Annotated in this window: 50 protein-coding genes and 1 tRNA gene (1 of these 51 running past the window's edge); 25 read left to right on the top strand and 26 right to left on the bottom strand. The window is 68.1% G+C overall.

Annotated elements, in window-relative coordinates:
- The 4 genes in view from F6X38_RS15185 to F6X38_RS15170 are tightly spaced (at most 53 nt apart) and all read left to right on the top strand, a layout consistent with a single transcriptional unit that may run on beyond the window.
- On the top strand, positions 1-349 hold the final stretch of the coding sequence (locus F6X38_RS15185) for a sulfate ABC transporter substrate-binding protein (protein WP_150971033.1). Its footprint begins 695 nt before the window's first position; 349 of the gene's 1,044 nt are visible here — the last part of the coding sequence; its start codon lies beyond the left edge, outside the window; the stop codon is at positions 347-349.
- A 53-nt stretch (positions 350-402) separates the two neighbouring features.
- The gene (gene cysT / locus F6X38_RS15180; RefSeq protein ID WP_150971031.1) at positions 403-1,257 is read left to right on the top strand and encodes a sulfate ABC transporter permease subunit CysT; all 855 of its coding nucleotides are present in this window, start codon (positions 403-405) and stop codon (positions 1,255-1,257) included.
- Complete coding sequence (cysW, locus tag F6X38_RS15175; RefSeq protein WP_150971029.1) at positions 1,247-2,140, top strand: sulfate ABC transporter permease subunit CysW; 894 nt, start codon at positions 1,247-1,249, stop codon at positions 2,138-2,140. The genes cysT and cysW overlap by 11 nt, the downstream gene beginning before the upstream one ends.
- A 1-nt stretch (position 2,141) precedes the next feature.
- Complete coding sequence (locus tag F6X38_RS15170; protein ID WP_150971027.1) at positions 2,142-3,182, top strand: sulfate/molybdate ABC transporter ATP-binding protein; 1,041 nt, start codon at positions 2,142-2,144, stop codon at positions 3,180-3,182.
- Positions 3,183-3,191: 9 nt separating this feature from the next.
- Here the strand turns inward: F6X38_RS15170 and F6X38_RS15165 are convergent, their stop codons facing one another.
- Genes F6X38_RS15165 through F6X38_RS15155 form a run of 3 tightly spaced genes read right to left on the bottom strand, consistent with a single transcriptional unit; the run spans position 3,192 to position 5,382 of the window.
- Positions 3,192-4,133 (bottom strand): phosphatidate cytidylyltransferase, encoded by a 942-nt coding sequence (locus F6X38_RS15165; RefSeq protein ID WP_150971025.1) that lies wholly within the window; start codon positions 4,131-4,133, stop codon positions 3,192-3,194.
- Complete coding sequence (locus F6X38_RS15160; protein WP_246191365.1) at positions 4,130-4,753, bottom strand: lysophospholipid acyltransferase family protein; 624 nt, start codon at positions 4,751-4,753, stop codon at positions 4,130-4,132. Before F6X38_RS15160 ends, F6X38_RS15165 begins: the two co-directional genes overlap by 4 nt.
- Complete coding sequence (locus F6X38_RS15155; protein WP_150971023.1) at positions 4,750-5,382, bottom strand: CDP-alcohol phosphatidyltransferase family protein; 633 nt, start codon at positions 5,380-5,382, stop codon at positions 4,750-4,752. The genes F6X38_RS15160 and F6X38_RS15155 overlap by 4 nt, the downstream gene beginning before the upstream one ends.
- Before the next feature lie 132 nt (positions 5,383-5,514).
- On the opposite strand from F6X38_RS15155, the gene F6X38_RS15150 reads away from it, so the two are divergent.
- Together F6X38_RS15150 and F6X38_RS15145 are read left to right on the top strand one after the other, a co-directional pair.
- Entirely contained in the window at positions 5,515-6,486 is a 972-nt protein-coding gene (locus F6X38_RS15150) for a nucleoside hydrolase (protein WP_150971021.1), read from the top strand.
- A 102-nt stretch (positions 6,487-6,588) separates the two neighbouring features.
- A complete protein-coding gene (locus F6X38_RS15145) occupies positions 6,589-9,093 on the top strand; it encodes a cation:proton antiporter (RefSeq protein ID WP_150971019.1) in 2,505 nt (834 codons plus the stop codon).
- Positions 9,094-9,363: 270 nt separating this feature from the next.
- On the opposite strand, the gene efeO (F6X38_RS15140) is transcribed toward F6X38_RS15145, so the two are convergent.
- The 11 genes from efeO (F6X38_RS15140) to F6X38_RS15090 all read right to left on the bottom strand — a co-directional run bounded on the left by efeO (F6X38_RS15140) (position 9,364) and on the right by F6X38_RS15090 (position 21,891).
- On the bottom strand, positions 9,364-10,182 hold the full coding sequence (efeO, locus tag F6X38_RS15140; protein ID WP_150971017.1) for an iron uptake system protein EfeO: 819 nt from the start codon (positions 10,180-10,182) through the stop codon (positions 9,364-9,366).
- Positions 10,183-10,196: 14 nt separating this feature from the next.
- A complete protein-coding gene (gene efeB / locus F6X38_RS15135; RefSeq protein ID WP_150971015.1) occupies positions 10,197-11,501 on the bottom strand; it encodes an iron uptake transporter deferrochelatase/peroxidase subunit in 1,305 nt (434 codons plus the stop codon).
- On the bottom strand, positions 11,498-12,697 hold the full coding sequence (gene efeO / locus F6X38_RS15130; protein WP_150971013.1) for an iron uptake system protein EfeO: 1,200 nt from the start codon (positions 12,695-12,697) through the stop codon (positions 11,498-11,500). The genes efeB and efeO (F6X38_RS15130) overlap by 4 nt, the downstream gene beginning before the upstream one ends.
- Positions 12,694-13,557 carry an iron uptake transporter permease EfeU gene (efeU, locus tag F6X38_RS15125; protein WP_150971011.1) on the bottom strand — a complete coding sequence of 288 codons (864 nt, stop codon included), beginning with the start codon at positions 13,555-13,557 and terminating at the stop codon, positions 12,694-12,696. Before efeU ends, efeO (F6X38_RS15130) begins: the two co-directional genes overlap by 4 nt.
- A gap of 203 nt (positions 13,558-13,760) precedes the next feature.
- The gene (locus tag F6X38_RS15120; protein ID WP_150971009.1) at positions 13,761-15,659 is read right to left on the bottom strand and encodes an amylosucrase; all 1,899 of its coding nucleotides are present in this window, start codon (positions 15,657-15,659) and stop codon (positions 13,761-13,763) included.
- Positions 15,660-15,752: 93 nt separating this feature from the next.
- Complete coding sequence (locus tag F6X38_RS15115; protein ID WP_150971008.1) at positions 15,753-16,883, bottom strand: Gfo/Idh/MocA family protein; 1,131 nt, start codon at positions 16,881-16,883, stop codon at positions 15,753-15,755.
- On the bottom strand, positions 16,883-17,641 hold the full coding sequence (locus tag F6X38_RS15110; RefSeq protein ID WP_150971006.1) for a sugar phosphate isomerase/epimerase family protein: 759 nt from the start codon (positions 17,639-17,641) through the stop codon (positions 16,883-16,885). Before F6X38_RS15110 ends, F6X38_RS15115 begins: the two co-directional genes overlap by 1 nt.
- A 27-nt stretch (positions 17,642-17,668) precedes the next feature.
- A complete protein-coding gene (locus F6X38_RS15105; RefSeq protein ID WP_150971004.1) occupies positions 17,669-18,760 on the bottom strand; it encodes an ABC transporter ATP-binding protein in 1,092 nt (363 codons plus the stop codon).
- Positions 18,757-19,683 (bottom strand): carbohydrate ABC transporter permease, encoded by a 927-nt coding sequence (locus tag F6X38_RS15100; protein WP_150971002.1) that lies wholly within the window; start codon positions 19,681-19,683, stop codon positions 18,757-18,759. Before F6X38_RS15100 ends, F6X38_RS15105 begins: the two co-directional genes overlap by 4 nt.
- On the bottom strand, positions 19,680-20,570 hold the full coding sequence (locus F6X38_RS15095; protein WP_150971000.1) for a carbohydrate ABC transporter permease: 891 nt from the start codon (positions 20,568-20,570) through the stop codon (positions 19,680-19,682). Before F6X38_RS15095 ends, F6X38_RS15100 begins: the two co-directional genes overlap by 4 nt.
- Before the next feature lie 70 nt (positions 20,571-20,640).
- Positions 20,641-21,891, bottom strand: a complete 1,251-nt coding sequence (locus tag F6X38_RS15090) for an ABC transporter substrate-binding protein (protein ID WP_150970998.1) — start codon at positions 21,889-21,891, stop codon at positions 20,641-20,643.
- Positions 21,892-22,001: 110 nt separating this feature from the next.
- On the opposite strand from F6X38_RS15090, the gene F6X38_RS15085 reads away from it, so the two are divergent.
- Positions 22,002-23,057 (top strand): LacI family DNA-binding transcriptional regulator, encoded by a 1,056-nt coding sequence (locus tag F6X38_RS15085; protein WP_210248891.1) that lies wholly within the window; start codon positions 22,002-22,004, stop codon positions 23,055-23,057.
- Here F6X38_RS15085 and F6X38_RS15080 read toward each other — a convergent pair.
- The gene (locus tag F6X38_RS15080; protein ID WP_150970995.1) at positions 23,033-24,514 is read right to left on the bottom strand and encodes a mannitol dehydrogenase family protein; all 1,482 of its coding nucleotides are present in this window, start codon (positions 24,512-24,514) and stop codon (positions 23,033-23,035) included. The two genes, F6X38_RS15085 and F6X38_RS15080, sit on opposite strands and share 25 nt — an antisense overlap.
- A 162-nt stretch (positions 24,515-24,676) precedes the next feature.
- Positions 24,677-25,255 (bottom strand): Dps family protein, encoded by a 579-nt coding sequence (locus tag F6X38_RS15075; RefSeq protein WP_150970993.1) that lies wholly within the window; start codon positions 25,253-25,255, stop codon positions 24,677-24,679.
- Positions 25,256-25,518: 263 nt separating this feature from the next.
- Between F6X38_RS15075 and F6X38_RS15070 the strand changes: the two genes are divergently transcribed.
- The 3 genes from F6X38_RS15070 to greA all read left to right on the top strand — a co-directional run bounded on the left by F6X38_RS15070 (position 25,519) and on the right by greA (position 29,638).
- A complete protein-coding gene (locus tag F6X38_RS15070) occupies positions 25,519-27,972 on the top strand; it encodes a putative bifunctional diguanylate cyclase/phosphodiesterase (RefSeq protein WP_161992769.1) in 2,454 nt (817 codons plus the stop codon).
- Between the two features lie 85 nt (positions 27,973-28,057).
- Positions 28,058-29,089, top strand: coding sequence for an N-acetyltransferase DgcN (dgcN, locus tag F6X38_RS15065; protein WP_150970989.1), 1,032 nt, complete (start codon positions 28,058-28,060; stop codon positions 29,087-29,089).
- Positions 29,090-29,155: 66 nt separating this feature from the next.
- Positions 29,156-29,638 carry a transcription elongation factor GreA gene (gene greA, locus F6X38_RS15060; RefSeq protein WP_150970987.1) on the top strand — a complete coding sequence of 161 codons (483 nt, stop codon included), beginning with the start codon at positions 29,156-29,158 and terminating at the stop codon, positions 29,636-29,638.
- A gap of 48 nt (positions 29,639-29,686) precedes the next feature.
- On the opposite strand, the gene F6X38_RS15055 is transcribed toward greA, so the two are convergent.
- On the bottom strand, positions 29,687-30,136 hold the full coding sequence (locus F6X38_RS15055) for a cupredoxin domain-containing protein (RefSeq protein ID WP_246191364.1): 450 nt from the start codon (positions 30,134-30,136) through the stop codon (positions 29,687-29,689).
- A gap of 117 nt (positions 30,137-30,253) precedes the next feature.
- Here F6X38_RS15055 and F6X38_RS15050 point away from each other — a divergent pair, with 117 nt between their 5' ends.
- The 7 genes from F6X38_RS15050 (at position 30,254) to F6X38_RS15020 (ending at position 39,657) form a co-directional block, all read left to right on the top strand.
- Entirely contained in the window at positions 30,254-30,847 is a 594-nt protein-coding gene (locus F6X38_RS15050; RefSeq protein ID WP_150970985.1) for a cytochrome b, read from the top strand.
- Positions 30,848-30,934: 87 nt separating this feature from the next.
- Positions 30,935-31,687, top strand: a complete 753-nt coding sequence (locus F6X38_RS15045; protein WP_150970984.1) for a substrate-binding periplasmic protein — start codon at positions 30,935-30,937, stop codon at positions 31,685-31,687.
- Between the two features lie 24 nt (positions 31,688-31,711).
- Positions 31,712-33,049, top strand: coding sequence for a GGDEF domain-containing protein (locus tag F6X38_RS15040; RefSeq protein WP_150970982.1), 1,338 nt, complete (start codon positions 31,712-31,714; stop codon positions 33,047-33,049).
- A gap of 94 nt (positions 33,050-33,143) precedes the next feature.
- The gene (locus tag F6X38_RS15035; RefSeq protein WP_150970980.1) at positions 33,144-34,172 is read left to right on the top strand and encodes an NAD(P)H-quinone oxidoreductase; all 1,029 of its coding nucleotides are present in this window, start codon (positions 33,144-33,146) and stop codon (positions 34,170-34,172) included.
- A gap of 138 nt (positions 34,173-34,310) precedes the next feature.
- Positions 34,311-36,842 (top strand): sensor domain-containing protein, encoded by a 2,532-nt coding sequence (locus F6X38_RS15030; RefSeq protein ID WP_150970978.1) that lies wholly within the window; start codon positions 34,311-34,313, stop codon positions 36,840-36,842.
- 114 nt (positions 36,843-36,956) lie between these two features.
- Complete coding sequence (locus F6X38_RS15025; protein WP_150970976.1) at positions 36,957-38,348, top strand: MFS transporter; 1,392 nt, start codon at positions 36,957-36,959, stop codon at positions 38,346-38,348.
- A 40-nt stretch (positions 38,349-38,388) separates the two neighbouring features.
- Entirely contained in the window at positions 38,389-39,657 is a 1,269-nt protein-coding gene (locus tag F6X38_RS15020; RefSeq protein WP_150970974.1) for an SLC13 family permease, read from the top strand.
- Here the strand turns inward: F6X38_RS15020 and F6X38_RS15015 are convergent.
- The gene (locus F6X38_RS15015; RefSeq protein ID WP_150970972.1) at positions 39,644-41,236 is read right to left on the bottom strand and encodes an ABC transporter substrate-binding protein; all 1,593 of its coding nucleotides are present in this window, start codon (positions 41,234-41,236) and stop codon (positions 39,644-39,646) included. The genes F6X38_RS15020 and F6X38_RS15015 overlap by 14 nt on opposite strands.
- A 215-nt stretch (positions 41,237-41,451) precedes the next feature.
- On the opposite strand from F6X38_RS15015, the gene F6X38_RS15010 reads away from it, so the two are divergent.
- The 6 genes from F6X38_RS15010 to ugpB all read left to right on the top strand — a co-directional run bounded on the left by F6X38_RS15010 (position 41,452) and on the right by ugpB (position 46,902).
- Positions 41,452-42,462 carry an ABC transporter permease gene (locus F6X38_RS15010; RefSeq protein WP_246191370.1) on the top strand — a complete coding sequence of 337 codons (1,011 nt, stop codon included), beginning with the start codon at positions 41,452-41,454 and terminating at the stop codon, positions 42,460-42,462.
- On the top strand, positions 42,459-43,364 hold the full coding sequence (locus F6X38_RS15005) for an ABC transporter permease (RefSeq protein ID WP_150970968.1): 906 nt from the start codon (positions 42,459-42,461) through the stop codon (positions 43,362-43,364). The genes F6X38_RS15010 and F6X38_RS15005 overlap by 4 nt, the downstream gene beginning before the upstream one ends.
- Complete coding sequence (locus tag F6X38_RS15000; protein WP_150970966.1) at positions 43,361-44,188, top strand: ABC transporter ATP-binding protein; 828 nt, start codon at positions 43,361-43,363, stop codon at positions 44,186-44,188. The genes F6X38_RS15005 and F6X38_RS15000 overlap by 4 nt, the downstream gene beginning before the upstream one ends.
- The gene (locus tag F6X38_RS14995) at positions 44,185-44,952 is read left to right on the top strand and encodes an ABC transporter ATP-binding protein (protein ID WP_202617986.1); all 768 of its coding nucleotides are present in this window, start codon (positions 44,185-44,187) and stop codon (positions 44,950-44,952) included. Before F6X38_RS15000 ends, F6X38_RS14995 begins: the two co-directional genes overlap by 4 nt.
- Entirely contained in the window at positions 44,949-45,464 is a 516-nt protein-coding gene (locus F6X38_RS14990) for a GAF domain-containing protein (RefSeq protein ID WP_150970962.1), read from the top strand. The genes F6X38_RS14995 and F6X38_RS14990 overlap by 4 nt, the downstream gene beginning before the upstream one ends.
- Positions 45,465-45,630: 166 nt before the next feature.
- Complete coding sequence (ugpB, locus tag F6X38_RS14985) at positions 45,631-46,902, top strand: sn-glycerol-3-phosphate ABC transporter substrate-binding protein UgpB (RefSeq protein WP_202617989.1); 1,272 nt, start codon at positions 45,631-45,633, stop codon at positions 46,900-46,902.
- Positions 46,903-46,938: 36 nt separating this feature from the next.
- Here the strand turns inward: ugpB and F6X38_RS14980 are convergent, their stop codons facing one another.
- From F6X38_RS14980 to cpdR, 6 genes are all read right to left on the bottom strand, one after another.
- The gene (locus F6X38_RS14980; protein ID WP_150970957.1) at positions 46,939-48,144 is read right to left on the bottom strand and encodes a multidrug effflux MFS transporter; all 1,206 of its coding nucleotides are present in this window, start codon (positions 48,142-48,144) and stop codon (positions 46,939-46,941) included.
- Between the two features lie 119 nt (positions 48,145-48,263).
- Positions 48,264-49,535, bottom strand: coding sequence for a glycerate kinase type-2 family protein (locus tag F6X38_RS14975; protein ID WP_150970956.1), 1,272 nt, complete (start codon positions 49,533-49,535; stop codon positions 48,264-48,266).
- 484 nt (positions 49,536-50,019) lie between these two features.
- Positions 50,020-51,540 (bottom strand): lipopolysaccharide biosynthesis protein, encoded by a 1,521-nt coding sequence (locus F6X38_RS14970; protein WP_150970954.1) that lies wholly within the window; start codon positions 51,538-51,540, stop codon positions 50,020-50,022.
- 38 nt (positions 51,541-51,578) lie between these two features.
- A complete protein-coding gene (locus F6X38_RS14965; RefSeq protein ID WP_150970952.1) occupies positions 51,579-52,391 on the bottom strand; it encodes a glycosyltransferase family A protein in 813 nt (270 codons plus the stop codon).
- A gap of 341 nt (positions 52,392-52,732) precedes the next feature.
- Positions 52,733-52,807 (bottom strand) — tRNA-Val (locus tag F6X38_RS14960).
- 117 nt (positions 52,808-52,924) lie between these two features.
- Positions 52,925-53,290, bottom strand: a complete 366-nt coding sequence (cpdR, locus tag F6X38_RS14955) for a cell cycle two-component system response regulator CpdR (protein ID WP_150970950.1) — start codon at positions 53,288-53,290, stop codon at positions 52,925-52,927.
- Positions 53,291-53,466: 176 nt separating this feature from the next.
- On the opposite strand from cpdR, the gene F6X38_RS14950 reads away from it, so the two are divergent.
- Both F6X38_RS14950 and hisN read left to right on the top strand, forming a co-directional pair.
- Positions 53,467-54,351 carry an N-formylglutamate amidohydrolase gene (locus F6X38_RS14950; RefSeq protein ID WP_150971137.1) on the top strand — a complete coding sequence of 295 codons (885 nt, stop codon included), beginning with the start codon at positions 53,467-53,469 and terminating at the stop codon, positions 54,349-54,351.
- A complete protein-coding gene (gene hisN / locus F6X38_RS14945) occupies positions 54,348-55,136 on the top strand; it encodes a histidinol-phosphatase (RefSeq protein ID WP_150970948.1) in 789 nt (262 codons plus the stop codon). Before F6X38_RS14950 ends, hisN begins: the two co-directional genes overlap by 4 nt.
- On the opposite strand, the gene F6X38_RS14940 is transcribed toward hisN, so the two are convergent.
- On the bottom strand, positions 55,133-56,104 hold the full coding sequence (locus F6X38_RS14940; RefSeq protein ID WP_150970946.1) for an alpha/beta fold hydrolase: 972 nt from the start codon (positions 56,102-56,104) through the stop codon (positions 55,133-55,135). The genes hisN and F6X38_RS14940 overlap by 4 nt on opposite strands.
- Positions 56,105-56,277: 173 nt before the next feature.
- Positions 56,278-56,760 (bottom strand): hypothetical protein, encoded by a 483-nt coding sequence (locus F6X38_RS14935; RefSeq protein ID WP_150970944.1) that lies wholly within the window; start codon positions 56,758-56,760, stop codon positions 56,278-56,280.
- Positions 56,761-56,987 lie beyond the last annotated feature (227 nt).

The following is a 56,987-nucleotide window of genomic DNA, read 5'->3' as shown; positions in this document are numbered from 1 at the left end:
GCTGAACGAGCTCGGCGACGACGAGTTCGACATCGTCGTGCCTTCGCTCTCCATCGTGGCCGAGCCGCCGGTGGCGGTGGTCGACAAGAACGTCGACGCCAAGGGCACGCGCAAGGTGGCGGAGGCCTACCTCCAGTACCTCTACTCGCCGGAAGGCCAGAAGATCGCCGCGAAGAACTTCTACCGGCCCTCCAAGCCCGAGGACGCCGACCCGGAGGACGTGGCGCGCTTCCCGAAGCTCGATCTCGTGACGATCCGCGATCCGATCTTCGGCGGCTGGGAAAAGGCGCAGCCGCAGCATTTCGGAGACGGCGGCATCTTCGATCAGCTATACAAACCCGCTAAGTGAGCGAAGGCGCGCTTGCCGGTATCGCGGCGTCGTCGCGATACCGGAGGGGCTTCATGGGCAAAACGGCGGGGTTCGCCCCGTTCAGGCGTGCGAGCGTCATTCCCGGTTTCGGGCTGGCCTTCGGTTTCACCGTCACCTATCTCGGCCTCGTCGTCCTCATTCCGCTCGGCGCGCTGCTGCTCCGCTCGGCCGGCGTTGGCTGGTCGGGCTTCGTCGCGACCGCCTTCGACCCGCGCACGCTCGCCGCGATGCGCCTCACCTTCGGCGCGTCCTTCGCGGCCGCGACGATCAACGCCGTCTTCGGCGTCCTGCTGGCCTGGGTGCTGGTGCGTTATCGTTTTCCGGGCCGGCGGCTGGTGGACGCGGCGATCGACCTGCCCTTCGCGCTGCCGACCGCCGTCGCCGGACTGACCCTCGCCGGCCTCTACAGCCGCAACGGCTGGGTCGGCGAACTCCTGACGCCGCTCGGTATCAAGGTCGCCTACACGCCGCTCGGCGTCGTGGTGGCGCTGACCTTCGTGGCGCTGCCGTTCATGGTGCGCACCGTGCAGCCGGTGATCGAGGAGATCGACCGCGAATACGAGGAGGCGGCCGCAACGCTCGGCGCGACGCGGCTGCAGACGGTGGTACGCGTCATCCTGCCCTCGCTGGTGCCGGCGATGCTGACCGGCTACGCGCTGTCCTTCGCGCGGGCGATCGGCGAATACGGCTCGGTGATCTTCATCGCCGGCAACCAGCCCTACGTCTCGGAGATCGTGCCGCTGCTGATCGTCTTCCGGCTTGAGGAGTTCAACTACCCGGCCGCCACCGCCATCGCGACCTTGATGCTGCTGATCTCATTCGCGATCCTGCTTGCGATCAACCTCGTCCAGACCTGGAGCCGGCGGAGGTTCGGTCATGTCGCTTGAGCCGAGCCTCGGCGCTGCCGGCACCCCTCGTACGCGCCGGCGACCGGCCGTCACGACGGAGCCGCCCCTCGTGCGGCGCTTGCTGATCGGCATCGCGCTCGCCTTCGTCGGCGTCTTCCTGTTCCTGCCGCTCGTCTCGGTCTTCGCGGAGGCTCTGAAAGACGGGCTGGACACCTACTGGGACTCGATCCGCGAGCCGGACACGCTTTCCGCCATCACCATGACGCTGCTGGTGGCGGCGATCGCGGTGCCCTCGAACCTCGTCTTCGGGGTGGTGGCGGCCTGGGCGGTCGCGAAGTTCGAGTTCAAGGGCAAGAGCCTGCTCGTGACGCTGATCGACCTGCCGTTCTCGGTGTCGCCGGTGATCGCCGGGCTGATCTACGTGCTGCTCTTCGGCAGCCAAGGCTACTTCGGGCCCTGGCTGCAGGCTCACGGGATCACGATCATCTTCGCGCTGCCCGGCATCGTCATCGCGACGATCTTCGTCACCTTTCCCTTCGTCGCGCGCGAACTGATCCCGCTGATGCAGGAGCAGGGGACGGGCGACGAGGAGGCGGCGGTCTCGCTCGGCGCGACCGGGTGGCAGACCTTCCGGCGCGTGACGCTGCCGAACGTGAAGTGGGGCCTGCTCTACGGCGTGCTCCTCTGCAACGCCCGGGCGATGGGGGAGTTCGGCGCGGTCGCCGTCGTTTCCGGCCGCATCCGCGGCGAGACCAATACGATGCCGCTGCAGACCGAGATCCTGTCGAACGAGTTCCCGCTTTCGGCCGCCTTCGCCGTGGCTTCCCTCCTGGCGCTGCTCGCGCTGCTGACGCTCGCCCTGAAGACCTTCCTCGAATGGCGCTACGGCGACGAGATGTCGTCCGGGCAGCCGGGCCACTGATATGGAAATCTCCGTCAGACACGTCCGCAAGGAGTTCGACCGCTATCCGGCGCTGCACGACGTCTCGCTCGACATTCGCTCGGGCGAGCTGATCGCGCTGCTCGGGCCGTCCGGCTCCGGCAAGACGACGCTGCTCCGCCTCATCGCCGGGCTGGAGTTCCCGACCGAGGGGCAGATCTTCTTCGGCGCGGACGATGCCTCCGACAAGAGCGTACAGGAGCGCAACGTCGGCTTCGTGTTCCAGCACTACGCACTGTTCCGCCACATGACGGTGGCCGACAATATCGGCTTCGGCCTGTCGGTGCGGCCGAAGGGCACCCGGCCGGCGAAGGGCGAAATCCGCCGGCGCGCGCTGGAGCTCCTCGACCTCATCCAGTTGCCGGGGCTGGAAAACCGCTTTCCGCGCCAGTTGTCCGGCGGCCAGCGCCAGCGCGTCGCGCTGGCACGGGCGCTGGCGATCGAGCCGCGTGTGCTCCTCCTCGACGAGCCGTTCGGCGCGCTCGACGCCAAGGTTCGCAAAGACCTGCGCCGCTGGCTGCGCGAACTGCACGACAAGACCGGCCACACCACCATCTTCGTGACGCACGATCAGGAGGAGGCGCTGGAGCTCGCCGACCGGGTCGTGGTGATGAGCCAGGGCCGGATCGAGCAGGTCGGCATCGCCGACGACATCTACGACCGGCCGGCGACGCCCTTCGTCTTCTCGTTCATCGGCGAGTCGAGCACCCTGCCGGTGACGGTCACGAACGGGCAGGTGCTGTTCGACGGCTCGGCGCTTGGGCTGGACGCCTCGGAGCCGGACGGGCCGGCGCGCCTGTTCGTCCGCCCGCACGACCTTGAGATCGTCGGAACCGGCGAGGGCGCGATTTCGGGCGAGGTCGTGGTGGTGCGCCGCGCCGGGCCGGTGCGGCTGGTGGAGATCGAGGCCGGGCGCGCCCGAACGCGGCTGGAGATCGAGGTCGCGGCAGACGACGACAGCCACCTGACGGGCACGATCCACGTGCGGCCGAAGCGCTGGAAGCTGTTCCCGGGCGCGGGGTGAGTCCGGCGGTCAGGCCGCGAAGTAGTAGTTCGTCAGGTGGAAGAAGATCGGGGCGGCGAAGGTGACGGAGTCCATCCGGTCTAGCGCGCCGCCGTGGCCTTCGATCATCGTGCCCCAGTCCTTCGCGCCCATCGAGCGCTTGATGGCGGAGAGCACCAGCCCGCCAAGAAAGCCCGCCACGACCACCGCAAGGGCGAGGGCGGTCGCCTGCAGCGGCGTGAACGGCGTGATCCAGAACAGCGCCGTGCCGAGGAGGGTGGCGGCCAGCCCGCCGCCGATCAGCCCTTCCCACGTCTTCGACGGCGAGACGTTCGGCGCGAGCCGGTGGCGGCCGAAAAGCTTGCCGAAGACGTATTGCAGCACGTCGCTCATCTGCACGACCGCGATCAGGAAGAACAGCAGCAGGAAGTTCCGCCCCTCGAAGCCGGGAATCCGCAGCATCAGGAGCGCCGGCGCGTGGCTGATGCAGAAGACGGTCAGCATCAGGCCCCATTGGATCTTGGCGGTGCGCTGCAGGAAGTTCGACGTGTCGCCGCCGACCACCGACAGGGCGGGGAGGGCGAGGAAGGCGTAGACCGGGATCAGGATCGTGAACAGCGACAGCCAGTCGACGCCGATCAGCACGTATTGCAGCGGGATGAAAGCATAGAAGGCGAGCGCCACCGAGCGGTGGTCGGCCGGCCGCGTCGGCGTCAGCGTAATGAACTCGCGCAGACAGTAGAAGGAGGTGAGGGCGAAGAGGACGAGCGTCACGACGCGCCCGAACAGGAAGGCCGCGCCGAAGATCGCGACCATCACCCACCACGCCTTCACCCGCGCATTGAGGTTGTCGACGGTGGCGCGCGCTTCCGCGCTGGCGACGCGGCGGGCGAGGACGTAGCCCACCATGCTGGCCAGGCCCAGCACCGCGAAGAGGCCGACGAACAGGACGAGAGCGGTGCGGTCGATCATGCGGCGGGACTGGCGAGCGCCATCACCGCTTCCCGCGCACGGGCGAGGAACGCGTCCTTCGCCTCGCTGCCCTCGACCCGGATCGGCGTGCCGAAGCGGACGGTGCAGGCGATCGGGGCCGGCAGCCATGCGCCTTTCGGGAAGGCGCGCGACAAGTTGTCGAGCCAGACGGGCACGAGCTCGGCGGCCGGGTGGGCGAGGGCGAGGTTGTAGAGGCCGGCCTTGAAGGGCGCGGGTTCGTCGGCATGCCCGCGCGTTCCTTCCGGAAAGATCACCAGCGATTCCCCTTGTTCCAGAACGGCATTGGCCGGCGCCAGCGGATCGGCAGCGGGGTTGGCGCGGGAGCGGTCGATCAGCACGCAGCCGAGCACGTCGAGTGCGATCATGCGCCGCGTCGGCGTCGCGCCCCAGTAGTCGGCGGCGGCGACCGGATGCGTCGTGCGGCGGAGAAGCGGCGGCAGCGCGGCCCACAGCAGGATCGTATCGAGATGGCTCGAATGGTTGGCGAAATAGATGCGTTGCCGGAGCGTCGGTTCGGTGCCGACCCAGCGCGGATGGCCGCCGACGAGGAACCGCGCGATGCCGATGATCGCGTTGCGAAAGAGCGCGGTCGCGATCACGCAGCGCGTGCCTTCAGGGCATCCGCGATGCGCGCGGCGCGCCGCCAGGCGGTAAGCACCGTGCCGAGCGCGACAGTAAGGATCGTCAGGGCGGGCAGCCAGTGCGTGCCGACGAAAACGGCTTCGAGGCAGCCGAGAACGCAGCCGGCGGTCAGCGCCGCCATGCGGTGCGGCTTCGCCATCGGGCCGCGGAAATCCTGCGGCAAACCGTGCGAAACGCCGACCGCGCGCAGATAGGTGGTGAAGACGGCGAGGATCGCCGCTGCATAGCCCGCCTCCGGCAGGAAGGCCGCGTAGCCGAAGCCGACGAGCAGGAACGAGTCTTCCAGCCGGTCCGGCACCTCGTTCCATAGCGCGCCGGTCGGCGAGCCGCGGCCGCCTTCCACCGCCACCAAGCCGTCCATCAGGTTGCACAGGAGGCGAAGCTGGGTCAGCGCGGCGCCGAGGAGGAACAACCAAGGATGGGCCGGCGCGAAGACCAGCGCGGCGCCGCCCCCAAGCGCGGCGAGGATGCCGAAAGCCGAGATGGCATTGGCGCTGACCGGCGTGCGGAGGAGCAGGCGCAGCACGGCTCGCGCCCAAGCTGTCGAACGGGAGGCCAGCGGGCGTCGGTCGGCGTCGGCGGTCATGCCGCACCCTTAGCCGACCATGCTTCCGCTTGTCTTCGGATTCTTCAAAGACGCGGGGATTCTTCAAAGACGCGGTCGCCGCAGCTATCCCGCCGTGATAATCCCGCCGTGTCACCCATTCGGATGTGCCGCATGCCGACCCGTAAGGTTGTATTCGATACCGATCCCGGCGTGGACGACGCGACGGCGCTCCTGTTCCTGCTCGCCGATCCTGAAATCGAACTTCTCGGCATCACCAGCGTCTGGGGCAATGCCACAGTCGAGACCACGACGCGCAACGCGCTCTATCTCGCGGAGCGGTTCGGCTATGCCGGTCCGGTCGCTCGCGGCGCGGGCGGCCCGGTCGCGGGCGGCGCGGCGGAGGTCGATCCCGACATCCACGGGCACAACGGCCTCGGCGACATCGACCTGCCGGCGCGGATCGGGATGAAGGCCGATGCACGCCCCGCGCACCGCTTCATCATCGACACGGTGCGGGCCGCGCCCGGCGAGGTGACGCTCCTCGCCGTCGGGCCGCTCACCAACCTCGCCCTCGCGCTGCGCGAGGACCCCGCCTTCGCGACGCTGGTGAAGGAGGTCGTCATCATGGGCGGCGGCTTCGGCTTTAACGGCCATCTCGGCAACGTCACGCCGGCGGCGGAAGCCAATATCGGGAATGACCCGGAGGCGGCGGACGAGGTCTTCGCCGCCGACTGGCCGCTGGTGGCGATCGGCCTCGACGCCACCATGGAGACGATGATGTCGACCGACTACCTCGCCGCGCTCCGCGAGGCGGCGGGCGAGGCCGGGCGCTTCGTCTGGGACGTCACGCGCTCCTATGCCGGCTTCTACCGGCGCACTCTCGGTGTCGACGGCATCTTCGCGCACGATTCGCTGGCGGCGGCCTACCTCACCGCGCCGGAGCTCGTGACGACGCGCGCCGGCGCCATCCGCACCGTGCTCGACGGTTTCGCGCGGGGCCAGACGATCCAGAGCCCCGACACGCGCGAGTTCGTGCCGGGTGCCTGGGCCGGGCGGCGCGCGCATCTTGTCGCGACCGGCGTCGACGCGCCGGCTTTCCTGTCGCTTTATGCCGAGCGGATGCGGCAGCTCGCGGCGGGGTAGCACGGGCCTCGAAGGCGGCAAGCTGGCGTTGGCCGAAAATCTTGCGCCCTGCCGGGCGCTTCCGTATCAAAAGCGGAGCTGCCGCCAGCGCCACGGTCCATCATGAGCGTTTCGACCGCCGTCATCCTGTTCGTCGCCATCGTCGCGCTCGGCGCGCTCGCGCAGCCGGTGGCGGCGCGGCTGCGCCTCCCGGCCTCGGTGGTGCTGGCGAGCGTCGGCATCCTGATCGGCTTCGCCAGCCAGTATTCGATCAGCCATCCCGGCGCGTTGCTGCCGGAGGAGTTCGCCCATACGATCACCAACCTGCCGGTCGGCTCGTCGCTCTTCCTCTACCTTTTCCTGCCGACGCTGATCTTCGAGAGCGCGCTGCAGATCGACATCCACCGGGTGCGCGAGGACCTGCTGCCGATCCTGATCCTGGCGCTGGTCGCGGTGGTGGTCGCGACCTTCGGCGTCGCCTATGCCCTGTCGCCCTTCACAGCGATGCCGCTCCTCGCCTGCCTGATCCTCGCCGCGCTCGTCGCGACCACCGATCCGGTCGCGGTGATCGGCATCTTCAAGGATGTCGGCGCGCCGGAGCGCCTGACGCGGCTCGTCGAAGGGGAGAGCCTCTTCAACGACGCGGCGGCGATCTCGCTGTTCCTCGTCTTCACCGGCGCGCTGGTCGATCCGAGCGCCTTCCGCGTCTCGAACGCGCTCCTCTCGTTCATCGTCATGCCGCTCGGCGGCGCGGCGCTCGGCTTCGTGATGGCCTGGGCGCTGCTGTTCGTTTTGAAGTTCGTGCCGGACGACCGGCTGACAGCCGTGTCCCTGTCGCTCGCCGTGCCGTTCATCGCCTTCTGGGCGGCCGAGCACGAGTTCCACGTCTCGGGCATCATCGCGCTCGTCGTGTCCGGCGTGACGCTCGCATCGCTCGCGCCGGGGCGGCTGACGCCGGAGATCTGGCGCTACCTGCAGGACATCTGGCAGCAGCTCGCCGCCTGGTCGGCGGTCCTGATCTTCTTCATGACGGCGCTCCTGGTGCCGAAGCTGATCGCCGGCGCGCAGTGGGCGGACTTCGGTCTGCTTCTGATCCTCTTCGCCGCCGCGACGACGGCGCGGGCGCTGATCCTCTGGGGCGTCTTCCCGCTGCTCGCCCGGCTCGACTTGACGCCGCGGCTGACCGTGCCCTTCCGCGTCGTGACATTGTGGGGGGGCCTGCGCGGCTCCATGACGCTGGCGCTGGCGCTCGCCGTCACCGAGAACGAGGCGATCCCGCCCGCGGTCTCGGCTTTCGTCGCGACGCTCGCCACCGGCTACACGCTGATGACCCTGTTCCTGCAGGGCACGTCGCTGCGCTGGATCATCCAGCGGCTTGGCCTGACCGAGCTCACCGGCGTCGACCGGGCGATCCGCGACGTCGCGCTCGACGCGACGGCAGCGCGCGTGTCGGCGCTCGCGAACGACATGGCGGCGCGCTTCGGTGCGAAGAGCGGCGAGGAGGGCGCGCAGCCCGATGCCGCCGGGGATGCGGCAGACGCCGCGGCCGAAGCCGAAGCGAACGCCGAAATCCTCGGCGCGGAAGACAAGACCGCGCTGGCGCTGATCTCGCTGACGGCGCGGGAGCGCGACCTGATCCTCACCCACTTCGCGCAGCGCACCGTCACGCCGCACATCGCGCGTTGGCTGGTGTCCGATGCGAGACGACGGCTCGACGCGGTGCGTGCGTCGGGCGTCGCCGGCTATCGCGACGCGACCGAGGACGAGGCCGCCTTCACCTGGCCGGATCGCCTCGCGGTGACCATGCAGCGCCGCTTCGGTTACCAGCGCTTCCTCGGCCGCCGGCTGTCGAGCCGGTTCCAGAAGCTGATGGAAACGGCGCTGGTGCTCGACGACCTCCTGGAATTCTCCGACGCGGGGCTGCGTCCGATCCTCGGCGAGGAAGCGGCCGAAGCCGCCCGGACGCTGGTTTCCGAGCGGCGCGAGCGCATCGACCGCGAGATCGTCGCCGTCCGGCTGCAATATCCGAAATACGTCCGCGAGCTGGAGCGCTGGATCATCGACCGCTCGCTGCACGCCCTGGAACTGGCGGAGATCGCCGAGATGCGGGCGACGGGCCTCATCAACCAGGAGGTCGAGCGCGACGCGCTGAAGGGCCTCAACGTCCGGCGCGGTGACGCCCTGCGCAGCCCCGACCTCGACCTCGACGTCGACTCCCGCGCGCTGCTCGACCAGTGCGCATTGTTCGATCCGCTGTCGGAGTCCGACAAGGCGGGGCTGGCGAAGCTCCTGCGGCCGAGCTTCGAGGTGCCGGGCATCCCGATCATCATACGCGGCGAGCGGGGCACCGAGGCCTATTTCATCTCGTCCGGCGCGGTCGAGATCGATACCGGCAGCGGCCGGCACCGGCTCGGACGCGGCGACTTCTTCGGCGAGATGGCGCTGCTCTTCGACCTCCGGCGCACCGCCACCGTCAGCGCCATCGCCTATTCGACCATGCTGCGGCTGTCGAAAGTGGATTTCGACGCCTTTCTCGCCAACCACCCGAAGCTGAAGGCGCGGATGGAGGAGATCGGGCGCAGCCGTCTCGACGAAAATGCGAGGACGAACGCCGTCGCGGCGGAATAAGTTCTTGACCACGATGCGCGATGCCCCTTGCGGAATGCGAATCGCGCGCTCATATTGGTCTCAACGCGTCCCGGCCGGATGGCCGAGCGGGCGCGGCAGTCCCCGATGCCGTCCGACCACGGATGTACTGGCGAGGCGAAAGTCGGGGACGAAGGGAAGCCGCCGGATCGAGAGATCGGCGGCTTTTGCCTTTCCGGATAGCTGTCGAGGCTAGTGGCCGCGGTCGGCCGCGTTCCCTCTCCCGCGTCGGGAGAGGGAGGCTGCTTCGGCTCAGTTCAGCCCGAGCTTGCCGCGCAGGGTCGAGAGGTCTTCGGCCAGCGTGTTGACGTTGGCGGCCAGCACCTTCCGGTCCTCGTCGGTCAGCTTGGAATAGTGCTCGTAACCCTCGCCGGCCTTGTACTTGGCGAGCGTCGTGTCGACGGTGTTGAAGCTTGTGTCGACCTTCTCGACGAAGGCCGCGTCGTCCTTCTCGATCAGCGGGCGGACGAGGTCGAAGATCTTCTTCGAGCCGTCGGTGTTGGCCTTGAAGTCCCAGAGATCGGTGCCGCTGTAGCGGTCTTCCTCGCCGGAAATCTTGGTGGCCGCCACTTCCTCCATCAGCGCGGCGGCGCCGCCCACTACCTTCTCCGGCGGCAGCGCGAGGTCGGAGATGCGCTTCTCGAGATCGGTCACGTCCGCCATCAACTTATCGGCGACCGGCTCCAGGCCCTTGGTCGAGTTCTCGGCGAAGAGGCCGTGCTCGATCTTGTGGAAGCCGATGAAGCCCGGGTCCTTCTCGGCCTGCTCGTGATCGTCGGCGCGGGAATCGATTGAGGCGTCGAGGTCGGAGAAGAGCTCGGCGATCGGCTCCACCGACTCGTAGCTCATGCGGGTCGAGCCGAAAAGCGACTTCGCCTTCTCCGTATCGCCCGCCTTCACCGCCTCCGTGAAGGTCTTGGTGTCGGCGACGAGCTGCTGCAGCTTCTCGGACACGTAGATCTTGTATTCGGCGACCGGCTGGACGACGTCGAGCGGCGAGACGTTGGCCATGGCGAGGCCCGGCGCCAGCACGGCGGCGAGGGCGACGCTCCGCAAGAGACGCTGCTTCATCTTCGTTTTCTCCGTCAGGATTTTGCCGTCGCGGCTTCGATCAGCGAGCGGCCCAGGAAATCGTCGGGCCCGGTGACGCCGGGCAGGGTGAAGAAATAGCCGCCCCCGATCGGCTTGATGTATTCCTCCAGCGGCTCGCCATCGAGGCGCTTCTGGACGGTGATGAAGCCGGCTTCGAGATCGGCCTGGTAGGCGATGAACAGGAGGCCCTGATCGAGCTGCCCGTTCTTCATGACGCCGTTCGAAAAGTTGAAGGGACGGCGCAGCATCAGATTGCGCTGCGAGGCGGCGTCGCGTGGATTGGCGAGGCGGATATGCGCGTCGAGCGGCGTCGCCGCGCCGTCCGCATCCTTGCGGAAATCCGGCGCGTCGGCCTCGGTGCGGCCGTCGAAGGGCGCGCCGCTGGCCTTCCGCCGGCCGATGATCCGCTCCTGTTCGCCGAGCGGCGTCCGGTCCCAGCGCTCCACGAGGTTGCGGATGATCCGCACCACCTGGTAGGTGCCGCCCTTCGTCCAGCGCGGCTCGTCGCCGTCCCCGTCGTCCACCCAGACGATCCGGTTCATCGCCGCCGCGTCGCGCGAATCGGGGTTCGCCGAGCCGTCGCGGAAGCCGAGGAAATTCCGGGCGCTTTCAGTGCTGCCGTCCGGCTTCGGCGCCATGATCGGCACTGTGCCCTCCTGCTTCCAGCGGATCACCAGGAGGTCGGGCAGCGTCTTGATGATGTCGCGCAGCGCGTGGATGTTCGCGTCCGGCGTGTTGGCGCAGATCTGCAGCGACAGGTCGCCGTGGCAGAGTTCGGCGTCGAGCGCGTCGTTGCGGAACTTCGTCATCCGCTGCAGCCGCGCGGGCTTCAGCGCGCTCAGCCAGTCGCGATCGGCGAAGAACGAATTGCCGAGCGAGGCGGTCATCGTCAGGTTGTCCGGCGCGACGACCGGGCCGAGGATGCCGGAATCGGCGGGCGGCAGCTTCGGGTCGAGTTCCGGCACCGGGCCGCCCGCGGTGAGGAAGCGGAAGCGGTCGGTCAGCGTGCGGAACAGCCGCTCCACCTCGGCCGGGGTCTTCGCAAGCACGTCGAAGCTGGCGATCATGCCGGCGGCGGGGCGGGCGGAGACGACGCCGGCCTGATGCTCGCCGTAGAAGGGCTGCGACTGCCGCGCCTGATCGCTTTCGGGCGCATCGGTGACCTGACCGGCGCGCTTTTCGGCCGAGGCGGGCATCGCCCCACCGATCGCAGCCGCGGCAGCGCCGCCCGCGACGCCGAACAGGAGACGGCGGCGGCTGGTCGCGAGCGGTCCGGCCGTTTCGCGCGAGCCGCTCACGCCGCGCCGCCCTGTCCGAGGCCGACCGCGTCGCTCATGCGACGGATCGCGTCGCCGAGCGCTCGCGCCTCGTCGGCGAGCTTCGTGCGCGTCGCGGCATCGACCTGATCGTAGGGCGGATAGGCGCCGTCCGGCCCCTTGCGCGCGGCGATGTCGGCCTGCAGCGCGGCGAGCCGCTTCTCGACCTCGGCGGTCTCGTTCGGCGCGGTCTGCACGGCGACCGGCTTCAGCAGCGTCGCGACCTTCGCGACGCCTGCCATCGCGCCTTCGAAATCCGACAGGTCGGTCTTCGCGTAGAGGTTCTCGCCGCTCGGCATCCGCGTGTCGGCGAACATCGCGAGCGTGCGGAGCGCGCCGTTCGCCATGTCGTCGGGGCCGAGCCGCGTGTTGCGCAGGCGATCCTTCAGCGCCCCGGCATCGGCGACGAGTTTCGCCGAGAACGAGGCCGCGGCCCCCGCATCGTTCTGCGAGAAAAGGGCGTATTCGATCCGATGGAAGCCGGTGAAGGCGGGATCTGCCTCGCGCTTCTCCAGATAGGCGGCGACCGGGTCGATGCTGTTGTCGAGGTCGGCGAAGCGGGAGGCGACGGGTTCGAGCCGGAGATAGGGAAGCCGCGCTGCTGGATAGAGCCGGCGCGCTTCGTCGAGATCGCCGGCCTGCACCGCGGCGTCGAGCGCGGTCGCCGACTTCACCAGTTCGTTCGCCTGCATGGCGAGGAACACCTGGTACTCGGCGAGCGGCCCGATGAACGCCACCAGCGCCGGACGCTCGGTCTCGCCGGGGCCGGCGGACGGCGTTACGGTGAGCGTGCCGCGCGGGTTCGACAGGAGGCCGCAGGTGATGGCGTACTCGCCGGCGCGAAGCCGCGCGCCGAGCGTCTGCGTGATGCCGGGCGCGATGTTCTCGCGCTCCTCCAGCACCATCACGCCGTCGAGGATTTCCCATTCCACCGCGCGGCTCGTCTCGTTGACGATCCGGAAGGTCGAGCGGCCGGCCGGGACGCTGAGCGCGTTCGGCTCGCAGCGCCCGTCCTTCAGCGTCACGGTGACGGCATCCGCGCCGCCGGCGGCGCCGCGGTTCATGGAGGCGTAGGTGAAGGCGCCGCCGCCCGCGATCATCAGCAGCGCCGCGCCGGCGACGCCCCACCACATGAGGCGTCCGGGGTTCGACGAGACGGTGTCGGGCGTGCTCGTCATCGCGTCGCGCCCTTCAGCGAGGCCGCAGAAGCGGACGAGCGCGCCCGTTCAGTCCGCGGCGCAACGGGTCGCAGGAACAGCGTCAGCGCGATGCCGAGATAGAGAACATAGACGAGGAGCTCACCGGTCCGCGGATCGTCCATGTAGCCGAACAGGCCCGACAGCACCGTGCCGACGACACCGTCCTCCGGCAGGACGCCGGCGAAGTCGAACACCACGCCCTGCAGGGTGTTCCACAAGCCGGCTTCGTGCAGGTGGCGCAGCGAGCCGGCGAGGAGGCCGGCCGCGACGACGAGGATGAAGATGCCGGTCCAGCGGAAGAAGCGCGCGAGGTCGAGCCGGACGCCGCCGCGATAGATCGCGTAGCCGAGCAGGCTCGACAGCGCGATGCCGCCGAGCGCGCCGAGCGGGGCCGCCGCGCCGGGGCTCTGCTGGAACACCGCGAGCAGGAAGAACACGGACTCCAGTCCCTCGCGCGCCACCGCGAAGAACACGAGACCGACCAGCGCGAGGCCGCGGCCGTCCGATCCCGACAGCGCCGCGTCGATCGACGACTGGAGTTCGGCCTTGATGGAGCGCGCCGCCTGCCGCATCCAGAGGACCATGGAGGTGAGGACGACCACCGCGACGAGGCCGACGGCGGCTTCGAACAGCTCCTGCGTCGCCTGCGGGAACTCGGCGCTGGCGATCTGCAGCCCCGCACCGACGAAAAGCGCCAGCGCGACCGCCAGGAAGATGCCGATCCAGACCGCCGGCATCCAGGCCGAGCGGCCGGTGCGCGCGAGGTAGCCGGCGACGATGCCGACGATCAGCGCGGCCTCCAGCCCCTCCCGCAGCATGATGAGGAATGGAACGAGCATCGGACGACAGGCAGGGCCAAGATGAAACGATCGGGCGCGGCAGGAATGCGCCGCAAGCCGGGCCGATCCTTAAACGCTCGAAAAAAATCAAGCAATAACAATGTTTTAGAACTTTTCTAATTCGCGGCTTCGAAGAAAATTCTCGAAGCTTTTCCGTATGTTGAGTGGCTTCGTCCGGATTGGGAGCGAGGCTGGTCGACCCCTCAGGCCGAGTACGGATTGAGGCTGAGCGCGATCCAGAGGAAGCCGTGCGCCGGGAGCGTCACGTCCTGCGTGAGGTTCACCGCCGCATCGGAAACAAGGTCGGTCGCGAGTGCCGGCAGTGCCTGGAACCGTTCCGCCGAAACCGTCTGCGGCTCGTCGGAGACGTTCGCCAGCACGAGAACGCCGCCACGCTCCGGTCGGAGGAAGCCGAGCACGTGCCGATTGCCGGTCCAGAAGCCGTGGGACGCCGTGCCGCCGAGGGCCGGCGTCTGCTTGCGGATCGAGATGAGATGCCGGAGCGCCGCGTGGATGCGGCCGGCCGCGGTGGCGGCGTCGCAGCGCGCGGCATAGAGAGCGTCAGGCCGGAACGGGCGGTGCAGCCAGCGGCTGTCGTCGGCTTCCGCCGGCCGGGTCAGGTAGCTGTCGTCGTTCGGCTGGCCGACTTCGTCGCCGAGGTAGAGCAGCGGAATGCCGGCGCTCGTCAGCGCGATCGCGTGGAGGAGCACGACGCGACGTTCGCCCCCTTCGTCTTCTCCGAGGCCCGCCAGCGATGCCGTCGTGCCGGCGATGCGGCAGTCGCCGGTGAACGGGTTTGCCTGGAACGGCTGCCCCTTGGCGAAAGAGCCCGGAAAGCGGCCGGTGTAGAATGCGTTCAGGAAGCGCCGGTGGTCCGCCCCATTCAACCCGAGTTCCGCCGCTTCCTCGTCGGCGAAGGTCCAGCCGATGTCATCGTGGCTGCGCACGTAGTTCACCCAAGTGCAGCCGGGGGCAAGCGCCTGCCGCCGCTCGAAGGCGAGCTGGAGGAGGCGCGCGTCGCGCGTGGCGAGCGCCTCCCACGAGAGCGCCATGACCAGCGGGTTGTAGGAGATCTGGCACTCGGCGGCGTCGACGTAGGAGACAACCTCGTCCGGGTGGACGATCGCCTCCGACTTGAACACCATCGCCGGCGCGGCGATGCGGCAGAGCGCGTTGAAGGCGCGCAGCAGGCGATGCACCTGGGGCAGGCTCTCGCATGGCGTGCCGAGCTCCTTCCAGACGAAGGCGACGGCGTCCATGCGCAGCACCTCGACGCCGCGATTGGCGAGAAACAGCATCTCGCCGGCCATCGCCCGGAAGACGGCGGGGTTGGCGTAGTTCAGGTCCCACTGAAAACCGTAGAAGGTCGACCAGATCCAGCGTCCGTCCGGCAGTTGCACGAAGGAGCCGCGATGGTCGTCCGGGAAGATCTCGCGCGTCGTCCGGTCGAAGCGGTCGGGCAGGGCGCGGTCCGGGTAGATGCGATAGTAGGCCTCGTATTCCGGCTCGCCCGCCAGGGCGCGGCGTGCCCATTCGTGCTCGTTCGATGTGTGGTTGAAGACGAAGTCGAGGGTCAGTGAGATGCCGCGCTCGCGCAAGGTCGCAGCCAGCGTCTCCAGTTCCGCCATCGTGCCGAGCTTCGGGTCGATCTCGCGATAGGAGGAGACGGCATAGCCGCCGTCGTTCGGCCCTTCCGGCGTCTGGAACGGCGGCATCAGGTGGAGGTAGGTGAGGCCGAGTTCCTCGAAATAGGGGATCCGGTCGCGGATGCCCGCCAGCGTGCCGGCGTAGCGGTCGACATAGGCGACGCCGCCGAGCATCCGCTCGGACTTGAACCAGTCGGGGTCGGCCTCCCGCGCGGCGTCGAGGGCCTTCAGGCCGGCGGAGCGCTCCTGCCAGGAGCGGGCGGCGAGCCCGACGATCTGCGCGAGTTCCGGCAGGAGCGCCGGATGATCGCCGTAGACGCCGGAGAACTCGTGGAACAGGGTGGCGAAATGCCTGTCGAGCCGTGCGCGGAAGTCCGGGTCGTGGTCAAGGCCGGCATCGCGGAGCGCGTCGAGCGTGAACTGGTAGGCGTCGGCGGGCCGCGGCTCTGCGGGCATTCGTCCTCGTCTCGGCAAGCGTGCGTCGCGCGCACCTTCGAGACAAGATGGGCGCGGGGGCGGCCGCGACGAGAGCCGCGGCCGCGCTACCGTTCAGGCGAGGAGGCTGTTGGCTTCCTCGATCGACAGGGCTTCCGGGATCGGGCAGCTCGACTCCACCACGACCGCACGCTCTTCTTCCGCCGAGCGCAGGATCGACAGCATCACGTCGAGCGTATGGAACGCCCATTCGCCGTTCGCCCGGTGCGGCCGTCCGGACAAGATCCCCGCCGCCATGTCGGCGAGGCCGAGCCCGCGATAGTTCGCGTAGCGCGGGCTCGCGAAGGGATAGTTCAGCTTGGTGTAGAGGCTGTCGCCCGTATCGACCTTGTTCCAGTTCTCCCGGTCGGTCGCGATCTCGGTGCGGCCGTCCATGAAGTTCGGGTCCGGCACCCGGAGCGAGGCCTTCTCGCCGTGCAGCTCGATCGGCAGGTGCGAATGGCTCCAGACGTCCCAGGATGCCAGGAGCGTCACCTGCGCGCCGGAGCGGAAGGTGAGGATCGAATGGATCGTCGTCGGCACTTCCGGCGTGATGCGCTGGCCGACATTCGGCCCGTCCGCCGTGACCACCCGTTCCTTGATGCCGATCCGCCCGGCGGAGACGACCTTCGCGACCGGCCCGAGCAGCGTGACGAGCGCACCGATATAGTACGGCCCCATGTCAAGCACCGGGCCGCCGCCGGCGCGGAAGTAGAAGGTCGGGGCGGGGTGCCAGTGCTCCATGCCGCGCGACATGATCGTCGCGACGCCGGAGAACACCTCGCCGACCGTGCCGTCGTCCATCAGCCGGCGGCAGGTCTGGACGCCGGGACCGAGCACGGTGTCCGGCGCGGAACCAACGCGAAGCTGCTTCGAGGCCGCGAGGTCGACGATCGCCTTGCCGTCCTCCAGCGAGGTCGCGAGCGGCTTCTCGCCGTAGACGTGCTTGCCGTGCTCCAGCGCCTTCAAGGCGACTTCGGCATGGGCGTCCGGGTTGGTGAGGTTGAGGACGATGTCGACCTCGTCGCTCCGGTAGAGCTCGTCGAGCGTCAGCGGCCGGATGCCATATTCGTCGGCCCGCACTTTCGCGGCTTCCGGCCGCATGTCGGCGCAGGCGGTGAATTCGATGTCGCGGAAGAGCGGCGCGTTGTGCAGGTAGATGCCGGAAATGACGCCGCAGCCGACGAGACCGATGCGCTGAACCATCACTTCGCTCCGGCGTAGGATTGCATGGCCTTGAGGCTGCGCGTCGCGAAGCGCTCGAAGTCGGACGGGTTGTCGTGCTCGGCGATCATCAGCGTCGCGCCGGCGCGTTCGCCGGCCTGGAACAGTTTCGCCCAGTCGAGCGTGCCGTCGCCGACATCGGCCCAGCCATCCTCATCCGTCTTCTCGCCGGCCGGCGCGATGTCCTTGACGTGCAGGCTCGCGACGCGGCCGGAATAGCGCTCCAGCCAGGTGGCCGGGTCCTCGCCGCCGCGCACGATCCAGGCGACGTCGGCCTCCCACTCGATCTCCATGTCGGTATCGAGGATGTGCTGGATCGGCCGCGAGCCGCCGTCGATCTCGCGCATCTCGAAGTCGTGGTTGTGCCAGGCGCAGCGCAGACCGTCGCCCTTCAGGCGCTTGGCGATCGAGCCGACCCGCCGGCCGAAGCCCTTCCAGCCTTCGGCGTCCTTCGGCCGGTCGTCCGGCATCACGTAGGGCAGGACGACGATCTCGCTTCCGAGAGTGCGGGCGATCTCGACGGCGCGGTCGTACTCCTTCTCCAGAAGGTCCATGCTGTAGTGGCCGGCGCGGGCGGTGAGGCCGTGCTCGTCGAGCGCCGCTTTCAGCGCGCCGACGTCGTCGTAGAGGCCGCGGAACGGCTCGACGTCGCGGTAGCCCGCGGCCGCCACGATGCGGAGCTGGTCGGCGAGGGGCGGGAAGTTGCGGCCCGAATAGAGCTGTATCGAGAGGTCGGTCATTTTGGCATTCCGATGCTGTTGGAATTGCTAGAGCCTGTCGCCGGTCTCGGCGTCGAACACGGAGGCGCGCTCCGGGTCGAAGGAGAAGCGGATGCGCTGGCCAGGCGAGAACGAGCGCTCGGAGTCGATGCGGATCGACAGCGGCGTGCCGGCAAGCTCCGTCCAGAGCAGCGTGTCGGCGCCCATCGGCTCGACGACGCGAACCTCACCCTCGGCCTGGAAGGCATGGCGCGCCGTCTCGTCGTCGGCCGCGATATGTTCCGGCCGGATGCCGAGCGTGGCAGGGCGGGACGCGCCGTTCGAAACGCCGGCCGCGAGCGGCACGCGGATGCTTCCGGCTTCGAACGCGCCGTTCGCCAGCCTGCCCTCGACGAAGTTCATCGCCGGCGAGCCGATGAAGCCGGCGACGAAACGGTTGACCGGCCGATGGTAGACTTCCGCCGGCGAGGAAAGCTGCTGGATCACGCCGCCCCGCATCACCGCGATCCGGTCGGCGAGCGTCAGGGCCTCGATCTGATCGTGCGTGACGTAGATCATCGTGTTGCCGAGATCCTGGTGGAGGCGCTTGATCTCGACCCGGAGCTCGGCGCGCAGCTTCGCGTCGAGGTTGGACAGCGGCTCGTCGAACAGGAACACGTCGACCTCGCGCACCAGCGCGCGGCCGATCGCGACGCGCTGTCTCTGGCCGCCGGAGAGTTCGGAGGGCTTGCGCTTCAGCAGCGGTTCGAGCTGGAGGAGCTTCGCGACGCGCTCGACGCGCTTGTCGATCTCGGCCCGGGCGAGGCCGCTCATCCTGAGGCCGAAGGACAGGTTGTCGGCGACACTCATGCGCGGATAGAGCGCGTAGGACTGGAATACCATGCCGATGCCGCGATCCTTCGGCTCGGCCCAGGTGACGTTCTTGCCGGAGATCCAGATCTCGCCGTCGGCGATGTCGAGGAGGCCGGCGATGGCGTTCAGCAACGTCGACTTCCCGCAGCCGGAAGGGCCGAGCAGCACGAGGAACTCGCCCTTCGGCACGTCGAGGCTGATCTTGTCGAGCGCCTTCAGCGAGCCGTAGCGGATGTCGAGCTCGCGGATCTCGACGCTGGAGGCGGCGTTCACTTGACCCATCATCATCCTTTCACGCTCCCGGCGGCGATGCCGCGCACGAACCAGCGGCCGGACGCAAAGTAGACGACGAGCGGCAGCAGGGCGGTGAGGATGGTCGCCGCCATGTTGACGTTGTAGAGCCGCTCGCCCTGGGTGGAGTTGACGATGTTGTTGAGCTGCACCGTCATCGGCAGGTTCTCGCGGCCGGCGAAGACGAGGCCGAGGATGAAGTCGTTCCAGATGCCCGTGACCTGCAGGATCGCCGCGACGACGAGGATCGGCGTCGACATCGGCAGGAGCACGTAGGCGAAGATCTGCCAGAAGCCGGCGCCGTCGACCCGCGCCGCCTTGAAGAGTTCCGCCGGCAGCGAGCCGTAGTAGTTGCGGAACAGGAGCGTCATCACCGGCAGGCCGAAGGTCGTGTGGATGAGGATGATGCCCGGCAGCGAGCCGTAGATGCCGATCGCCGAGAACATCCGGACCAGCGGGTAGATGAAGACCTGATAGGGGATGAACGCGCCGAGCAGCAGCACGGCGAACAGCGCGTTCGCGCTGCGCACCCGCCACAGCGACAGCGCGTAGCCGGTGACGGAGCCGACGGCGATCGAGATCACGACGCTCGGGATCAGGATCTTCAGCGAGTTGAAGAAGCCGGTCTGGATGCCGTTGCAGGCAAGACCCGTGCAGGCGCTAGCCCAGGCGGTGCGCCACGCCTCCAGGCTCGCCGCGGTCGGCACGGCGAAGATCGAGGAAATGCGGACCTCGTCCATCGTCTTCAGCGAGGTGACGACCATGATGTAGAGCGGCGTCAGGAAGAACAGCGCCGCGACGAGAAGGAACGTGTAGAGTCCGATCCGGCCAGGCGTCAGGTGCCGCGGCTTCGGACCGCGCGCCGCGACGGGGAAGGCTCGGCTGGACGCCGGTGCGGCGGTGTCGGCGACGGCGGTCATGCGTGCGCCCCCGCCTTGTCGCGCCGGAAGTATTCCGAATAGAGCCACGGCGCCAGCACGCACAGCACCGTCACCAGCATGACGGACGAGGCGGCGGTGGCGAGGCCGATGTTCTGGCGGGTGAAGAGATAGTCCATCACGAAGGTCGCCGGCATCGAGGTCGCGGTGCCCGGCCCGCCGTTCGTCAGCGCGATCACGAGATCGTAGACCTTCACCACCGCGATCGACAGCAGCACCACGGCGGTGATGATCATCGGGCGGAGCAGCGGCAGGACGACCGAGACATAGAAGCGCCAGGCCGGGATGCCGTCGACGCGCGCCGCCTTCCAGAGTTCGCCGTCGACGCCGCGCAGGCCCGCCAGCATCAGGGCCATGACGAGGCCGCAGGCCTGCCAGACGCCGGCGATGACGATCGCGTAGATCGCCATGTCGCGCTGGACGCTCCAGTCGAACGAGAAGCTCGTCCATCCGAGGTCGCGCACGGTCTTCTGGATGCCGAGCGTCGGGTTCATCATCCACTGCCAGATCAGGCCGGTGACGATGAAGCTCATCGAATAGGGGTAGAGGAAGATCGTGCGCAGCCCGTCCTCGGCGCGCACCTTCTGGTCGATGGCGACGGCGAGGAGGAAGCCGAGCACCAGACAGCAGCCGATGAACAGGAGGCCGAAGATCACGAGGTTCTGCAGCGACAGCAGCCAGCGCGCGTCGTTGAACAGCCGCGCGTACTGGTCGAACCCGACGAACTTGTTGGTCGGAAGCAAGCGCGAGTTGGTCAGCGAGATCCACACCGTCCAGCCCATCGTGCCGACATAGGCGAAGACGACGACGACGAGCGCGGGCAGGAGGGCGACGAGCGGCGCGACGGCCGTCTTCCGCTTGGATGCCATGGATCGGATCTCCCTTCCGATCATGCGGGAAATGCCGGCGAGACCGAACGGCCTCGCCGGACGCGACGGCTCAGTCCGCCGAGCCGATGATGCCGGCGTAGGTCTCGATGAAGTCGTCCGTGCTGGCCGATGGGTTCGAGAAGAAGTTCGTCACCGCGTCTTGGATCTGGCCGACGGTATCGGCGGAGATCAGGAAGTTGACGGACGGGATCTGCTTGGCCGGGTCCTTCACCAGCGCCGCGCCCTTCTGCGCGCAGACGTCCATCTTCGACGTGTCGACGTCGGTGCGGACCGGGATCGAGCCCTTCACCTTGTTGAACTCGATCTGCGTCTCGGGGTCGAGCATGGTCTTGGCGAGCAGCGCCTGGACCGGCGTCGCCTCGGCCGAGCCGCCGAGTTTCGGGAACACGAACACGTCGCCGCCCATGATGTAGCCCTGCTCGCCGGGCAGGATCGCGCAGCCGGCATCCTGGCCGGGCGTCATTTTGGCGTTGATGAAGTCGCCCTTCGCCCAGTCGCCCATGATCTGGATGCCGGCCTTGCCGGTGATGACCATGGCGGTGGCATCGTTCCAGTTGCGCCCCGGGGCACCCGGATCGACGTAGTTGCGCAGTTTGCCGAAGGCCTCGACCGCCTTGCGGAAGCCCTCGGACTTCACGACCTCCTCGTCGTGATCCTTGTAGACCTTGAGGAACAGGTCCTTGCCGCCTTCGCCGAACAGCACGGCGTCGAAGACGAGCGCTTCCTGCCAGGCCTGGCCGCCCCAGGCGATCGGCGTGACGCCCGACGCCTTCAGCTTGTCGAGCATCGCGAAGAAATCGTCCCAGTTGGCCGGGGCTTCGCTGACGCCGGCCTTCTGAAGCACGGCGGTGTTGTAGAACATCCAGTTCTGCCCGTGGATGTTGACGGGCACGGCGTAGAACTTGCCGTCGCGCGACGCGGCGTCGACGATCGCCTGCGGCACGACCTTCGCCCAGCCGCCCTCGTTCGCGACGGCGCTGAGATCGGCGAGCAGGTCCTGGCCGACGAGGTCGTCGAACTGGCGGCCGGTGTTGAACTGCGAGGAGACCGGCGGATTGCCGCCGACGATGCGGTTGATCGCGGCGGCGCGCGCCGCCTCGCCGCCGGCGATGGCGCTGTCGACCCACTGGCCGCCCGCCGCGTCGAAACGGTCCGCGAAGACCTTCACGGCGGCAGCCTCGCCGCCGGAGGTCCACCAATGCATGACCTCGGCACGCTGCTTTTCCTGCGCGTTCGCTCCGGATGCCAGCGCAACCAGCGCCGCGCCGCTCAGAAGCATGAAGCCGAAACGCTTCAACATCGCGATCCCCTCCCAGAGACTCTCGATTATCGATCTGTAATCGATTACAATCAGGATGGTAGAGCGCTTTGCCGTTCGTGGCAAGCGCTCGTTTCGGTCGGGGCGAACCGGTGTCGACTTCACTGCGATCCGAGCGGGTTTCGCGCATTAAGGACGTGGCGTTGCGCGCCGGCGTCTCCACCGCGACGGTCAGCCGCGCGCTCGCCGAGCCGGGGTCCGTGCGGCCGGCGCTGCGCGAGCGGGTGCTCGAAGCGGTGCGGGCGCTCGGCTACACGCCGAACGCCGCAGCGCGGTCGCTGCGCGCCGGGCACACGCGCACGATCCTTGTCCTGACCCGCGCGCGCTGGAGCGCGCCGTTCTTCTCGGCCGTCCTCAACGGCATCGACGCGACGCTGGCGGAAGCCGGCTATTCGATGATCCTCGGCAACTTCGACACCGGCGACCGGCGCCGGACGGCGATCCTCGACATGATGTTCTCCGGCCATATCGACGGCGCGATCGTCCTGTCCGGCATCGCGGTCAGCGACGGAACCCGGTCCATGCTGGAGGCGGGCCTGCCGATCGTCTCGATCTGCGCGGCGGTGGAGGGAACGCAGGCCGTCGTGACGGACGAGGCCGAATGCATCGCGCGGCTGGCGGCGCACCTCGCCGGGACCGGCCACCGGGACTTTCTCTACGTCACCGGACCCGCCGCGAACTACAACGAGACGATCCGCCGCGCGGCGTTGGAAGCCTCGCTGGGCAGCTGGGAAGGCAGCCGCCTGCGCCTCGCGGCAGGTGATTTCACCATGCCGTCCGGAGCCGAGGCGGCCAGCGCCTTTCTCGCCATGCGGCCGCGCCCGACCGCGGTCGTCTGCTGCAGCGACGAGATGGCGATCGGATTCATAAAGGCCGTCCAGGCGGCCGGGCTCGACGTGCCGCGGGACGTTTCGGTCGCCGGCTTCGACGGCATCGAGTTCGCCGATTTCTGCTCGCCGACGCTCACGACGATCCGCCAGCCGCGGTTCGAACTCGGCGCGGCGGGCGCGAAGCAACTCCTCGCCGCGCTGCGGGACGGAAGCGCGCCGGCCGAGCCCGTCGTGTTGCAAAGCGAGTTGCGCGTCGGTGCCTCCACCGCCGCGCCGCCGCTGCCCGGCTCGCGTCAGCCGAGCGTGTCGGCGAGATAGGCTTCCAGCGTCGCCCGCGCGCCCTTCTCGTGCAGGCTGTTGAGGGCGGTGGTGAAGCGGCGCTGGAACAGTTCAGACTGCGCGACGTCGCCGAAGATGTCGTCGAGCTTCAGGAACTCCAGCGGGTTGTCACGCGCCGCCAGCGCCGCTGCGTGCAGCCGCTCGCGGTTCGCGTCCATGATCTCGATCGGTTTGCCGGAGTCGGACGTGCCTTCGAGATAACGGCACCAGAGCGCCGAGACCAGCGCGAGGCCGACGACGTCGAGGCCTTGGGCGAGGCGGTCGCGCGTCGAGGGCAGGATGAATTTCGGCTGGCGGTTCGAGCCGTCGAGCGCGAGGCGCGGGATGGTGTCGCGCACCTTCGGGTTGGCGAAGCGAGAGCGGATGATGCCGAAATAGTCGTTGAGGTTCGTCTCGGGCACAGGCGGGACGATCGGCACGATCTCGCCGAGTTCGAGCTTCTCGAGAAAGCGGTCGATGATCGGCTCCTCCATCGCCTCGTGCACGAGTTCGATGTCCATAAGCGCCGCCGGATAGGCGATCGCCGCGTGGCCGCCGTTGAGGATGCGGATCTTCATGTGCTCGTAGGGCGCGACGTCCGGCACGAACTGCGCGCCGACCGCCTCGAAGGCCGGCCGGCCGGCGGGGAAGTGATCCTCGACCACCCACTGCCGGAAGCCCTCGCAGAACACCGGCGCCGCGTCCTCGACCCCGAACTCGCTCCGCAGGAACTCGATCTGGCCGGGGTTGGTGGCCGGCGTGATCCGGTCCACCATCGCGTTCGGGAAGGCGACGTTCGCCTCGATCCATTCGGCGAGCGCCGGATCGGACAGCTTCGCGAGACCGCAGACGGCGGCCCGCGTCACCTCGCCGTTGCCGGGGATGTTGTCGCAGCTCATCACGGTGAAGGCTTGTGTCCCGGCCTCCTTGCGCGCCTTGATGCCCGCGACGATGATGCCGAACACCGTCTTCGGCGCGTTCGGGTTCTTCCCGTCCTCCGCCATCGCGGGATGGGCCGGGTCGAAGACGCCGGTCGCGGGATTGATGAAGTAGCCGCCTTCGGTGATCGTCAGCGACACGATGCGGATCGCGGGATCGGCGAGCTTCGCGATCGTCGTGGCCGGGTCGTCGGGCGACAGGAAGTCGACGAGGACGCCGGTGACGGCCGCCGAGTTGCGGTTGCGGTCCTGCTCGACCACGGTGCAGAGGTAATCCTGCGCCGCGAGCCGGCTCTTCATTGCCTCATCGGACGGAAGCACGCCCGCGCCGACGATTGCGAAGTCGAGATCGCGGCCCTGATCGAACAGTTCGTGCAGGTAGACGGCCTGATGGGCGCGGTGGAAATTGCCGATGCCGAAGTGGACGATGCCGGCCTTCAGATCGGCGCGATCGTATTTCGGCACCGCGACCTTGTCGCCGAGCGCGGACAAGGTTTGCAGGGACAGTTTGGTCGACATGGCGCTCGGCTCCTCCCGGCTCGAATCGGGGAGAATAGATAACGCATCTCCGGGCGGAAACACGCCCGAAATCGGATTTCTGCTCACGGACGGAACAATTGCTCGCACCAGAAGGGCCGCTCGCGTTCCGGCGAGCAGCCCGTCGGCGGACCTCGACGGCGGTCAGCGGTCGTCGCGGACGAGTTCGGTTTCCGCCAGATGCTCGGCGATGAACCAGACTTGCGGCTCGTTGGCCCGGATCACGTCGCTGACGAGGAGGTCGTTGGTGCCGTCGTCGCCCGATTCGTCGGCGGCGTCCGCGCCCTCGTGGCATTCGCGCAGTACGATCTCGTGCGCTTCCAGGAGCCGGGCGAGCTGCGTCGGCACGTCCTCACGGCCCTTCGGCGGGCGCGGGATCTTCGTCAGCTCGATGACGTCGTGCGGCATGGCGATCGAGATGCCGCCGAGCGCCATGATGCGCTCCGCGATCGTATCCACCAGCGCGGACTGGATCTTGTAGTGCTCGTCCAGCAGCAGGTGAAGCTGGTAGAAGGTCGCTCCCGACATCTGCCAGTGATGCTTCTTGTACATGTCGCGGAGCGTCATCGTGTCGGCGAGCACCTGGTTCAGGATGTCGACGCTCTGCTTGCGGGCATTGTCCTCGAGGGCGAGCGGAAGCCGCTTCAGCGTGCCGTAGGGTTGTATCTCCCTGTACTCGACCTTGTACTGCGGCTGCGCCGCGTTCTCGGGCTTCTTCGCCATCGTCCGCTCCTTGGGCTTGCTGCCTCGAAATGACCGAGGGGCGGGAGTGTTCCTGCCCTGCGGCTCCGAGACGGCAGCCGCGACGCGATCCCTGCGGAACCCGCCGGAAAGCTGCGGAAGCGGCGCGGCAAGACGATACAGGGCTCGTTAACCGCGAAACGCGAGCGAAGCCGAAATCGGCTCCCGTTGCTGCGGCGGGGTCACGGGGAGGTAACCGTCGGCATGCGACACGTCGCCCGAAACAGGTGACCGCGGATGGTCGGATGTCGCTGCGTCTGAAGCTTGTCGTCTCATGCACGACCCTGGCGGTCGTCGCCATGGCGGTCGGCGGCTGGGCGCACTCGTGGCAGCGGGATGCGGACGCGATGACCGCGCGCGTCGTGGATATCGGCGTCCTGGCGTTCGACCGGCTGCGCGGCGCGGAACTGTCGCTTGTCGCGCTGAAAGCCGACGAGGCCTTGCATGCCGGGCCGATCGCGGAAGGCGAGAGGCGCCTTTCGCTGCCGCCCGAGCTCGTCGACCGGCTGGCCGCGACGATGGCCGATCTCGCCGCGATCCGCGCCCTCCTGCCGCGCGACGACATCTATGTCTCGATCGATGCGGAACTGCAGGGCGCGGAGCTGCATCTCGACCGCGCCTGGAAGTCGCGCGCCGACATGTCCCGCCGCAAGTTCTTCGAGGAACTCGACCGGACCGCGAACGATATCGCCGCAGCCGTCCGGGAAGCCCGTCCCGGCCTCGCCGCGCTGCACGATGCGGCGAAGCGAAGCCACGCCGACGGCGCCCGTCGACTGATGGCGGGCGCCGTCGCCACGCTGATGCTCGCGGTCGCGAGCGTCCTCGTGCTGACGCGTTCGGCGGTGTTGCCGCTGCGTCGCGCCGAGCGGCTGGCGCGGGCCATTGCCTCGGGCAAGCTGCACAACCGGATCGACATCGTGGAAGGGGCCGAAGGCAAGGGGCTCCTCGAGGCGCTCGCCTCGGTTCAGTCCGGCATGGCCGAGAAGCTCCGGCACGTCGAATCGACGCGGCTGCAGCAGGCGAGCGGCTACACGGAAACCATCACCACCCAGAACGCCCGGTTCCAGGCGGCGCTCGACAACATGTCCCAGGCGCTCTGCCTGTTCGATCGCGACCGCGACCTCGTGGTCGTCAACCGCCGGTTCGAGGAGATGTTCGGCAAGCGCCGGATCGGCATGGGCTTGGAGGAGGTGCGACAGGACGAGATCCTGAAGCTGACGCTCGCGGCGAACGGCACGGGCACTTTCCTCGAAACGCTGAAGGACGGCCGGACGCTCGCGCTGTCGCGGCGCGGCGTGGTCGGCGGCGGCTTCGTCGCGACGATGGAGGACGTCACCGAGCGCTTCCGCGAGGACGAGGTGATGCGGCACCTCGCGAGCCACGATCCGCTGACGGACCTGCCGAACCGGATGCGCTTCCGCGAGCATCTGGAGGCTGCGCTCCTCGACCGGGGCGTCACGGTGCTCGGCCTCGATCTCGACGGCTTCAAGACGGTGAACGACGCGCTCGGGCATCCGATCGGCGACAAGCTGCTGCAGGAGGTGGCCGTCCGGCTGCGCGCCTGCCTGGAACCCGGCGAACTTGTCGCGCGGATCGGCGGCGACGAGTTCGCGGTGGTCTTGCCTGTACCCCACGACGACGAGGTCTGCGCGGCGCGCGCCGAGGCATTCATCGCGGTCGTCGGCCAGCCGTTCGAGATCGAGGGGCACTGGCTGTCGATCGGCGTCAGCGTCGGCATCGCGACGAGCTCGCCCGACGCGAACCCCGCGCTCTCCGACGAGATGCTGATGCGCGTCGATCTCGCCCTGTACAGCGCAAAGGGCGAGGGCAAGAACACCTACCGCTTCTACCGCCGCGAGATGACCGACAAGCTCCAGCGCCGGCGCGAGATGGAGATATCCCTGCGCGCGGCCGTGGAGAACGGTGCCGAGCTGGAGCTGTTCTACCAGCCCTTCGTCGAGGCCGATCGCGGCATGGTGTCGGGTTTCGAGGCGCTGCTGCGCTGGCGGCGTCCCGGCGGCATGGTGTCGCCGGGCGAGTTCATTCCGATCGCCGAGGATGTCGGGCTGATGCATCCGATCGGCCTCTGGGTGCTGCGGACGGCCTGCCTCCAGGCGATGACCTGGCCGGAGCACCTGACGGTCTCGGTGAACCTTTCGCCGATCCAGTTCCGCAACGTCGACCTTTTCCGGGACATTCGCGCCATCGTGGAGGAAACCGGCATCGAGCCGAGCCGCCTGCAGCTCGAAGTCACCGAGTCGCTGATGCTGGAGAACGCCGACGCCATCCTCGCGACGCTGACGGACCTGCGCTCGCTCGGCATCCGCATCTCGATGGACGACTTCGGGACCGGCTACTCCTCGCTCGGCTACCTGACGCGCTATCCGTTCGATAAGGTGAAGATCGATCAGTCCTTCGTGCGCCGCATGGAGATGTCGCAGAACCTCGCCGTGATCCGGTCTGTGATCAACCTCAGCGAGGCGCTCGGCATCGCCGTGATCGCGGAAGGCGTCGAGACCGAGGAGCACTACGCCGCCCTCAAGGCGGAAGGCTGCCCGGAGATGCAGGGCTATCACTTCAGCCGCCCGGTGCCCCCGAGCGACATCCCAGCTGTGCTCATGAGAACCTACGCGACCTCGCTGCGCGGCGAGGCGAAGCGGGCCGGCAGGCCGGCGCGGGCGGGGATATCCGCCGCCTGAATCCGATCCCCGGCTTGGCCGGACGGCGCGGATGCGCCATTCCTTTTCCCGAAGCGCGATCGCGAGGCGTGGAGAGGGCAGGACGATGGAACTGAGGCAGCCGTATCTTCTCTTTCTCGGCGACGTGCGCGACCAGCTCGCAGCGAAGGTCGCGCACGGGCTCGTCCACTGGCGGCGGGACTGGTGTGTCGGCCAGATGCGCCTGCCCGGATGCGGCGCCGATACCGGCGTGCCGGACCTTTCGATCGAGGAAGCGGCGGCGAAGGGTGCGCGTACCTTCGTGGTGGCGGTCGCCAATGCCGGCGGCGTCCTCGCGCCGTCTTGGATCCCGCACGTGGTCGCGGCGATCGAAGCCGGCTTCGACGTCGCGTCCGGCCTGCATGTCCGCCTCGCCTCAGTGCCGGAGATCGCGGAAGCCGCGGCGAAGCACGGCGCGGCGCTGCACGACGTGCGGCATGCCGAGCGCGCCTTCGCGACTGGCAAGGGGACGGTGCGCTCCGGCCGCCGGCTGCTGACCGTCGGGACGGATTGCTCGGTCGGCAAGAAGTTCACGGCGCTGGCGCTCGAAGCCGCCATGCGGCGGCGCGGCTGGCAGGCGGACTTCCGCGCCACCGGCCAGACGGGACTCCTCATCTCCGGCAAGGGCGTCGCGGTAGACGCGGTGGTGGCCGATTTCATCGCCGGGGCGGCCGAATGGCTGTCGCCCGATGCCGATCCCGATCATTGGGACCTCGTCGAAGGGCAGGGGTCGCTGTTCCACCCGTCCTTCTCCGGCGTGACGCTCGGCCTCCTGCACGGCAGCCAGCCGGACGCCTTCGTCGTCTGCCACGAGCCGACGCGGCGGGCGATGCGCGGCGTCGAGGCGCCGATCCCCGCCATCGCCGAGGTGATCGACATGACGGTCCGTCTAGGTCGGATCGTCAACCCGGCGGTGCGCTGCGTCGGCATCGCCGTCAACACCGAGAAGCTGGGAGAGGGGCAGGCGCTTACCTATCTCGATCGGCTTGCGGGCGAGCACGGGCTACCCGCGGTCGACCCGATCCGCTTCGGCGTCGAGCCGGTGATCGATCGGGTCGCCGCGGAATTTCCGGCGGTTTCGCCGAGATCCTCGACTTAAGCCTGAACTTCAAAACGACGCCGCCGACCTTATATTTCCCTCGAATATGAGAGGAATCGGAGACCGATGAGCGTCGCTTTCGTCAAGGAGCCGAACGAGGATCAGGTCGAGGTCCTGCCGGAGCGCGAGCTGGGGCAGGATCCCAACATCGTGACGGTGCGCGGCCTCGCCTTGATCGACGGCGAGATTGCCGAACTCGCGCGCCGGCTGGATGCCGCCCGCGCCGCGGACGACAAGGTCGCGATGGCGACGATCAACCGGGACCTGCGCTACTTCCGCGCCCGCCGCGCGACGTCGCAGGTGGCCGAGCCGCGCGCCGACCTCGAGACCGTCCAGTTCGGCAGCTTGGTCACGATCGAGCGCGACGACGGGCGCGAGCAGCGGTTTCGGATCGTCGGGATCGACGAGGCGGACCCCGCCGACGGGCTCGTCTCCTTCGTCTCGCCGCTCGCCCGGAGCCTCGTCGGACGCGAAGTCGGCGATACCGTCAAGGCGGGCAACGGCGAGGCGGAGATCGTCGCCATCGGCAACGAGCCTGCGAAGGCTTGAGGAATGGCGGTGCGTTGTTCCGCACCGCCACCCCGCACTTGACTGCCGTCAGCTCGACGCGGCCTTCACCGTGAACGGCACGACCATGCCGGCCATCACGTGGCCTTTGTAGTTGCAGATGAGTTCGTAGTTGCCGGGTTCAAGTTGAACCTTCAGGTCGCCGCTCTGGCCGGCCTTCAAGCCCTCGACCTCGCCGAGGCTTTTCAGCTTGGATTCGTCCACCTTGTTCGTGTCGGGATCCACCTTCAGTTTCTGCCCGGCCGAGTCGAGCTTGATGACGACCATCTCGTGCGGGGTGTTCTTGGCGATGTTCACGACCTTGAACGTGACCTCGCCGGCCGGCACCGAGGCCTTGTCGAGCTCGATGCTCATCTTGCCGCCGCGTTCGCCGACGAGCTTGACGGCCACGGTTTCCGCCGCGAAGGCCGACGGGGCGGCAACCAGAACGGCGGCCGAAACGGCGAGGCCGGCGGCCATGCCTGTGAGACGGGAAAGCATGTACGGTTCTCCGATCAGGGGTTCGCGGCGAAAGTTTCCGGGCAGCTTGCGCCACCGCGGCCTCCGGCGCACTGTGAACGAGACTTTCCTAGCGCGTTTGCCGGCGGGAGCAACGCATTGACCGAAACGCGCTCCCTTCAAGACGGATCGGACGGCGTCGCGCGGTTGCCGCTGGGGACGCGCATCTTCCACTGGACGACCGTGGCGCTCCTCGCCCTGATGTTCGGCCTGATCCTCGCGGCGGAACAGGCCGGTCCCGGCGATCTCGGCGCGACACTCGTCGATCTCCACCGCTCCGTCGGCCTGACGCTGTTCCTCGTGGTGCTGGCGCGCCTCGCATGGCGCCTGGCGCATCCGCTGCCGCCGCTGCGGCGGCCGGCCTGGGAGCGGCTTCTCGCGGGCGGCGTCCAGGCCGCGCTCTACGTCTGCGTTCTCGCCATGCCGGCGCTCGGCTGGGCGGCGTCGGAAACGGCCGGCGACACGATCCGGCTCTACGGCATCGTGTCGCTGCCGAGCGTCCTGCCGATGGACGAGGATCTCAGCGATCGGCTTTTCCAGCTCCACGGCTCCGTCGCCATCGCGCTCCTGTGCCTGATCGGCCTCCATGCCGCCGGCGCGTTGCGGCACCGCTTCGTGCTGCGCGACGGCGTGTTCGAGCGGATGTGGCTCGGCGGCGAACGTTCACGCAAGGTCAACCAATCCCGGCGATAAACGCGCGCCGGCCGGCGACGGTTACGAACTCTTGGTGTGTGGTTGCGAGGATGGCCGGGTTCAACCAATAGTCTCGGTCGTCTCGCCATGAAGCTTTCGTCCGCAGTCTTCGCCCTTTCCGTGCTTCTTGCGGGCAGCGCCGCCGCCGAAGCCGCCAAGCTCCGGATCGCCACGGAGGGCGCCTACCCGCCGTTCAACTACGTCAAGGACGGCCAGCTCGGCGGCTTCGACGTCGATCTCGCGAAGGCGATCTGCGCCGATCTCGGCGACGAATGCACCTATGTCGCGGTGCCTTGGGATAACATCATCGACGGTCTCGAAAAGAACGACTACGACCTGATCGTCGCGAGCATGGCCAACACGCCCGAGCGTGCGGCTCGGGTCGCCTTCTCGGAATCCTACTACCGCTCGCATTCGGGTTTCGTCGGGGATCCGGAGAAGATCGAGGATTCGACGCCGGAAGCGCTCGCCGGCAAGCGCATATCCGTCCAGAAGGACACGTTGCAGTCCGGCTACGTGCACCGCTTCTATCCGAAGAGCGAGATTTTGGAAGCTCCCGGGACGATGGACGCTCTTCAGATGGTGGTCGACGGCAGAGCCGACGTCACCCTCATCGACGCCATTCAGGTGCTCGACTGGATGCAGTCCCAGGAAGGCGAGAAGTTCGGCTATATCGGCGACCCGGTGACCGGCGAGTACTTCCAGAGCTCGTCGCATATCGCGGCTCGCAAGGACCAGGCCGCGCTGATCGACGATGTGAATGCCTCGATCAAGCGGCTGCGGCTGAACGGCACCTACGACCGCATCAACGCGAACTACTTCCCGTTCAGCATCTACTGACGGGAGGCAGCGAGAGACCGCGGCATGTTCCGGCATCCATTTTCGCTGGTCACGGCGGGGCGCATCTTCGTCGCCGCGTCGGTGACCTACGTCGTGGCGGCCGCGCTGTTCTCGTTCTCGTTCATGCGCGAGATCGAGAACGACGCGCGCTTCACGCGCGAAAACCAGATACCGAAGATCCTGGCGCAGAACGCCAACGCGGTGAAGGTCGAGAAGCTGGCCTCGCTGGTGCATTCCGCCTATCTCGCGCGCGATGCGCGGCTGGAACGCCAGGTCCAGCTCGAACTGCGGGTGCTTTCGCAGACCTTTACCCTGGACAACGACAAGGTCCTGATCGACGGGGCCAAGGCGATCGCGGACGACGTGAAGCGGATCACTTCGCTGCGCGCGGCCGAGCGCGGCGGGGCCGCCGTCGGGGCCGGAGGCGATACGGCCGAGCAGCTCCGCACCACCTACAACGAGGCCATCCGCAAGGCACGGCAGCTCGCCGACTATCTCGTCAACGACTCCGCGTTCGTCGCCGACAACGTCTCCAACAAGATCGAGGCCAACGCGAACCGCATCACCAATTTCTGGATGGCGATCCTCGCCGTTCCGGTGCTCGGCTCGCTGCTGATCTTCTGGATGTTCCGCACGCATGTCGCAGGGCCGATCAACGCGACGATCGACCGGTTGACGGCGATCGGGACGGAAACCTTCAGCGGCGCCGCGCCGCCTGCTCCGCTGTTCGTCGAGCTGCGGATGATCTCCACCGCGGTGGAGACCTACGGCGAGGTTTCCGCCAAGCTCAGCCAGACGAACTCCGTGCTTCGCGCGCTTTCCGTCGAGGACGCGCTGACCGGCATCGGCAACCGGCGCAGCTTCGACGCGATGCTCGACGCCGAGTTCGGCTCCGCCCGCAGCCGCGAAGCCGGGCTCGCGGTGCTGATCATCGACCTCGATCACTTCAAGCGCATCAACGACGAATACGGGCACCAGTCCGGCGACGCCTGCCTGCAGGCGACGGGCCGGATTCTCCGCTCGCACTGCGAGGGCGCCGCGTGCCATGCGGCGCGCTATGGCGGCGAGGAGTTCTCGGTGCTGCTGCCGAACATGAGCGTCGCCGAGGCCGTCGCCTTCGCCGAAAAGCTTCGGGTCGCGATCGCGACGGCACAGGTCGCGCGTGGCGAGGGGCGTCGCCCGATCCGCATGACCGCCAGCATCGGCGTCGCCTCGACCGAGGAGACCACCTTCGCCAGCCCCGGCGCGCTGCTCGACGCCGCCGACGCCGCGCTGTATCGCGCCAAGCATCGCGGCCGGAACAACGTGCAGTTCCATTCCGAGGGCGACGCGCAGCCGCTGGAAACCCGGCGGCATGCCTGATCCCGCTCCCGGCAGCGCTCGCCGACCTTGACGGTCGTCTTTCGCCGCCCTTCCTGTCGAGGTGCGAACGCGACGGACGGGATCGGAATTGGACATGGCGACGGGCGAACTGCCGGCAACGATGACGGCGATCGGCATCGCGGCGCCGGGTGGCCCGGACGCCCTCGTTCCGCAAAGCCGGCCCGTGCCGCGTCCCGGACCCGGCGAGGTGCTCGTCGAGGTCGCGGCGGCCGGCGTGAACCGGCCCGACGTCATGCAGCGCCTCGGCCGTTATCCGCCGCCGCCCGGAGCTTCTGACATACCGGGCCTGGAAATCGCGGGACGGGTCGCGCTGCTCGGCGAGGGGGTCTCGCGCTGGCGCGTCGGCGATGCCGTCTGCGCCCTGGTGGCGGGCGGCGGCTATGCGCCGTTCTGCACCGTCCATGAAACGAATGCCCTGCCGGTGCCGGACGGGATGGATCTCACGACCGCGGCCGCGATCCCGGAGACGTTCTTCACGGTCTGGACCAACGTATTCGAGCGCGGCGGTCTTCGCCCCGGCCAAAGCCTCCTCGTGCACGGCGGCACGTCGGGCATCGGCACCACCGCGATCATGCTCGGCAAGGCCTTCGGCGCGCGCGTCTTCGCGACCGCCGGCTCGCCTGAAAAATGCGCCGCGATGCTGAAGCTCGGCGCGGCGCGCGCCATCGACTACCGGCAGGAGGACTTCGTCGCCGCCGTCCGGGACGCGACGGGCGGCAAGGGCGTCGACGTGATCCTCGACATGGTCGGCGGCGACTACGCCGCCCGAAACCACGAGGCGGCAGCCATGGACGGGCGCATCGTGCAGATCGCCTTCCTGAAGGGCCCGAAGGTGGAGATCGACCTGTCGCGCATCATGCTGAAGCGCCTCGTCCACACCGGATCGACGCTCCGATCGCGAAGCGTCGCCGAGAAGGCGGCGATCGCGAGAGTGCTAGAAGAACGGGTCTGGCCGCTGCTCAACTTTGGCGCCGTGCGTCCGGTCATCCACAGGGTGCTGCCGCTCTCCTGCGCCGGCGAGGCGCACGTCCTCATGGAGGAAGGCTCGCATATCGGCAAGATCGTCCTCACCGTCGACAAGGACGGCCCGGGCGGTCGCTGACCCCCTCCGGCGCCACTGCGATCCAGCGGAACTCCTGCGCTGTCAAGGGGATGCGTAGCCATAGCCGAAATCTTCACGATTGCTCGGCATGATGGTGCTCACCGGCGAGATCCGGGATGTGTGGAATACCGAACTGGCATGTCCGTCGACGAATATCGCGCTGATCCGGGCTTAGACGTGCTGCGCCTCGTCTTCGCGACGAGCGGCGACTGCGTTTCAGTCATCTCGCCCGATGGAACCGTGCTGTCGGCGAACCCGAGTTGCGAAGCCGCGTTCGGCGATACGGGGGCATCGCCCGTCGGACGCCGGTGGAGCGAACTCTGGGCGGCCGAAAGCCGGGCCGAAGCCGGGCGGGCCGTTCTCGTGGCAGGCCGGACCGGCGTCGCGGAGGTCTCCTGCGTCCGGATCGGCCGCGACGCGGCTCTGGAGGCCTGGCGGAGCACCATCGTTCCGGTTCCGCATGCGGGGCAGGGCGCCTCGCGTCTGCTCGTCACCTCAAGAAACATCACCGCCGAGCACGAGGCCGCGCGCGCCCTCGACAGGTCGGCCCGGCTGAACAAGGCGCTGATCGAGGCGACGTCCGAGATCGTCTGGCACTTCGACGTCGCGACCGGCATCACGGAGCGGCGGGGCTGGTTCGAGTTCACCGGACGGCAGGACGACGCCGACGACGCCGACGACTGGCTCGGCTTTCTCCATGCGGACGATCGCGAGCATGCGCAGGTCGCGACCGATCGAGCCATGATCGAGGGAAAGAGCCTGCTGATCGAGTACCGGCTGCAGCACCGGTCCGGCGACTGGCGCTGGGTCGAGGACCATGCGACGCCGCTGCTGCGCGAGGACGGCACGGTCTCGGACTGGGTCGGCATCGTCACCGATATCCACGACCGGCGCATGGCCGACAAGCGCGTCCGCGACAGCGAGCAGCGCCTGCGCCTCGCCGTGGAGGCGACGGGGCTCGCGACCTGGGAACTGGATATGGTGACCGGACGGCAGATCTGGTCGCCCGAACTCTTCGCGATGATGCGGATCGAGCCGGATGCCTCGACCTCGCACGAAGCCTTCGTCGAACGGATCCACCCCGACGACCGCGCGCGGATCCGGGCGGAATTCTCGCTCGCCGTGAACGCCGGGCGGGACGTGCCGCCGAGCACTTTCCGCCTGGCTCTGCCGTCCGGCGAAGAGCGCTGGATCGAAGGCCGCAACCGCGTCTTCCGCGACGCGGCGGGAAACGTCGTCCTCCATATCGGCACGCTTCAGGACATCACCGACCTGAAGCAGGCCGAGCGCCGGACCTGGCTCGCCGCGCACACCGACAACCTCACGCAGACCGCGAACCGCACGCTTTTCCATATCGAGCTCGAGGCAGCCATCCGGAAGGCCGTCGCGGACGGAAGTTCGGTGGGCGTGGTTCTCGTCGACCTCGATCGCTTCAAGGAGATCAACGACACGCTCGGGCTCGATGCCGGCGACGCGATGCTGCGAGCGACCGCGGATCGGCTGAAGGCGGCCTGCCCGGCGGGCGGCACCGTCGCGCGGTTCGGTGCCGACGAGTTCGGGATGATCGTGCCCCTGCCGAACGGCAGCTCGTCGCTGGACGAGGCGGTCACCGCCTGCCTGCCGCTGCTTCGTCATCCGGTAGCTCATGCCGGAGCGACGTTCGAATGCACGCCGAGCCTCGGCTGGGCCGTCTTTCCGGAACACGACCTCGATCCCGCCGCGCTCCTCAGGAACGCCGACCTGGCGCTCCGCGCAGCGAAGGCGGCGGGCCGGAACCGGAGCCTCGCCTTCGATGCCTCGATGCGGGTCGAGGCCGTTCGGCGGACGAAGGTGCTTCAGCGCACCCGCGACGCCCTGGACCGCGACTGCGTCATGCCGTTCTACCAGCCGAAGGTCTCGCTGGCCTCGGGCAAGGTGATCGGCTTCGAGGCGCTCCTCCGGTGGACGGACGACAGCGGGCTGCGCTCGCCGGGCGAGATCGCCGAGGCCTTCGAGGATCCCGATCTCGCCATGCGCCTCGGCTCGCGCATGCTGGATCGCGTCGTCGCCGACATGCGGGACTGGAGCGGCTCCGGCGTGCCGTTCGGGCACGTCGCGCTGAATGTCGGGCCGCGCGAGTTCGCCCGAGACGGCGAAGGGCGCGATCTGGCGGACCGCGTGCTGGCGACGCTTCGATCGGCTGCCTTGCCCGCTTCCGCGCTTGAGATCGAGGTGACGGAGCGCACCCTCCTCGACGACGACGCCAGCATCATCGGCCCGTCGCTGCGCCGTCTGCACGAGGCCGGGATCCGGCTGGCGCTCGACGATTTCGGCACCGGATACGCGTCCTTGACGCACCTGCGCAGGTTCCCGGTGTCCTACCTCAAGATCGACCGCTCCTTCGTTTCACAGATGCTGGTGGACAAGGGCTCGGAAGCGATCGTCGGCGCGCTCATCGGTCTTGCGCGCAACCTCGGCATGGGGGCGGTCGCGGAAGGCGCCGAGACGGCGGCAGAAGTCGCGATGCTGCGCAAGGCGCGCTGCGAGATCGTCCAGGGCTTCGTGTTCGGCAAGCCGATGGCCGCGTCGCGCGTGCGCCACTTCCTGGAAGCCTTCGTGGCCGAAGCGCGCGGTGCCGCGAAGTCGCCGGCCAGACGAACGGCCCGCCGTTCGCTGGTCGCCGTTCGCTAGACCTCGCCGGCCGCGGACGAGGCAGCACCTCTCCCGCCGCCGGCGGGAACTTCCGCCGGCCGGGAGTGTTTGCCGCGAGCCGAACGGCGATCACTCACTGAGCCGGACAAACCCATGAGCAGCATCGCCGTTCCGCGCGCAGCCGCGACGCAATCCAGTCGTCGCTCGCGTTCGGTCCGTGCGCTCGGGGCTGTGAACTTTTTCCTCGCCGACGTGCGCGACGGGCTCGGCCCGTTTCTCGGCATCTTCCTGGTCGGCCGAGGCTGGGACATGGCCGCCGTCGGCCTCGTGATGACGGTCGGCGGGATCGCGGGCATGCTGGCGACGACGCCGCTCGGGGCGCTCGCCGACGCCTCGAAGGCCAAGCGCTTCATGGTGGCATTCTGCGCCGGCCTGACCATCGTCGCCTCGCTCGTCATCCTGTTCCTGCCGAGCTTTCCGCTGGTGGCGGCCTCGCAGATCGCCACCGGCATCGCCGGCGCGGCGATCGGTCCGGCGCTGGCCAGCCTCACGCTCGGGCTCGTCGGCCAGAAGGGGTTGAGCGAGCAGCTCGGCCGCAACGAGGCGTGGAACCACGGCGGCAACGTCTTCGCGGCGGCCGGTGCCGGCTTCTTCGGCTACGAGTTCGGGCTGCCCGCCGTCTTCGTCCTGATGACCCTGATGGCTGTCGGATCGATCGTCGCGGTCCTCGCCATCCGGCCCGGCGACATCGACCACGACGCGGCGCGCGGGCGCGAGCGGAGCGAAGCCGGCGAAGCCGACGCCGAACAGCCCGGGTTCAGCGTGCTCTGGCTGTCGACGCCGCTGCTGATCTTGGCCGCGACGCTGATGCTCTTCCACTTCGGCAACGGCGCGATGCTGCCGCTGCTCGGCCAGCAGGTCGCCGCGCAGCAGATAAACGAGACGCAGGGCAACGCTCAAGCCACGCAGCCGGCGCCCGCTGCCGGGGGCGAGGTCGCCGCGACCGGTCCCGCGCCCGCCACGGCCAAGCCGGGCCGGCCCGCCGCCGAACCTTCGCTGGTGAGGACGCTGCTCGCCGACCCGGTCTCCTACACGGCCGCGACGGTGATCATCGCGCAGCTCGTCATGATTCCCGTGGCGCTACTCGCCGCCGGTTTCGCAGGACGGCGCGGCTACTTCCTGCTCCTCATCGCGGCGCTCGCCGCGCTGCCGATCCGCGGTCTGATCGCCGGGCTGTGGCCGAGCCCCTATGCGCTCGTACCCGTGCAGATGCTCGACGGCGTCGGCGCGGGGCTGCTCGGCGTCGCGGTGCCGGGTCTCGTCGCGCGCATCCTGAACGGCACGGGCCGCATCAATGCCGGCCTCGGCGCGGTGATGACCGTGCAGGGCGTCGGCGCTTCGCTCAGCCCCGCGATTGCCGGCGTGATCGTCTCCCGCTACGGCTTCTCGGTGGCATACCTCTCGCTCGGCGCCTTCGCGCTCTGCGGTCTGGTCCTCTGGCTCGTATCCGCGCCGAAGGTCGCCGCCGCCTGCAGGGGCGAGTGAGCGGGCCGATCCAATCCATCCGAAGGCGGCGTTTGTTGTCGTGAGTTCGAACGTCGCCGTCTGGCTTCTGAGCGCCGCCGCCGTCGCGGGCGTCATCGTGCGCCCCTTCCGCATGCCGGAATGGCTGTTCGCGGTCGCCGGCGCGGCGGCCCTGTTTTTCGCAGGTTTCCTGCCGCTCGCCGAGGTCGGACGCGGCGTGGCATCCGGCACCGACGTCTACCTCTTCCTCGCCGGCATGATGCTGCTCGCGGAAGCGGCGCGGCTGGAGGGTCTGTTCGACTACCTGGCCGCCATCGCCGCCCGGCGCGCGCGCGGCTCGCCGCGCCGGCTGTTCGCGCTCGTCTACCTCGTCGGGACGGTCGTCACCGTGTTCCTTTCCAACGACGCGACGGCGGTGGTGCTGACACCGGCCGTCGCGGCAGTGGCGCGAGCGGCGAAGGCACCGTCGGCGGTGCCCTACCTCCTCGTCTGCGCCTTCATCGCCAACGCCGCTTCCTTCGTGCTGCCGATCTCGAACCCGGCGAACCTCGTGCTCTTCGGCGAGGCGATGCCGCCGCTCGGCGAATGGCTCATGCGGTTCGGCGTCCCCTCGATCCTCAGCATCGCCGCGACCTATTGGGCGCTTCGCTGGACGCAGCGGCGGGAGCTGGAAGGATCGACGAGCCTCGACGTCGAGGTGCCCGAACTCACGCGCGGCGGCAGGATCGCCGCCTTCGGCATCGCGGCGACGACGGTGGTGCTCCTTGCGGCCTCCGCGCTCGGCTCCGATCTCGGGTGGCCGACCGCGATCGCGGGCGTCCTCACCGCGCTCGCCGTGGTGATCGGCGAACGCTTGAGCCCCTGGCCGATGCTGAAGGGCGTGTCCTGGACGACGCTGGTGCTCGTCGCCGGCCTCTTCGTGATCGTCCGCGCGCTGGAACTCAGCGGCCTCGAAAGCGCCATGACCGCGGCCTTCGAGGGGCCGCTCAATGCCCGGCCCTCGCTCGGCGCGCTTCTCGCCGGCGCCGCGACGGCGGTCGGCACGAACCTGACGAACAACCTGCCGCTCGGCCTCGTCGCCGGAAGCTTCACCACCGCGGCGCACCTGCCGCCGCAGGTGGTCGACGCGATCCTGATCGGCGTCGACCTCGGCCCGAACCTTTCCGTCACCGGCTCGCTGGCGACGATCCTCTGGCTCGCGGCGCTGAAGCGCGAGGGACTGTCGTTCGGCGCGTGGCGCTTCCTGCGGCTCGGCCTCGTCGTGATGCCTGCCGCGCTGCTTCCCGCGCTCGCGGCGGTGCTGTTCCAGGGGTGGCTCAGCCCTTCTTGACGAGCCGGTAGAACACGAAGTCCGACACCGCGCCGTTGACGTAGCCGGAGACGTTCTTCGCCATCGCCACCTGCGTCGTCGCCTGCAGCATTACGACGATGGGCGACTTCGCCTGCACCTTGCGCTGCAGGTCGACATACATCGCGTCGCGCTTCTTCGGGTCGGTCTCGGCCCGCGCGGCGACGACTTGCTTGTTCATCTCGTCCGGCACCGCCCAGCCGTTCCGCCAGGTGGTCGTCGCCTGATAGTTCCCGTCGGAATTGTCCTCGTTGTAGGCGAAGGCGCGGGCGTTGGAATCGGGGTCCATCAAGTCCGGCCCCCAGTAGAGCAGCATCGCCTCGTGCGTCCGGGCGCGATACTTGGTGATCACCTGGCTACCCGTTCCCGGCAGGATCTTCAGGTTGATGCCGGCCTCGGCGAAGCCCGCCTGCAGCGACTGCGCCATGTCGGTGAAGGGGGCGGAATTGATGACGTCCAGCGTCACGTCGATCGGCGTCTGCACCCCGGCATCGGCGAGGATCTTCTTCGCCTTGGTGGGATCGTAGGTGAACGGGTTGTCGTCCAGCGAGCCGGGGAAGCCGGCCGGCCAGAAGGCCTGATGCACCTGCATCTGACCTTTCAGGAAACTGTCCGTCATGCCCTTGTAGTTCACGAGATAGCGCGCCGCCTCCCAGACGGCCGGGTTCGTCAGCGCCTCCTTTTTCTGGTTCAGGCTGAGGAAGTGGACCGCCGCCTGCGGATAGGTCTCGACGGTGAACTTGCCCTCCGTCGAAATACGGCCGATCTGGTCCGGCGTCAGGTTCTTCGCCATGTCGACGTCGCCGCTCTCCAGAAGGAGCTGCTGCGTCGCGGCTTCCGCCACGTGGCGGATGATCACCGACTTCAGCGCCGGCGCGCCGCCGAAATAGTTCGGGTTCGCGGCGAGGTTCAGGAGTTCCGCCGGCCGGTAGGTCTTCAGGACGAACGGCCCGGTGCCGGCCGAATTCGCCTTCAGCCAGGCGTTGCCCATGTCGCCGCTCTCCTCGTGCGAGGCGACGGTCGCCTCGTCGACGACCGAGGCGGGGCGGGAGGCGAGGACGTTCAGCACGAAAGCCGGCGACAGGCCGCCTTCGTAGGACAGCGTCACCTTATTGCCCTCCGCCTTCACCTTCGAGGCGAAGTTCTCCGGCGTCCAGCCGAGCTGCGTCAGGAGGAAGGCCGGCGACTTGTTGAGGAAGAGGACCCGCTTCCACGAATAGAGCACGTCCTCCGCCCGGACCGGATTGCCTGACGAGAAGGAAACGCCGTCGCGCAGCGTGAAGGTGATGGTCTTCGCCGCCTCGTCCGCCTGCCATTGCGTGGCAAGGCCCGGCGCCAGCGTCTTCAGGTCGGGCGCGTCGTACTGGACGAGCCGGTCGTAGGTCTGCGTCACGTATTCGCCGGAGGAGAACTCGTAGGCTTCCGCCGGGTCGATGCTGACGATGTCGTCGATGTTCTGCGCGACGACGAGTGTCGAGGCGGGCGTCGCGGCCAGCGCAGCACCGAGCTGGAGCGGTGTGATCGAAAGCGCCGCGATCGCCGCGGCCTTCAGCATTCTCATCACCGTTCTCCTTTTCGAACGCCTTCGCCTGCGTCGAATCCCGATGCCGGCGAGAATGCGTTGGAATAGAGCAAAGCGATTTGTATGCTCCAAGCGAAATCTTCCCCTCGCACGATTCGGGAAGCCGATAAGCCGGAAGGAAACGCGCGCTGGCCTTCGAACCCGATGCCGCCATCACCGCCGCGGCCGCGCCGACGGCCCGGCCGCGGTCGAGGCTGGCGCATCCGAAGGCGGCCGCGGGCTTCGTCGTTTCGGTGGCTCTGACCTTCCTCGGCCTTCTCGCCATCACCTTCTTCATCGGCCGGGTCGTGCCGATCGATCCGGTGCTGGCGCTGGTCGGCGACCGCGCGCCCAAAGCGGTCTACGAGGCGGCCCGCGCCGAACTCGGCCTCGACCGCCCGGCGATCGTGCAGTTCGCATCCTATGTGGGCGACGTCGTCACCGGCCATCTCGGCACCTCCGTCTCGACCGGCCGCCCGGTGGCGGAGGATCTGGCGCGCGTCTTCCCGGCGACGCTGGAGATGGCGACGCTCGGCATCGTCATCGGCATCGCGCTCGGCGTGCCGATGGGCGTCTACGCCGCCAGCCGGCGCGGCAGCCTCACCGATCAGGCGATCCGCATCGTCGGGCTGTTCGGCTACGCGGTGCCGGCTTTCTGGCTGGGCCTCGTCGGCCTCGCGCTGTTCTACGCCAAGCTCCAGTGGGTGAGCGGGCCCGGCCGGCTGGAGGTCTACTACGACGGCATGGTCGAGCCGGTGACGGGTCTGCTTCTCGTCGACAGCCTCCTGGCGGGCGACAGCGAGATCTTCTGGAACGCGCTGTCGCACCTCGCGCTGCCGGCCTCGGTGCTCGGCTTCTTCAGCCTCGCCTACATCTCGCGCATGACGCGCTCCTTCATGCTCGACCAACTCGCGCAGGAATACGTCACCACCGCGCGGGTGAAGGGCCTGCCGGAACGGCTCGTGCTCTGGCGGCACGCGTTCCGGCCGATCCGCGTGCCGCTCCTCACCGTCTGCGCGCTGTCCTATGCCGGCCTGCTGGAAGGCTCGGTGATGGTCGAGACGGTGTTCTCGTGGCCCGGCATCGGCAACTACCTGACGGTCGCGCTGCTGAATGCCGACATGGCCGCCGTGCTCGGCGCGACGCTGGTGATCGGCGCAGTGTTCGTCGGCATCAACAAGCTTTCCGACGCGCTGTATCGCGTCCTCGACCCGCGCGCACGATGACGACGCTCCGCACCTGGTTAAACGACGAGAGCCCCGCTTCGCAGCGGCAGGCGAAAGCGATCCGCCTTTACCGGATTGGGCAGGGGCTCCTTCGTAATCCGCTCGCCGCGCTCGGGGGCCTCATCGTGCTCCTGCTGATCCTCGCGGCGGCGTTCGCGCCGATCATCGCGACGCACGATCCGCTTGCGCAGGACCTCGCCGCCCGCCTCGCCGCACCCGGCGCGGCGCACTGGATGGGCACCGACGAACTCGGCCGGGACATCTGGTCCCGCACCGTCTTCGGCGCGCGGATCACGCTTGGCATCGTCCTTCTCGTCGCGGTGCTGGCCGCCCCCGCCGGGCTCGTGATCGGTGCGGTGTCCGGCTATGCCGGCGGCTGGGTGGACCGCATCCTGATGGGGATCACGGACATCTTCCTGTCGATGCCGAAGCTGATCCTGGCGCTGGCGCTGGTCGCGGCGCTCGGCCCCGGCATCGAGAACGCCGTGATCGCCATCGCCGTGACGTCCTGGCCGGCCTATGCGCGGATCGCACGGGCGGAAACGCAGGTGATCCGCCACGCCGAGTTCATCGACGCGATCCGCCTGCAGGGCGCTTCGGGTTTGAGGGTCGTCGCCGGCCACGTCCTGCCGCTCTGCGCCTCCTCCACCATCGTCCGCGTCACGCTCGACATGGCGGGCATCATCCTCACCGCCGCCGGGCTCGGCTTCATCGGGCTCGGTGCGCAGCCGCCGCTGCCGGAATGGGGCGCGATGATCTCGCGCGGGCGCGCCTTCATCCTCGACCAGTGGTGGGTCGCAACCATGCCGGGCTTCGCGATCGTCGTCGTCAGCCTCGGCTTCTGCTTCCTCGGCGACGGCCTGCGCGACGTGCTCGACCCGAAGACGGGGGCGGGGGCTTGAGCGCGCCGCTTCTGGAAGTCGAGAACCTGCGCATCGCCTTCCGAGGGGCGAACGGCCTGCCCGTCGAGGTCGTGCGCGGCCTGTCCTTCGCACTCGGGCGCGAGCGGCTCGGCATCGTCGGCGAGAGCGGCTCCGGCAAGTCGATGACCGGTCGCGCGCTCCTGCGGCTGGTGCCGCGTCCGGGCGAGGTGGCGGCCGACCGGCTTCGCTTCGACGGCATCGATCTCCTCGCGCTGCCCGAGCGGCGCATGCGCCGTCTCCGCGGCGCGCGCATCTCGATGGTGATGCAGGACCCGAAGTTCTCGCTGAACCCGGTGATGACGGTCGGCGAGCAGATCGGCGAGGCGCTGCGCGGGCAGGGGCGGCTATCGCGCCGCGAGGTCGGATCCCGCGTCCGCGCCATGCTGGAATCGGTCCGCATCCACGACCCGGACCGCGTCGCGCGCCTCTACCCGCACGAGATTTCCGGCGGCATGGGGCAGCGCGTGATGATCGCGATGATGCTGATCCCCGAGCCTGACCTCCTCATCGCCGACGAGCCGACCTCGGCGCTCGACGTCTCGGTGCAGCGCCAGGTGCTCGGCCTGATCGACGATCTGGTACGCCGGCGGGGTATGGGCCTGATCCTGATCAGCCACGACCTCGACCTCGTCGCGAGCTATTGCGACCGCATCCTCGTGATGCGGGGCGGCGAGGCGGTGGAGGAATGCCGCGCCGACGCGCTGGGCGAGGCGAAGCATCCCTATACCCGCGCGCTGCTCGCCGCCGTTCCCCGGCTCGACGAGACGCGCGACGAGCTGCCGGTGCTGGAGCGCCGTTCGTGACGCCGGCCTTGCGTCTGAAGAACCTGTCCGTCTCCTACGGCGCGACGCCGGTGACCCACGGCGTCGACATCAAGGTGGCGGAGGGCGAAAGCTTCGCGCTCGTCGGAGAGAGCGGTTCCGGCAAGTCGACGATCCTGAAGGCCGTCGCCGGCCTCGCGCCGCACTGGACCGGCGCGATCGAGGCCTTCGGAACCCCGCGCGGGCACGGCATCGACCCCGGTTTCGCGAGGGTCTGCCAGATGGTGTTCCAGGACCCCTACGGTTCGCTGCACCCGAGAAAGACCGTCGACGCAGCCCTCGGTGAGGTGCTCGCCATCCACCGGCTCGGCGACCGCGACGGCCGGATCGCGCGGACGCTGGAAGCGGTCGGGCTGGAGCCTGGCTTCCGGTTCCGCTTTCCGCACCAACTGTCCGGCGGCCAGCGCCAGCGCGTCGCCATCGCCCGGGCGCTGATCCCGGAGCCGAAGCTCCTGCTGCTCGACGAGCCGACCTCGGCGCTCGACGTCTCGGTGCAGGCGGGCGTCCTCAATCTCCTCAAGCGGCTGCGGCGCGAGCGCGGCCTCACCTACCTCCTCGTCACGCACAACCTGCCGGTCGTCTCCTTCCTCTGCGACCGGCTGGCGGTGATGCGGCACGGCCGTATCGTCGAAACGGCCGACGTGTCGCTGCTGCGGCAGGGCGCGCTGCGGGAGCCTTATTCGCGCGAGCTGCTGCGCAGCGGCGAGCGCACGGTGGAACGGCAGGAACTGGAAGCGGACCCATGACCGAGCACGAGATCATCGAAGCCCTCGCCGCGTTCGACCGGCGCATCGCCGAGGACGTCGCGCCGGATGCGCTCTGGACGGCGCTGCAGGACCTCGCCCGCCAGCTCGTCGGCGCGAAGCTCTTCACGGTGACGCGCGTCCACATGGCGGAAGGCCTCGTCCGGCGCGAATACACCTCCGATCCCGAAGCCTATCCGGTTTCCGGCACCAAGCCGATCCATCGCGACCGGTATTTCGAGGTGGTGCACGAGCAGCATCGCCCCTTCGTCGCCAACACGATCGCGGAGATCGCGACGGTCTTCCCGGATCACGAAACCATCGCCTCGCTCGGCTGCGGCTCGGTGCTCAACCTGCCGGCGTTCCTCGGCGGCGAAATCATCGGGACGGTGAACTGCCTCGACGTCGAGCACCACTACACGCCGGAGCGGGTGGAGCGCTCGCGACATTTGGCGCTGCCGGCCAAGCTCGCCTTTCTGGCGGCCGACGGTCGCGCCCGCTCCCCTGGCGCTTGACGTCCCGCATTTTGAATGCCTCCCTGTGCCGGCAAGGCGGCGAAGACCGCCGGGAAACTTATGCCGGCCGGTTGCGGATCGCACAGGGCAGCGGACTCCGCACCGATATCTCGGGAGGGGACGCATGAGACCGAACGCCATCGCTCAGGGTGTCGTCGTCGGCGCGATGATCGTCATCGGGTCGCCACCCGCCCATGCCGTCACCGAGCTCGAGTGGTGGCACGCCATGACCGGCGCGAACAACGACGTCGTCGAGCAACTCGCCAGGGAGTTCAACGAGACCCAACGCGACTACAAGGTCGTGCCCGTCTTCAAGGGCACCTATCCGGAAACGCTGAACGCCGGCATCGACGCCTTCCGGGCGAAGCGGACCCCGGCGATCATTCAGGTCTTCGATGTCGGCACCGGCGTCATGATGGGCGCCGAGGGCGCGATCAAGCCGGTGGCGGAGGTGCTGGAGGAGGGCGGCTACACGTTCGACAAGTCGCAGTACCTGCCCGGCATCGTGGACTATTATTCGAAGCCGGACGGCACGATGCTGTCCTTCCCCTACAACGCGTCCTCGCCGATCCTCTACTACGACCGGGACGCCTTCAGGAAGGCGGGGCTCGACGAGAACGCGCCTCCGAAGACCTGGGACGAGGTCTGGGCGGATGCCCGCCGGATCAAGGCGAACGGGGCCGCGCCCTGCGGCTATACCTCGACCTGGCTGCCCTGGATCCATCTGGAGAACTTCGCGGCCTGGAACAACGTGCCTTACGGTTCGAACGAGAACGGCCTCGCGGGGGCCGACGTACGGCTCGCGATCGACGCCCCGATCTATGTCGATCATTTCCAGGCGATCGCCGATCTCGCTAAGGAAGGTGTTTTCCGCTACGGCGGGCGCACGGCGGAGGCGCGACAGCTTTTCCTCTCCGGCGAATGCGCGATCCTGACCGAGTCCTCCGGCGGGCTCGGCGATGTGGTGAAGTCCGGCATGAACTTCGGCATCGGCCAGCTTCCCTACGATTCGAAGGCGAGCGGCGCGCCGCAGAACACGATTCCCGGCGGCGCCAGCCTCTGGGTCTTCGGCGGCAAGACGGAGACGGAGTACAAAGGCATCGCCGAGTTCTTCCATTTCCTGTCGGGCACCGCGGTGCAGGCGCGCCTCCACCAGAAATCCGGCTACCTGCCGGTGACGCTCGCGGCCTACGAGGACACGAAGCGGAGCGGCTTCTACGAAAGGAACCCGGGGCGCGAGACGGCGATCACGCAGATGCTGGGCAAGGCTCCGACCGGGAATTCTAAGGGCGTGCGCCTGCCCGACCTGCCGCAGGTGCGCGACATCGAGAACGAGGAGTTCGAGGCGATGCTGGCCGGCGCACAGGACGCGAAGACCGCGCTCGCGAAAGCCAAGGTACGCGCCGACGCCGCGATCGCCGAGGCGGTGGCGCAGTAGACGGACGGCGCCGGAGCACGGCGGCGGCTGCCGGGTTCAGCCTTCCGCGGGCGCGGCGGCCGTCGGCACGCGGCTGAAGCCGAGGACGCCGATCACCGTGGCAAGCACGCCGCAGGCCGCGATGCCCGCCACCATCGGCAGGGGCGTGCCGTCGAAGAACGGCCCGAGGAACGTCACCACGAGGCTGCCCGTCACCATCTGCAGCGTGCCGCTCAGCGACGAGGCGAGGCCGGCGATCTCGCCGTGCTCCTCCAACGCCATGACGAAGGCGACCGGCATCACCAGGCCGAGGAAAGCATTGGCGACGAACAGCAGCGCCATGATCACCGGCAGCGTTCCCGCGCCCGCAAAGGTCACGCCGAGAAGCACGAGCGTCGTTCCCGCGAAGCCGAACAGCGGCAGCCGCACGGCGCGCATGACGCCGAGACGCTGCATCACCTGCGCCGCGAGCTGGCTCGCCGCGAAGAAGCCGAGCGCGTTGACCGCGAAGGCCAGCGAGAACTGCGTCGTCGAAAGGTGGAAATAGCTCGTATAGACGAAGGACGCGGTGGCGATGAACACGAAGAAGCTGCCGAAGCCGAAGGCGCTGACGAAGCTGAGGCTGACGAAGACGGGATCGGACATCAGCATCCGGCACCCTGCCGCCATCGAGCGGAGGTTGATCGGCTGGCGGTCCTTGCGCTCCAGCGTCTCGGGCAGGGCGAAGACGGTGACGAGCAGGCTCATCACGCCGACGCCGACCAGCGCCGCGAAGATCAGCCGCCAGCCGCCGAAGGACAGGAAGATCGATCCCGCGAGCGGCGCCAGCATCGGCGATACCGCGATCACCAGCATGACCATCGCGAGGAGGCGCGTCGCGTCGAGGCCGGTGAAGCGGTCCCGCGTCACCGCGCGGGGCACGACGCCCACCGCCGCCGCGCCGACGCCCTGCACGAAGCGCCCGGCCAGCAGCCATCCGAGCGACGGCGCCAGCGCACAGCCGACGCTGCCGACGACGAACAGGCAGATGCCGATGATCAGCGGCGGCTTCCTGCCATAGGCGTCCGCCATCGGCCCCCAGACGAACTGGCTGATGCCGAAGGCGAGCAGGTAGAAGGTAACGGTCAACTGCACCTCGGTCTCGGACGACCGGAGCGCCGAGGCGATCTCCGGCATGGCCGGCAGGTACATGTCGATCGAGAAGGGGCCGACCGCCGAAAGCAGCCCGAGCACCAGGGCCCAGCGGGCAAGCGACGCCTGCATGCACGATCTCCTCTCGTGGTCGTCTCGCCGCGTGATCGTTTCGCGCCGCCTCGCCCATGGCGATGCGAGCCTCGATCGCGCGGTTCGGATTTCCGGAAAGAAGCGCCTCGATCCCGACGCTAGCGAACGAGGATCGCCCGGAAGTCGTTGACGTTGGTGCCGGTCGGTCCCGTGGTGAACAGGTCGCCGATGGCGGCGAAGGCGGAATGGCTGTCGTTGCGGTCGAGCATGCGCCGGGGATCGTGTCCCGCCGCCAGCAGTCGCCGGACCGTGCCGCCGTCCGCGAAGGCGCCGGCATTCGTCTCCGAGCCGTCGATGCCGTCCGTGTCGGCGGCGAGGAGGTGGATGTCAAGCCCGTCGAGCGCGAGCGCCGCGGCGAGGGCGAACTCGCCGTTGCGGCCACCCTTGCCGCCGCGAGCCCGCAGCGTCACCGTCGTCTCGCCGCCGGACAGGAGCACCACCGGCTTGGCGAACGGGCGGTCGCGGCCGAGCACCTCGCGGGCGATGGCAGCATGCACCAGCGCGACGTCGCGCGCCTCGCCCTCGATCGCGTCGGACAGGATCGCGGCTTCGACGCCCGCCGCGCGAGCCGTGTTCGCCGCCGCTTCCAGCGAGACGCCGGCCGAGGCGACGACGTGCCGCTCGTGCCGGGTGAAGATCGGATCGGCCGGGCGCGGCGCGTCGGCCGCCGCGGAGGCGAGATGCTCATGCACCGCCTCTGGCAGCTTCAGCCCGTATCGGCGGACGATCTCGATCGCCTCGTGGCGTGTCGAGGCGTCCGGCACGGTCGGGCCGGAGGCGACCTGCGCCGGATCGTCGCCGGGAATGTCGGAGACGATCAGGCTCACCATCCGTGCTTTCGTCGCCGCGGCGAGCCGGCCGCCCTTGATGGCGGAAACGTGCTTGCGCACCCGATTCATCGCCGCGATCGGCGCGCCGGACGCCAGCAGCGCCTCGTTGACGGCGATCTCGTCGGCGAGCGTCAGGCCGGGCGGCGGTGCCGGCAGAAGCGCCGAACCGCCGCCGCAGACGAGGGCGATCACCAGATCGTCCTCGCCGAGGTCTTTCACCAGTTCCATCAACCGACCCGCGGCGGCGAGGCCCGCTGCGTCCGGCACGGGATGCGAAGCCTCGACGATCCGGATCGCCTTCGTGTCGCACGAGTAACCGTAGCGCGTGACGACGAGACCCTCGAGCGGTTCGCCCCAGACGCCTTCCAGCGCCCGCGCCATCTGCGCCGCGCCCTTGCCGGCGCCGACCACGACCGTGCGGCCCTTCGGCTTCGCCGGCAGGTGCGCCGCGATGCCCCGCAGCGGATCGGCAGCCGCGACGGCCGCCCGGAACAGCCCGGCAAGGAAAGAACGGGCATCTGCCGCATCGTTGGCCGTCATGTCCGCCTCCGCCGTTTCCGCCGCATCGAAAAGCTTCGATATCCCGGCAGACCAAGCCGGTATCCTCATCACCGGCTTGAAACCGTTTCGCGGGAACGCCGAAAGCGCAAGCCATCGAGCGACGTGTTTTCCGTGGAAACCGGATTGCAAAAGGATCGAAGCCGGAGGCGAAACCTCTTCGCCGCGACCTGGGTCCAGCCATCGCCTCAAGCGAGGCGGAGCCGCCCGGCGGCTGATCGGATGGTGGGCGTGACAGGGATTGAACCTGTGACCCTCACGATGTCAACGTTCGGGTTGAGGTGGAATGCTCTACTGTTTCAGGAAGAGAGCGCTTCGCAGCAGGGCATTTCCGGCATCATGTCCCTGTTGCGTACGCGATCGGAGGTTCACCGGACCTAAGGGAACTACATACGGCACGATGTCGAGCACCGCCGATGCCTGGTTCGAAATATGGTATCTCGACCGGTTCAACGTGCTGGTTTGCTTATCGACCTCTTCGAACGAGCGTCAGGATTTCCCGCAGTCGTCCATGCGACATGACAGCGAGCGTGACGCAATAGATGCATCCGCCGATGCAGATCGACGCGATCAAACGTATCGTTCGATCCATCTCCGGTCCCAGATCGCGGAATAACCAGACGGTGGCAGCCATCATCGTGGAAGCGATCGTCGGAGGGACGAATTGCCAAACGTATGTCGAAAGCCGAATTTCGATCAACTGAGCACTTTTCCAGATCGGTGCCGGAAAGAGCAGAAGTGCACCGATAACGGCCGCTGCAACTACAGCGGTTACGCCGAAGGAGAATGATACGAAGACGGAAACGGTGAGTACTGCTTTTTTCACTGTCTGGTACCAGAACCACCAGTCCGCAGCGCCACGCGCCTTGATCATTCCGATTTGAATGAAGCCGACGCTGCTAATCAGTCCAAGGATACAGAATAACTGGACGCTCGGTATCGCCGGTACCCACTGTGGGCCGAAGACAATCGGAACGCCGTCTTCGGCCACTGCGGCAAGCCCGCTAAATACTGGAAACGCTACCGCCGCAGACATGAAGGTTGCAACAAGGAAGACTCGCTGTAACTTCTCCCGCTCGGCCTGCAACGACGACAAAAGCGCGTGCGAGACCGATGAGAGCGCCCCTGCGATGAGGTCGTTCAGGATTTGAAAAATCCGTCGACCAAATCCGTAAATGCCAAGCGCCGTTGGGCCAAGCAGCGATCCGACCAGAAGTTGCTCGGGGTAGATGAACTGCATGAAGTTGGTTGCCGAGGCATAGAGGCCGAAGCGCTTCAGATCGTTGAAGGCTGCGAGTGTCGGGCGACCCTTCGGAAACCAGCCAGCCGCCGCAAAAGCGCCTGCGACGCTGGCGACAGAGGCCGCGACCTGCGACAGTGCCAGCGCCCACAGACCATAGCCGAGCAGCAGCAGCACGACGCAAACGGAGCCCGACACGAGCGATGCGATGGTGGTTCGCATCGCGACGAGGTGGAAGGACATCTTGCGCGCCAGCAATGCCCCCGGCACCAGCGCCGCCATGTCGAAAACGACCTTGAGTCCGGTGACCGGTAGAAGGGCCTTCATGATCGGCTGGCCAGTGTAATAGGCGACAGGGAATGCTACCAAGAAGGTCGTGGCGAAGGCGATGAAGCCAGCCGAAACGCAGACCCAGAACACAGTCGAGAGGTGCGTTTCGTCGAGGGATTTCCGCTGGATCAAAGCCTCGCCGAAGCCGGACGGTGCGACGGAGCCGATGATGGAACTGACGCTCAAGGCCAGAGCGACGAGACCAAAATCCGCTGGGTGGAGCATCCGGGACGAGAAGAGGAAAATTCCAGCGGCGAGCGAAGACGGGACGATCGAGTTGATCATCGACCAGAAGATGCCGCGTAACGCCGCTGCGGAGCGCTTCGTGGTAAGGTGCGCGTAGCGCTCTGCACCCTGTTGAACTTGCATCACTGGCTCTGTCCGTTCTGCTTCCGGCGCCTTTTCCTTTAGGATCATGCCGGTTGCAAGCGTCGAAGTCGTTGTAATAGCCGACGCTAGACGGTGGCGGCTGAGCCAAAAAATTCGCGACGGTGCCGCTTCGAAACCAGCCTTAAACGGCGAATTCGCTGCAACAAGCGTCGCGGATTGCGAAGCACATCCCGGCGCAGGATGTAGCTGCGGAGAACGCCGGACGATCGGCTATGAGCACCCCTGTGGCCGACGCGGTAGACGGCGCCGCGAAATGGCAACGGGCGCAGCGGTGTGCCTGCCTCTCGTAGGTCTGCCTCAATGAAAATGTGACTGCCGAGACAACGCTTGATGAAGTCGAGTTCTGTTGCGGATGCTTCTCGAAGTTGCTCAAAAAGGTCGGACCGTACGATATGCGAGGTGCCGCACAGCTTCGAGAAGTCGTCGTATTTGTAGACGACAGGTCGGTTCTCCGACCAGATGTAACCCTGATTGAACGTCCAACCAGCCTCGCCCGCATTGTCGCGGACGAACGCGACAAGCCGATTGCTGACGAAATCGTCGTCATCCACAACCATGAAATATCGGGAATCAGGACGAGTTCTCATGCCAGCGAGAATACGCTTGCCCTTATCCTCGCGTACCGCGTCATAAGCGGCCTCGCGACCGGCAACGTTCAGATCGAACATCCGATTAGGCGGAAAGTCGACCCGCTCCACCACAACGCGATCAGGGAGCGTCGGCAACTCCACACCATGATTTGCGACGACCACGGCCTCCCAGTCATCGCAGGTTTGTGCCGCGATTGAGCGCAACGTCTGCCGCAATCTTGAGATCAGCGTCTTCCAGTCTGGTGCGTTGTCGGGATGGCGAACGGGGACAATAAATGTAAGTACCACTGGGTATGCACTTCACTTCCGCATAGGTTGCGAAGGAGGTATCAAGCTCAGTGAGTCTTAACAAGCGGAGGTTGTCTGCGTAGCCAATAGAGTCGTTAGACGGCTACATTTGCGTTTACTACGCTGCCCGTTTAGCGATCCGTAGGCAGCTCAGGTTGTGGTGAGCAGCAGAAATAGCGCTACTCAGCCGAAGCAGGGGGAGACGATGCTATAACGCGCGGCAGCACGCCAATCTCTCAAGATGCTACTTTGGCGAGTGCGACTTAGCTGGCCCATTCGCGCTCTAGGTTCAGTGAACCTAGCGAACGCTTCTCATTCTCAAGCTAAGTGGTTGTTTCGGATGGTGGGCGTGACAGGGATTGAACCTGTGACCCCTACGATGTCAACGTAGTGCTCTCCCGCTGAGCTACACGCCCATCCGACACGGCGGCATAGACCATAAGTCCCGAGCGGCCGTCAAGCGCATCGTCCGCTGGATCGATGCTTCGATGCGTTGCCGGACGTCCGCCGGCACGCTTCGATCCGATCGCCGATCAGGCCGCGTCCTGCAGCATCTTGCCGACCTCGTCGACGAGCTCGCGCAGGTGGAAAGGCTTCGACAGGATCTTCGCGTCCTTCGGGGCCTTCGAATCGGGGTTGAGCGCCACCGCCGCGAAGCCGGTGATGAACATCACTTTCAGGTCGGGGTCGAGCTCGGTCGCCCGGCGGGCCAGCTCGATGCCGTCCATCTCCGGCATCACGATGTCGGTGAGCAGCAGCGAGAACGGCTCTTCGCGCAGGCGCTCGTAGGCGCTGCCGCCGTTGTCGAACGATACGACCTCGTAGCCGGCCTTCTCCAGCGCTTTCGCCAGGAAACGGCGCATATCGTTGTCGTCTTCGGCCAGCAGGATCTTTGACATCGGCGTGTTCCGGTTCGCCGCGTCGAAATGCCGGCGGCGCTAGCTTCGTCCTTCTCACGCTCGCATTAACAGATTGTGCGAAGATTGCCCATGTGGAATGCGTGGACCGAACGCCTAGTTTGCGGCATGCTCAATGTCCCTGACGCTCGGACGCGGAACGATTGCCGGAACCTGCCATCCTTGAAACCTCGGCCGGACCCTGTCCAGCCTTCGAGGTGCGGGCGCCCACCCTCCAGAAGGTTCCGATCGTTTTCTGTTCGCCGCATTCGGGGCGCGCCTATCCGCTGTCCTTCCTCGCCGCGTCGCGCCTGTCGGCCGAGGCGATCCGGCGCTCGGAAGACCTCTTCGTCGATCTCCTGTTCGACTTCGTTCCGTCCATCGGCGCGCCGCTGCAGATCGCCCGCTTCCCGCGCGCCTTCCTCGACGTCAACCGCGAGCCCTACGAGCTCGACTCGCGGATGTTCCGCGACCCGCTGCCCCCCTTCGTCAATTCCACCTCCGTGCGCGTCGCGGGCGGCCTCGGCACCATCCCCCGCATCGTCGCCGAGCGCGAGGAGATCTATCGCGGCAAGCTGGCGCTCGACGAGGCGCTCGGGCGGATCGAGCAGATCTACAAGCCCTTCCATGAAAGCCTCGAACACCTCGTGCGGGTGACGCGCGAGCGCTTCGGCGTGGCGGTGCTCCTCGACTGCCACTCGATGCCCTCGACGGTGCGCGCCATGCCCGGCGGCCGCCGGCCGGACTTCGTGGTGGGCGACCGGTTCGGGACCAGCGCCTCCGACGCCGTGGTCGGCTACGCGATCCGGGCGCTGGCGATGCTCGGCTACGACGTCACCCGCAACAAGCCCTATGCCGGCGGCTACATCACCGAGCGCTACGGCCGGCCCGCCGCCGGCGTCCATGTCGTCCAGATCGAGATCAACCGTCACCTCTATGCCGACGAGCGCCGGTTCGAGCCGGGGCGGAACTTCAGCGCGGTGAAGCACGACATGATGCGTTTTGCCGCAAGCTTCGCCGCGGCGATCGGCGACGAGTTCCAGCAATTGGCGGCGGCGGAATGAGCGTGGATCCAGGCGATCTTCCCACTGCCGATTTCCTGTTCCGGCTGGCGGATGCCGCCGACGGCGAAACCTTGCCGCGCTTCCGGCGGGCGGGCGCGGTCGATAACAAGGACGCGAGCGCCTTCGACCCCGTGACGGAGGCCGACCGCGCGGCCGAACGCGCCATCCGCGCCCTGATCGAGGCCGAATACCCCGCGCATGCCGTTCTCGGCGAGGAGCATGGTTCGACCGGGGAGGGGCCGTTCCGCTGGGTGATCGACCCGATCGACGGCACGCGCGCCTTCATCTCCGGTATCCCGGTCTGGGGCACGCTGATCGGCCTCACCGTCGATGACCGGGCGCGGCTCGGTATCATGAGCCAGCCCTTTACGGGCGAGCGATTCTGGGCCGATGGCAACGCGTCCTGGCGATCCGACCGAACGGGGAGCGCCGAGAACCGGGTGCGGGGAACGACGGCGATCGCCGAGGCGGTGGTCTTCACCACGACCCCGCGGCTCTTCGGCGGCGACATGCTGCGGCGCTTCGAGGCGCTGGAGGCGAAGGCGCGCCTCACGCGCTTCGGCACCGATTGCTACGCCTTCGCGATGCTGGCAGCCGGGCAGGTCGATCTCGTCGTGGAGCCGGGCCTGAAGCCCTACGATATCGCGGCGCTGATTCCGATCGTCGAGCAGGCCGGCGGCATCGTCACGACCTTCGAAGGCGCTCGCGCCGAGGACGGCGGCGACGTGATCGCGGCCGCGACGCCGGAACTCCATGCCGCCGCGCTGGACATCCTGAACGGCTAGTCGGCCGGCAGCGCGCCGCCCGCGAAGGCGTCGAAGGCCGCGAGGAACGGCTCGCGGAACCGGTCCGCCTCCTGCAGCAACTCGTGCCGCGCTCCGGGCATCTCCAGCGCGTGGCCGGACCGCATGCGCCAGGCGAGCCGCTCGGCCGCCGCGCTCGACACCACGGCGTCTGCGCCGGCCGTGACGACGAGCGTCGGCACGCGCATCGCCGCGATCACGTCGGAATCGTCCAGCCGCCGCATCGCCTGCGACGCGGCGGCGAGCCAGCCGGCCGTCGGCCCGCCGACGAAGAGGTGCGGCGCGGCTTCGGCGAGCCGGCGGTTGCGCTCGAACCGGCGGCGGTCGGTGGTCAGCGGGTTCTTCGCCAGCGTGTAGCGGGCCGACTGCCGGACGCCGTTCCGGACGTTCAGCGAGCCGAGGCCGGTCCATTTCAACAGGCTGGAGGCGTAGAAGATCTGGTTCGTGCGCGGCTTGACGCCGGCCAGCGCGATCATCGGCGCGCTGGCGACGATCCGCTCGACGCGGTTGTAAAGGGTCGGCGCGGCGAGGATCGCGACCGTCGCGCCCATGGAATGGGCGAGGATGGCGTAGGGGCCGCGGCAGTCCGGCAGCACCACGTCGCGGAACACCGCTTCGAGATCGATGCGATAGCTGTCGAACCTCGCGACGTGGCCCTTCGACGGGTTGCGTGAAGTCCGCTGCGAGCCGCCCTGGCCTCGCCAGTCGAAGGTGGCCACCATGTAGCCGCGCGCCGTCAGGTCGTCGATCGTCTCGAAATATTTCTCGATCGCTTCGTTGCGACCCTGCAGCAGGATCACCGTGCCGCGGGTCTTCGGCGCGCGCGCGGGCGCGACCGCGTAGCGGAGCCGGACGCGGTCGGCGGCGGCCAGCGTGCCGACCGAAATACCGAACGGTTTCGGATTGCCGGAAATCTCGACGAGGCTGTCGAAGGGAGCGGATGCGTTCATCGGTGTCGTCGTAGGGCGTTGCCTTAAAGGACGCCCGTGCGCGGCGAAGTCAACCGCTCCTCACCGCAACGCCACTCGGAAAAAGTTGGGCCGGAAGCCTCCGAGGAAGCTCCCGGCCCGGCGACCGCAACGGAAGGGACGGGACGTTGCAGCCGTTTCGAACCCCGCTGCGATCAGCGGGAATAGACGCCGAGCGTGCCGCCGCCGAGATCGAACTCGATCCCGGTCGCGGGCCGGCGGTAGTCGCGATCGTAGCCGCCGCGACCGCCGGCCACCCAGCCGATCCGCTCGCGGGCGACGACGTCGCCGTCATAGGCATTGACGGCCAGGCGGATCAGCGCGCCGTTCGGGCGGATGGCCGTGACGATGTAGCGGTCGCGCCGAAGATCGACGTCGTCGATCCGCACGAAGCCCTGCCGCATCAGGCGGCGCGCGACCTGACCCTCGGACAGCATGTCGCCGCGCCGGCCCCAGCCGCCACGATGGTCCCAGCCGCCGCGCCAGTCCCGCCGCTCGCGCCAGTCGTCGCCCCAGCCGCGCTCCTGTACGGAGAAGATGCCCGGTCCTTCGTCGCCGAAGCGATCGAACGCGGCCGCCGGTCCGCCGGTGAAGGCCGGGACGGCGAGGAATGCCAACGCTGCCAGAGCGGATCTCACGAAACTCGCCTCCAAGAAGACCCGCATCCGGCGGCTCGTGGAGACAGGTCTAAGCTCCTGCATCTGAACGATTTCGGAAGGATTCATTCATTTTGCGTTCAGGTGCGGAATTCCCGCTTCGAGCGCTTGCAGGGGCCCGGCTGACCCACCACATCCGGTCCGTGATCGCCGCAAGGGATCACGGGTTTCGGTCGGCTCGCCGCGTGGCGGGAGCCAAGGATCGGACC

It is taken from the genome of Plantimonas leprariae (genome assembly GCF_008802405.1).
Taxonomy (GTDB): domain Bacteria; phylum Pseudomonadota; class Alphaproteobacteria; order Rhizobiales; family Rhizobiaceae; genus Plantimonas; species Plantimonas leprariae.
This window is presented reverse-complemented; position numbering and strand designations above follow the sequence as displayed.

Excerpts from the sequence above, each read along its gene's own strand:
- cysT (WP_150971031.1), top strand. The coding sequence starts at position 403 with ATGGGCAAAACGGCGGGGTTCGCCCCGTTCAGGCGTGCGAGCGTCATT.
- cysW (WP_150971029.1), top strand. The coding sequence starts at position 1,247 with ATGTCGCTTGAGCCGAGCCTCGGCGCTGCCGGCACCCCTCGTACGCGC.
- F6X38_RS15170 (WP_150971027.1), top strand. The coding sequence starts at position 2,142 with ATGGAAATCTCCGTCAGACACGTCCGCAAGGAGTTCGACCGCTATCCG.
- F6X38_RS15165 (WP_150971025.1), bottom strand. The coding sequence starts at position 4,133 with ATGATCGACCGCACCGCTCTCGTCCTGTTCGTCGGCCTCTTCGCGGTG.
- F6X38_RS15155 (WP_150971023.1), bottom strand. The coding sequence starts at position 5,382 with ATGACCGCCGACGCCGACCGACGCCCGCTGGCCTCCCGTTCGACAGCT.
- F6X38_RS15150 (WP_150971021.1), top strand. The coding sequence starts at position 5,515 with ATGCCGACCCGTAAGGTTGTATTCGATACCGATCCCGGCGTGGACGAC.
- F6X38_RS15145 (WP_150971019.1), top strand. The coding sequence starts at position 6,589 with ATGAGCGTTTCGACCGCCGTCATCCTGTTCGTCGCCATCGTCGCGCTC.
- efeO (WP_150971017.1), bottom strand. The coding sequence starts at position 10,182 with ATGAAGCAGCGTCTCTTGCGGAGCGTCGCCCTCGCCGCCGTGCTGGCG.
- efeO (WP_150971013.1), bottom strand. The coding sequence starts at position 12,697 with ATGACGAGCACGCCCGACACCGTCTCGTCGAACCCCGGACGCCTCATG.
- efeU (WP_150971011.1), bottom strand. The coding sequence starts at position 13,557 with ATGCTCGTTCCATTCCTCATCATGCTGCGGGAGGGGCTGGAGGCCGCG.
- F6X38_RS15120 (WP_150971009.1), bottom strand. The coding sequence starts at position 15,659 with ATGCCCGCAGAGCCGCGGCCCGCCGACGCCTACCAGTTCACGCTCGAC.
- F6X38_RS15115 (WP_150971008.1), bottom strand. The coding sequence starts at position 16,883 with ATGGTTCAGCGCATCGGTCTCGTCGGCTGCGGCGTCATTTCCGGCATC.
- F6X38_RS15110 (WP_150971006.1), bottom strand. The coding sequence starts at position 17,641 with ATGACCGACCTCTCGATACAGCTCTATTCGGGCCGCAACTTCCCGCCC.
- F6X38_RS15105 (WP_150971004.1), bottom strand. The coding sequence starts at position 18,760 with ATGATGATGGGTCAAGTGAACGCCGCCTCCAGCGTCGAGATCCGCGAG.
- F6X38_RS15100 (WP_150971002.1), bottom strand. The coding sequence starts at position 19,683 with ATGACCGCCGTCGCCGACACCGCCGCACCGGCGTCCAGCCGAGCCTTC.
- F6X38_RS15095 (WP_150971000.1), bottom strand. The coding sequence starts at position 20,570 with ATGGCATCCAAGCGGAAGACGGCCGTCGCGCCGCTCGTCGCCCTCCTG.
- F6X38_RS15090 (WP_150970998.1), bottom strand. The coding sequence starts at position 21,891 with ATGTTGAAGCGTTTCGGCTTCATGCTTCTGAGCGGCGCGGCGCTGGTT.
- F6X38_RS15080 (WP_150970995.1), bottom strand. The coding sequence starts at position 24,514 with ATGTCGACCAAACTGTCCCTGCAAACCTTGTCCGCGCTCGGCGACAAG.
- F6X38_RS15075 (WP_150970993.1), bottom strand. The coding sequence starts at position 25,255 with ATGGCGAAGAAGCCCGAGAACGCGGCGCAGCCGCAGTACAAGGTCGAG.
- F6X38_RS15070 (WP_161992769.1), top strand. The coding sequence starts at position 25,519 with ATGTCGCTGCGTCTGAAGCTTGTCGTCTCATGCACGACCCTGGCGGTC.
- dgcN (WP_150970989.1), top strand. The coding sequence starts at position 28,058 with ATGGAACTGAGGCAGCCGTATCTTCTCTTTCTCGGCGACGTGCGCGAC.
- greA (WP_150970987.1), top strand. The coding sequence starts at position 29,156 with ATGAGCGTCGCTTTCGTCAAGGAGCCGAACGAGGATCAGGTCGAGGTC.
- F6X38_RS15055 (WP_246191364.1), bottom strand. The coding sequence starts at position 30,136 with ATGCTTTCCCGTCTCACAGGCATGGCCGCCGGCCTCGCCGTTTCGGCC.
- F6X38_RS15045 (WP_150970984.1), top strand. The coding sequence starts at position 30,935 with ATGAAGCTTTCGTCCGCAGTCTTCGCCCTTTCCGTGCTTCTTGCGGGC.
- F6X38_RS15040 (WP_150970982.1), top strand. The coding sequence starts at position 31,712 with ATGTTCCGGCATCCATTTTCGCTGGTCACGGCGGGGCGCATCTTCGTC.
- F6X38_RS15035 (WP_150970980.1), top strand. The coding sequence starts at position 33,144 with ATGGCGACGGGCGAACTGCCGGCAACGATGACGGCGATCGGCATCGCG.
- F6X38_RS15030 (WP_150970978.1), top strand. The coding sequence starts at position 34,311 with ATGTCCGTCGACGAATATCGCGCTGATCCGGGCTTAGACGTGCTGCGC.
- F6X38_RS15025 (WP_150970976.1), top strand. The coding sequence starts at position 36,957 with ATGAGCAGCATCGCCGTTCCGCGCGCAGCCGCGACGCAATCCAGTCGT.
- F6X38_RS15015 (WP_150970972.1), bottom strand. The coding sequence starts at position 41,236 with ATGAGAATGCTGAAGGCCGCGGCGATCGCGGCGCTTTCGATCACACCG.
- F6X38_RS15005 (WP_150970968.1), top strand. The coding sequence starts at position 42,459 with ATGACGACGCTCCGCACCTGGTTAAACGACGAGAGCCCCGCTTCGCAG.
- F6X38_RS14990 (WP_150970962.1), top strand. The coding sequence starts at position 44,949 with ATGACCGAGCACGAGATCATCGAAGCCCTCGCCGCGTTCGACCGGCGC.
- ugpB (WP_202617989.1), top strand. The coding sequence starts at position 45,631 with ATGATCGTCATCGGGTCGCCACCCGCCCATGCCGTCACCGAGCTCGAG.
- F6X38_RS14980 (WP_150970957.1), bottom strand. The coding sequence starts at position 48,144 with ATGCAGGCGTCGCTTGCCCGCTGGGCCCTGGTGCTCGGGCTGCTTTCG.
- F6X38_RS14975 (WP_150970956.1), bottom strand. The coding sequence starts at position 49,535 with ATGACGGCCAACGATGCGGCAGATGCCCGTTCTTTCCTTGCCGGGCTG.
- F6X38_RS14970 (WP_150970954.1), bottom strand. The coding sequence starts at position 51,540 with ATGATCCTAAAGGAAAAGGCGCCGGAAGCAGAACGGACAGAGCCAGTG.
- cpdR (WP_150970950.1), bottom strand. The coding sequence starts at position 53,290 with ATGTCAAAGATCCTGCTGGCCGAAGACGACAACGATATGCGCCGTTTC.
- hisN (WP_150970948.1), top strand. The coding sequence starts at position 54,348 with ATGAGCGTGGATCCAGGCGATCTTCCCACTGCCGATTTCCTGTTCCGG.
- F6X38_RS14940 (WP_150970946.1), bottom strand. The coding sequence starts at position 56,104 with ATGAACGCATCCGCTCCCTTCGACAGCCTCGTCGAGATTTCCGGCAAT.